This is a genomic window from Polaromonas sp. P4_F6, from assembly GCF_056401275.1.
The window spans coordinates 222,464-277,201 of record NZ_JBFUJQ010000002.1; the positions used below are offsets into that span (position 1 = coordinate 222,464).

General features: G+C 65.3%; 55 protein-coding genes (1 of these 55 running past the window's edge). 22 read left to right on the plus strand and 33 right to left on the minus strand.

Features of this window, described 5'->3' with window-relative positions:
• The 3 genes from AC1DUN_RS06930 to AC1DUN_RS06940 form a co-directional block, all read right to left on the minus strand.
• Positions 1-581, minus strand: the 5' portion of a protein-coding gene (locus AC1DUN_RS06930) for a tetratricopeptide repeat protein (protein WP_477713323.1). It extends 214 nt beyond the left edge of the window; 581 of the gene's 795 nt are visible here — the first part of the coding sequence; the start codon lies at positions 579-581; the stop codon falls past the left edge of the window.
• Between the two features lie 58 nt (positions 582-639).
• The gene (locus AC1DUN_RS06935) at positions 640-1,116 is read right to left on the minus strand and encodes a hypothetical protein (RefSeq protein ID WP_477713324.1); all 477 of its coding nucleotides are present in this window, start codon (positions 1,114-1,116) and stop codon (positions 640-642) included.
• A 91-nt stretch (positions 1,117-1,207) separates the two neighbouring features.
• Positions 1,208-2,398, minus strand: a complete 1,191-nt coding sequence (locus AC1DUN_RS06940; protein WP_477713717.1) for an aminotransferase-like domain-containing protein — start codon at positions 2,396-2,398, stop codon at positions 1,208-1,210.
• Positions 2,399-2,518: 120 nt separating this feature from the next.
• Between AC1DUN_RS06940 and AC1DUN_RS06945 the strand changes: the two genes are divergently transcribed.
• The 7 genes from AC1DUN_RS06945 (at position 2,519) to AC1DUN_RS06975 (ending at position 8,355) form a co-directional block, all read left to right on the plus strand.
• The gene (locus AC1DUN_RS06945) at positions 2,519-3,127 is read left to right on the plus strand and encodes a TetR/AcrR family transcriptional regulator (RefSeq protein WP_477713325.1); all 609 of its coding nucleotides are present in this window, start codon (positions 2,519-2,521) and stop codon (positions 3,125-3,127) included.
• A 38-nt stretch (positions 3,128-3,165) separates the two neighbouring features.
• On the plus strand, positions 3,166-3,696 hold the full coding sequence (locus AC1DUN_RS06950) for an SRPBCC family protein (RefSeq protein WP_477713326.1): 531 nt from the start codon (positions 3,166-3,168) through the stop codon (positions 3,694-3,696).
• Positions 3,686-4,108, plus strand: a complete 423-nt coding sequence (locus tag AC1DUN_RS06955; protein WP_477713327.1) for a PaaI family thioesterase — start codon at positions 3,686-3,688, stop codon at positions 4,106-4,108. Before AC1DUN_RS06950 ends, AC1DUN_RS06955 begins: the two co-directional genes overlap by 11 nt.
• Before the next feature lie 142 nt (positions 4,109-4,250).
• Positions 4,251-4,541, plus strand: a complete 291-nt coding sequence (locus AC1DUN_RS06960; RefSeq protein WP_007873948.1) for a helix-turn-helix domain-containing protein — start codon at positions 4,251-4,253, stop codon at positions 4,539-4,541.
• A gap of 52 nt (positions 4,542-4,593) precedes the next feature.
• Positions 4,594-5,913: a type II toxin-antitoxin system HipA family toxin gene (locus AC1DUN_RS06965; RefSeq protein WP_477713328.1), complete on the plus strand. Its 1,320-nt coding sequence runs from the start codon at positions 4,594-4,596 to the stop codon at positions 5,911-5,913.
• A 5-nt stretch (positions 5,914-5,918) separates the two neighbouring features.
• Positions 5,919-6,899 (plus strand): AraC family transcriptional regulator, encoded by a 981-nt coding sequence (locus AC1DUN_RS06970; RefSeq protein ID WP_477713329.1) that lies wholly within the window; start codon positions 5,919-5,921, stop codon positions 6,897-6,899.
• 55 nt (positions 6,900-6,954) lie between these two features.
• Entirely contained in the window at positions 6,955-8,355 is a 1,401-nt protein-coding gene (locus tag AC1DUN_RS06975; protein ID WP_477713330.1) for a serine hydrolase, read from the plus strand.
• A gap of 4 nt (positions 8,356-8,359) precedes the next feature.
• Here AC1DUN_RS06975 and AC1DUN_RS06980 read toward each other — a convergent pair whose 3' ends face one another.
• The gene (locus AC1DUN_RS06980) at positions 8,360-9,376 is read right to left on the minus strand and encodes a Bug family tripartite tricarboxylate transporter substrate binding protein (protein WP_477713331.1); all 1,017 of its coding nucleotides are present in this window, start codon (positions 9,374-9,376) and stop codon (positions 8,360-8,362) included.
• A 39-nt stretch (positions 9,377-9,415) separates the two neighbouring features.
• Positions 9,416-10,825 (minus strand): M20 family metallopeptidase, encoded by a 1,410-nt coding sequence (locus tag AC1DUN_RS06985; RefSeq protein ID WP_477713332.1) that lies wholly within the window; start codon positions 10,823-10,825, stop codon positions 9,416-9,418.
• Between the two features lie 171 nt (positions 10,826-10,996).
• Here AC1DUN_RS06985 and AC1DUN_RS06990 point away from each other — a divergent pair, with 171 nt between their 5' ends.
• Entirely contained in the window at positions 10,997-11,947 is a 951-nt protein-coding gene (locus AC1DUN_RS06990) for a LysR family transcriptional regulator (protein WP_477713333.1), read from the plus strand.
• 26 nt (positions 11,948-11,973) lie between these two features.
• Here AC1DUN_RS06990 and AC1DUN_RS06995 read toward each other — a convergent pair whose 3' ends face one another.
• Positions 11,974-13,629, minus strand: coding sequence for an alkaline phosphatase family protein (locus AC1DUN_RS06995; protein WP_477713334.1), 1,656 nt, complete (start codon positions 13,627-13,629; stop codon positions 11,974-11,976).
• Positions 13,630-13,863: 234 nt separating this feature from the next.
• Between AC1DUN_RS06995 and AC1DUN_RS07000 the strand changes: the two genes are divergently transcribed.
• The gene (locus AC1DUN_RS07000; RefSeq protein WP_477713335.1) at positions 13,864-14,883 is read left to right on the plus strand and encodes a BLUF domain-containing protein; all 1,020 of its coding nucleotides are present in this window, start codon (positions 13,864-13,866) and stop codon (positions 14,881-14,883) included.
• A gap of 37 nt (positions 14,884-14,920) precedes the next feature.
• On the plus strand, positions 14,921-15,565 hold the full coding sequence (gene nth / locus AC1DUN_RS07005) for an endonuclease III (RefSeq protein WP_074574882.1): 645 nt from the start codon (positions 14,921-14,923) through the stop codon (positions 15,563-15,565).
• Positions 15,566-15,569: 4 nt separating this feature from the next.
• On the opposite strand, the gene AC1DUN_RS07010 is transcribed toward nth, so the two are convergent.
• The 3 genes from AC1DUN_RS07010 to AC1DUN_RS07020 form a co-directional block, all read right to left on the minus strand.
• Positions 15,570-16,691 (minus strand): ABC transporter substrate-binding protein, encoded by a 1,122-nt coding sequence (locus tag AC1DUN_RS07010; protein WP_477713336.1) that lies wholly within the window; start codon positions 16,689-16,691, stop codon positions 15,570-15,572.
• A gap of 91 nt (positions 16,692-16,782) precedes the next feature.
• Positions 16,783-17,760, minus strand: coding sequence for a Bug family tripartite tricarboxylate transporter substrate binding protein (locus tag AC1DUN_RS07015; RefSeq protein WP_477713337.1), 978 nt, complete (start codon positions 17,758-17,760; stop codon positions 16,783-16,785).
• A 69-nt stretch (positions 17,761-17,829) separates the two neighbouring features.
• Positions 17,830-19,050 (minus strand): pyridoxal-phosphate-dependent aminotransferase family protein, encoded by a 1,221-nt coding sequence (locus AC1DUN_RS07020; RefSeq protein ID WP_477713338.1) that lies wholly within the window; start codon positions 19,048-19,050, stop codon positions 17,830-17,832.
• A 115-nt stretch (positions 19,051-19,165) separates the two neighbouring features.
• Here AC1DUN_RS07020 and AC1DUN_RS07025 point away from each other — a divergent pair, with 115 nt between their 5' ends.
• The 4 genes from AC1DUN_RS07025 (at position 19,166) to AC1DUN_RS07040 (ending at position 24,863) form a co-directional block, all read left to right on the plus strand.
• Positions 19,166-19,864, plus strand: coding sequence for a GntR family transcriptional regulator (locus AC1DUN_RS07025; protein ID WP_477713339.1), 699 nt, complete (start codon positions 19,166-19,168; stop codon positions 19,862-19,864).
• 52 nt (positions 19,865-19,916) lie between these two features.
• Positions 19,917-23,033 (plus strand): FAD-binding and (Fe-S)-binding domain-containing protein, encoded by a 3,117-nt coding sequence (locus AC1DUN_RS07030; RefSeq protein WP_477713340.1) that lies wholly within the window; start codon positions 19,917-19,919, stop codon positions 23,031-23,033.
• Between the two features lie 104 nt (positions 23,034-23,137).
• Positions 23,138-24,124, plus strand: a complete 987-nt coding sequence (locus tag AC1DUN_RS07035) for a DUF2167 domain-containing protein (RefSeq protein WP_477713341.1) — start codon at positions 23,138-23,140, stop codon at positions 24,122-24,124.
• Between the two features lie 13 nt (positions 24,125-24,137).
• The gene (locus AC1DUN_RS07040) at positions 24,138-24,863 is read left to right on the plus strand and encodes a site-2 protease family protein (RefSeq protein WP_477713342.1); all 726 of its coding nucleotides are present in this window, start codon (positions 24,138-24,140) and stop codon (positions 24,861-24,863) included.
• A gap of 18 nt (positions 24,864-24,881) precedes the next feature.
• Here the strand turns inward: AC1DUN_RS07040 and AC1DUN_RS07045 are convergent, their stop codons facing one another.
• Positions 24,882-25,136: a hypothetical protein gene (locus AC1DUN_RS07045; RefSeq protein WP_477661999.1), complete on the minus strand. Its 255-nt coding sequence runs from the start codon at positions 25,134-25,136 to the stop codon at positions 24,882-24,884.
• A 104-nt stretch (positions 25,137-25,240) separates the two neighbouring features.
• On the opposite strand from AC1DUN_RS07045, the gene AC1DUN_RS07050 reads away from it, so the two are divergent.
• Both AC1DUN_RS07050 and AC1DUN_RS07055 read left to right on the plus strand, forming a co-directional pair.
• Positions 25,241-25,837, plus strand: coding sequence for a 3'-5' exonuclease (locus AC1DUN_RS07050; RefSeq protein WP_477713343.1), 597 nt, complete (start codon positions 25,241-25,243; stop codon positions 25,835-25,837).
• Positions 25,838-25,904: 67 nt separating this feature from the next.
• Positions 25,905-26,138, plus strand: coding sequence for a hypothetical protein (locus AC1DUN_RS07055; protein ID WP_477713344.1), 234 nt, complete (start codon positions 25,905-25,907; stop codon positions 26,136-26,138).
• Between the two features lie 36 nt (positions 26,139-26,174).
• On the opposite strand, the gene AC1DUN_RS07060 is transcribed toward AC1DUN_RS07055, so the two are convergent.
• The 3 genes from AC1DUN_RS07060 to AC1DUN_RS07070 all read right to left on the minus strand — a co-directional run bounded on the left by AC1DUN_RS07060 (position 26,175) and on the right by AC1DUN_RS07070 (position 28,872).
• On the minus strand, positions 26,175-27,449 hold the full coding sequence (locus AC1DUN_RS07060; protein ID WP_477713345.1) for an aKG-HExxH-type peptide beta-hydroxylase: 1,275 nt from the start codon (positions 27,447-27,449) through the stop codon (positions 26,175-26,177).
• A complete protein-coding gene (locus AC1DUN_RS07065) occupies positions 27,400-28,596 on the minus strand; it encodes a radical SAM protein (protein ID WP_477661996.1) in 1,197 nt (398 codons plus the stop codon). Before AC1DUN_RS07065 ends, AC1DUN_RS07060 begins: the two co-directional genes overlap by 50 nt.
• Positions 28,597-28,677: 81 nt before the next feature.
• On the minus strand, positions 28,678-28,872 hold the full coding sequence (locus AC1DUN_RS07070) for a hypothetical protein (protein ID WP_007871063.1): 195 nt from the start codon (positions 28,870-28,872) through the stop codon (positions 28,678-28,680).
• 416 nt (positions 28,873-29,288) lie between these two features.
• Between AC1DUN_RS07070 and AC1DUN_RS07075 the strand changes: the two genes are divergently transcribed.
• A complete protein-coding gene (locus tag AC1DUN_RS07075; RefSeq protein WP_477713346.1) occupies positions 29,289-29,618 on the plus strand; it encodes a hypothetical protein in 330 nt (109 codons plus the stop codon).
• 16 nt (positions 29,619-29,634) lie between these two features.
• On the opposite strand, the gene dnaB is transcribed toward AC1DUN_RS07075, so the two are convergent.
• From dnaB to ppsA, 10 genes are all read right to left on the minus strand, one after another.
• Complete coding sequence (dnaB, locus tag AC1DUN_RS07080; RefSeq protein ID WP_074574908.1) at positions 29,635-31,047, minus strand: replicative DNA helicase; 1,413 nt, start codon at positions 31,045-31,047, stop codon at positions 29,635-29,637.
• Positions 31,048-31,228: 181 nt separating this feature from the next.
• On the minus strand, positions 31,229-31,681 hold the full coding sequence (gene rplI, locus AC1DUN_RS07085) for a 50S ribosomal protein L9 (protein WP_007871075.1): 453 nt from the start codon (positions 31,679-31,681) through the stop codon (positions 31,229-31,231).
• A gap of 11 nt (positions 31,682-31,692) precedes the next feature.
• Positions 31,693-31,977 (minus strand): 30S ribosomal protein S18, encoded by a 285-nt coding sequence (rpsR, locus tag AC1DUN_RS07090; protein ID WP_007871078.1) that lies wholly within the window; start codon positions 31,975-31,977, stop codon positions 31,693-31,695.
• Between the two features lie 10 nt (positions 31,978-31,987).
• The gene (priB, locus tag AC1DUN_RS07095; protein WP_477713347.1) at positions 31,988-32,296 is read right to left on the minus strand and encodes a primosomal replication protein N; all 309 of its coding nucleotides are present in this window, start codon (positions 32,294-32,296) and stop codon (positions 31,988-31,990) included.
• 60 nt (positions 32,297-32,356) lie between these two features.
• Positions 32,357-32,722: a 30S ribosomal protein S6 gene (gene rpsF, locus AC1DUN_RS07100; protein ID WP_007871089.1), complete on the minus strand. Its 366-nt coding sequence runs from the start codon at positions 32,720-32,722 to the stop codon at positions 32,357-32,359.
• A 263-nt stretch (positions 32,723-32,985) separates the two neighbouring features.
• Positions 32,986-35,094 (minus strand): sodium:solute symporter family protein, encoded by a 2,109-nt coding sequence (locus AC1DUN_RS07105; protein ID WP_477713348.1) that lies wholly within the window; start codon positions 35,092-35,094, stop codon positions 32,986-32,988.
• On the minus strand, positions 35,095-35,352 hold the full coding sequence (locus tag AC1DUN_RS07110) for a DUF4212 domain-containing protein (RefSeq protein WP_477713349.1): 258 nt from the start codon (positions 35,350-35,352) through the stop codon (positions 35,095-35,097). It lies immediately after the preceding gene.
• Positions 35,339-35,962 carry a tetratricopeptide repeat protein gene (locus AC1DUN_RS07115; protein ID WP_477713350.1) on the minus strand — a complete coding sequence of 208 codons (624 nt, stop codon included), beginning with the start codon at positions 35,960-35,962 and terminating at the stop codon, positions 35,339-35,341. Before AC1DUN_RS07115 ends, AC1DUN_RS07110 begins: the two co-directional genes overlap by 14 nt.
• A 2-nt stretch (positions 35,963-35,964) precedes the next feature.
• The gene (locus AC1DUN_RS07120; RefSeq protein WP_477713351.1) at positions 35,965-36,261 is read right to left on the minus strand and encodes a hypothetical protein; all 297 of its coding nucleotides are present in this window, start codon (positions 36,259-36,261) and stop codon (positions 35,965-35,967) included.
• Positions 36,262-36,379: 118 nt separating this feature from the next.
• Complete coding sequence (ppsA, locus tag AC1DUN_RS07125) at positions 36,380-38,779, minus strand: phosphoenolpyruvate synthase (protein ID WP_477713352.1); 2,400 nt, start codon at positions 38,777-38,779, stop codon at positions 36,380-36,382.
• A gap of 187 nt (positions 38,780-38,966) precedes the next feature.
• On the opposite strand from ppsA, the gene ppsR reads away from it, so the two are divergent.
• Positions 38,967-39,788, plus strand: a complete 822-nt coding sequence (ppsR, locus tag AC1DUN_RS07130; RefSeq protein ID WP_477713353.1) for a posphoenolpyruvate synthetase regulatory kinase/phosphorylase PpsR — start codon at positions 38,967-38,969, stop codon at positions 39,786-39,788.
• Positions 39,789-39,906: 118 nt separating this feature from the next.
• Here the strand turns inward: ppsR and AC1DUN_RS07135 are convergent, their stop codons facing one another.
• On the minus strand, positions 39,907-40,890 hold the full coding sequence (locus AC1DUN_RS07135; protein ID WP_477713354.1) for a GlxA family transcriptional regulator: 984 nt from the start codon (positions 40,888-40,890) through the stop codon (positions 39,907-39,909).
• Between the two features lie 93 nt (positions 40,891-40,983).
• Between AC1DUN_RS07135 and AC1DUN_RS07140 the strand changes: the two genes are divergently transcribed.
• Entirely contained in the window at positions 40,984-41,835 is an 852-nt protein-coding gene (locus AC1DUN_RS07140) for a dienelactone hydrolase family protein (protein ID WP_477713355.1), read from the plus strand.
• Here AC1DUN_RS07140 and modC read toward each other — a convergent pair.
• The 3 genes from modC to modA are packed head-to-tail and all read right to left on the minus strand — an operon-like array spanning position 41,810 to position 44,365.
• Positions 41,810-42,907: a molybdenum ABC transporter ATP-binding protein gene (modC, locus tag AC1DUN_RS07145; protein ID WP_477713356.1), complete on the minus strand. Its 1,098-nt coding sequence runs from the start codon at positions 42,905-42,907 to the stop codon at positions 41,810-41,812. The two genes, AC1DUN_RS07140 and modC, sit on opposite strands and share 26 nt — an antisense overlap.
• Entirely contained in the window at positions 42,904-43,596 is a 693-nt protein-coding gene (modB, locus tag AC1DUN_RS07150; RefSeq protein ID WP_477713357.1) for a molybdate ABC transporter permease subunit, read from the minus strand. The genes modC and modB overlap by 4 nt, the downstream gene beginning before the upstream one ends.
• Before the next feature lie 13 nt (positions 43,597-43,609).
• Complete coding sequence (gene modA, locus AC1DUN_RS07155; protein WP_477713358.1) at positions 43,610-44,365, minus strand: molybdate ABC transporter substrate-binding protein; 756 nt, start codon at positions 44,363-44,365, stop codon at positions 43,610-43,612.
• A gap of 115 nt (positions 44,366-44,480) precedes the next feature.
• Here modA and AC1DUN_RS07160 point away from each other — a divergent pair, with 115 nt between their 5' ends.
• Positions 44,481-45,266 carry a TOBE domain-containing protein gene (locus AC1DUN_RS07160; protein WP_477713359.1) on the plus strand — a complete coding sequence of 262 codons (786 nt, stop codon included), beginning with the start codon at positions 44,481-44,483 and terminating at the stop codon, positions 45,264-45,266.
• A gap of 11 nt (positions 45,267-45,277) precedes the next feature.
• Here AC1DUN_RS07160 and AC1DUN_RS07165 read toward each other — a convergent pair whose 3' ends face one another.
• From AC1DUN_RS07165 to AC1DUN_RS07190, 6 genes are read right to left on the minus strand one after another with little or no spacing between them, the layout of a single operon-like run.
• Positions 45,278-46,117 carry a heme ABC transporter ATP-binding protein gene (locus AC1DUN_RS07165; protein WP_477713360.1) on the minus strand — a complete coding sequence of 280 codons (840 nt, stop codon included), beginning with the start codon at positions 46,115-46,117 and terminating at the stop codon, positions 45,278-45,280.
• Positions 46,118-46,120: 3 nt separating this feature from the next.
• The gene (locus AC1DUN_RS07170; RefSeq protein WP_477713361.1) at positions 46,121-47,179 is read right to left on the minus strand and encodes a FecCD family ABC transporter permease; all 1,059 of its coding nucleotides are present in this window, start codon (positions 47,177-47,179) and stop codon (positions 46,121-46,123) included.
• On the minus strand, positions 47,176-48,108 hold the full coding sequence (locus tag AC1DUN_RS07175; RefSeq protein WP_477713362.1) for a heme/hemin ABC transporter substrate-binding protein: 933 nt from the start codon (positions 48,106-48,108) through the stop codon (positions 47,176-47,178). Before AC1DUN_RS07175 ends, AC1DUN_RS07170 begins: the two co-directional genes overlap by 4 nt.
• Before the next feature lie 50 nt (positions 48,109-48,158).
• On the minus strand, positions 48,159-49,298 hold the full coding sequence (locus tag AC1DUN_RS07180) for a hemin-degrading factor (protein WP_477713363.1): 1,140 nt from the start codon (positions 49,296-49,298) through the stop codon (positions 48,159-48,161).
• On the minus strand, positions 49,295-49,654 hold the full coding sequence (locus AC1DUN_RS07185) for a hypothetical protein (protein ID WP_477713364.1): 360 nt from the start codon (positions 49,652-49,654) through the stop codon (positions 49,295-49,297). The genes AC1DUN_RS07180 and AC1DUN_RS07185 overlap by 4 nt, the downstream gene beginning before the upstream one ends.
• A 38-nt stretch (positions 49,655-49,692) precedes the next feature.
• Positions 49,693-51,939, minus strand: a complete 2,247-nt coding sequence (locus AC1DUN_RS07190) for a TonB-dependent hemoglobin/transferrin/lactoferrin family receptor (RefSeq protein WP_477713365.1) — start codon at positions 51,937-51,939, stop codon at positions 49,693-49,695.
• A gap of 350 nt (positions 51,940-52,289) precedes the next feature.
• Here AC1DUN_RS07190 and ahpC point away from each other — a divergent pair, with 350 nt between their 5' ends.
• Together ahpC and ahpF are read left to right on the plus strand one after the other, a co-directional pair.
• Positions 52,290-52,853, plus strand: coding sequence for an alkyl hydroperoxide reductase subunit C (ahpC, locus tag AC1DUN_RS07195; RefSeq protein WP_007874200.1), 564 nt, complete (start codon positions 52,290-52,292; stop codon positions 52,851-52,853).
• 107 nt (positions 52,854-52,960) lie between these two features.
• The gene (ahpF, locus tag AC1DUN_RS07200; RefSeq protein ID WP_477713366.1) at positions 52,961-54,532 is read left to right on the plus strand and encodes an alkyl hydroperoxide reductase subunit F; all 1,572 of its coding nucleotides are present in this window, start codon (positions 52,961-52,963) and stop codon (positions 54,530-54,532) included.
• Positions 54,533-54,738 lie beyond the last annotated feature (206 nt).

Below are 54,738 nucleotides of genomic sequence, written 5' to 3' on the forward strand. Positions count from 1 at the left end.
TCCTTGGCGGCGGCTTCGGCCTGTTCAAAAATCTTCAGGGCCTGGGGCCAGTTGCGTTGGCCCAGGTACCAGGTGCCCAGCTCGCCCAGGTACTGGGAGTTGCGCGGTGCCAGGGCCAGGGCTGCTTCGAGCGCGCTGCGCGCTTCGGCCGCGCGCCTGAGCTCTATCAGCGCGTAGGCCTTGAGGTACCAGGCATCGGACCAGGTCTGCGGCACGATGATGGCGCCCTGTTTGGGCTCTTGTTTGGACGCCGCCGCTTCCAGGAGGTACATCAGGCCCTCCATCTGCGAGCGGCCTGTGTAGGGCCTGGATGCCTGGCCCTGGTAGCGCAGCTCATAGGCAGCGATGATTTTGTCGAGGTGCTCGGTGATCGCGCGCTCGGGCTGGCGGAGTTGCAGCAGCTGGGCGGCGGCCATCAGTTGCTGGCCCAGCGCGGCATCTTCGGGGTTGGGCGCCGCGGCTGCTTGCGGGGGTGCGGCCGGGGCGGCCGTCTGGCTGAAGGCGGGACACACGGCAAAGACCGAGAACGCCAGCGCGGTTGCTGCCAGCCATGCGGTTTGTTGTCGTGAGGTTTTGCGCATTGCCAGACTCCAGGGTTGTTAAGGGTTCTTTAGAAGCTGTAGCCGTCCCCTGACTGCGCTAGATGGCCAACTTCGACGCGACTTTCCACCGCGCAATCCGGGTCATGTGGTACTGCAGGTAAAAGGTGCTGAAGAGGAAAGTCATCGCCGCTGAAAGCCTGAGCTGCATGGGCTCAACGCTGTTGTAGTGGTTCAGCATGGACCTGCGCATGGAATACGCGCCGAAGTAAAAGACCACATAGGACGCCAGCGTCAGCAGCAGGCCCACCGCCTTGAGGTTGTCGGAGCCCTCGACAAATACCTGGCTCACCACGGCAAGCAGGACATACGCGATAAATTGGCTGGTCACATGGGATGTCGGGTTGATTTTTCGCACCCATGTGGATTGGATGAAGATCCAGACAATCATGAAGATGCCCAGCGTGAGCAGCGTAAAAAGCAGCACCAGGGCCCAGTGCATTTGGGGCGGCGCGGGGTAGGCATCCGCATCCATCCCGCCGTGCGGCGGCACGGGCTCCGTCAGGTGTTCACTCATAAGCTCCCTCTTCTCTTTTTTTTGATGAATCCATCGCGCGAGGCCGTCGGTAACGGCCAAGGCAGCATAAACGGCAAGCCGGCCGGGCGGCTTACAGCGCCTTGCCCAGCCTTGCCACGCCCTCTTCAATCTTAGCCACATCGGCCGTGGCAAAGCTCAGGCGCAGCGTGGCCAGGTCGGGGTTGGCCGCGTAGAAAGGCGCGCCGGGCACAAAGGCCACGAGTTGTTCGATGGCCTTTTTGGCGAACTCGCCGGCGTCCTTGCTTTTGCCGCCCCCGCCCGTGAGGCGGGCCCAGAAGAACAAACCGCCTTGCGGCTGGGTGAATTCAATCGCGTCGCCGAGTTCACGTTTCAAGGCATTGCCCATGGCGGTGGCGCGCTCGCCATACACCTTGCGCACGCGCTTGAGGGTGTCGGGCATGCGGCCGGCCTTGAGGTATTGGGCGGCGGTGGCCTGGGCGAAGGTGCTGGTGTGGGCGTCACTGAACTGCTTGCACATGGTGGCCTTGGCCAGCAGCTCGGCGGGAGCGACCATCCAGCCCACGCGCAGGCCAGGGCTCAGCACCTTGCTGAGGGAGCCGCAATGCGCGAGCAGCTCGCGGCTGCCGGGCACGCTGGGGCTGAGCGCCAGCAGCGAGGGCGGCGGCGCTTCGCCGAAGTAGAGGTCGCCGTAGGGGTCGTCCTCGACGACCAGGGTCTGGTGCTTGACGGCCATTTCCAGCACCTGTTTGCGGCGCTCCAGGCTCAGCAGCGCGCCGCTGGGGTTGCCGAAGGTGGGGATCAGGTAGACAAACTTGGGCTTGTGCTGGGCAATGAGTTTTTCGAGCTCGTCGGTCTTGACGCCGTGGGCGTCAATCGGCGCGCTGATGAGTTCGGCGCCGTAGAGGCGAAAGCACTGGATGGTGGCGAGGAAGGTCGGGCCTTCGACGATGACCTTGTCGCCGGGCGAGATCATGGTCTTGCCGAGCAGATCGAGCGCCTGCTGGCTGCCGGTGGTGACGATGAGGTTTTCGGGCGCGACATCCTTGGCGCCCTTGGTAGCCATGAAGGCGCTGAGCTGTTCGCGCAGCGGGCCGTAGCCTTCGGTGGCGCCGTATTGCAGCGCGCCGCCGGGTTCTTCGGTAAGGGCCTTGTTGCTGGCTTCCTGGATGCCGGCCACATCGAACATGGCGGGGTCGGGAAAGCCGCCGGCAAAACTGACGATGCCGGGCTTGCCCAGCAGCTTGAAGAGTTCGCGGATGGCGGAGGTTTCAACGTTGTTGAGGCGGTCGGCAAAGTGCAGGGGCATGTTCGGTTTCTCGCTTTCTGGCCTGCATTGTCGCCAATTTGTGCATGGCCTGCCCGCGGCAAGGCGGGCCAAGGGGTGGTTGACAGAGTATTAGTCTAGAGTGATACTCTAGTCATGGATGCCAGCGCTACCCCCTCCTCCACGCCGTCCACTCCACCCTCTACCCGAGATCGCCTGCTCGAGGCTGYGACCAAGGTGTTCCTGGCCCAGGGCTTCACGGCCGCCTCCATGGACATGGTGCGCCAGGAGGCCGGCGCGAGCAACGGCAGCCTCTACCACCACTTCCCGACCAAAGCGCTGCTGGCCGATGCGCTGTATGCCCACATGCTGCGCGACTTCCACACGGCGCTGATGCAGCCGATTGCCGGCAAGGCCTCGGCCCAGGCCGGCGTCAAGGGCCTGGTGCGCGCCTATATCCAGTGGGTGCTGCAGCACCCGGACCAGGCGCGGCTGCTGCACACGCTGCGGCGCGGCGGCGACATGACGGACGGCGCCGAGACCAGCACGGCCAATGAGCACGCCCTTGCCGCGCTGAAGCTGTGGATGGAGCAGCGCATTGAAGCCGGCGAGATACGGGCCATGCCTTTTCATGTGTGGATGGCGCTGGTGTTTTCGCCGTCCATGTCGCTGACGCAGCGCTGGGTCAGCCAGCCTGAGCCGGCTGTCGCGCCCAAGCTGCGGGCCGCGCTGGAGCACGGCGCCTGGATGGCCGTGGCGGCCTGAGCCGACTACCCAAGAGAAATTCAACAAGGAGTGTCTATATGAAAGTCGTGAACGTTCATCAACGCCTGCTGCATGCGAGCCCCGAACGCGTGGGTACGCTGATTGACTCGCTGGGTTCTCCGGCGGATGCGCTATGGCCGGGGTGGGACTGGCCGCGCATGAAGTTCGACAGGCCGCTGGCCGTAGGCGCCATCGGCGGCCATGGCCCGATACGCTATACGGTGGAGGCCTACACACCGGGCCAGTCGGTGCGTTTCCGGTTCACCAGGCCCAAGGGGTTTGATGGCTGGCACGGCTTTGAGGTATTGGACGCTACGCCCGCGCATTGCGTGCTCGAGCATCGCATCGAGATGCGAACGCGCGGCGCTGCCCTGCTCTACTGGCTGTTGGTCATAAGGCCGCTGCACGACGTGTGCGTGGAGGACGTGCTGTCGCAGACCCAGGTCTCGCTGGGCATTGAGCCCCGGCCTGTAGCGCGGACGGCGGGTGTACGGCTGCTGCGCTGGCTGGCCTCGGGCCGCCGCCGGCGGCCGGCACCGCCTTTTGCGGGGAGCCGGCATGCCCGCTGAGCAACCGGATGAGCTGCTGCGCTTCGGCCGCGAGGTATTGAGCCGGCAGCCTTTCAGCGCACTGCTGGATGCGAGGCTCGACGCCTTTACGCCCGGCAGCGCGGAACTGTCGGTGCCGGTGGTGTCCGGCCTGCTGCAGCAGCATGGCTTTGTGCACGGTGGTGTGCTGTCTTATTTAGCGGACAACGCGCTCACCTTCGCGGGCGGTTCGGTGCTGGGCGATTCGGTAACGGCCGAGTTCAAGATCAACTACCTGCGGCCGGCCAGGGATGCCGAACGCCTGCTGGCCGTGGCCACGGTGGTGGGCAGCGGCAAGACGCAGGCCGTGTGCCGCTGCGACATCTTTGTGCTGCGCGGTGGGGAGCGCACGCTGTGCGCCGCGGCGCAGGGCACGATTCGTAAAGCGGCCTAGGGACTGTTAACAGGCTCCAGGCCTCGCAAAACGCGGTGCCGGCGGGACAGCACAAGCCGGGCCATTTGATCGCCTTTGAACGATATATTGACAATATTGTATAAAAACGATATTGTGCAAATATCACTCAAAGGTGGTATTAATGAGCACACTTCAAACCTTTCCTGTTCAGACATCAGCACAGCTGTCAGTGCATTTGAAATCGCTGCGAAAAGCACGCGGGCTGACGCAGACCGCGTTGGGTCAGCGCATAGGCGTCAAACAAGTCCGCATGGCCGATATTGAAAAAAACCCCGGCGCGGTAAGCCTCGACCAGTTGCTTCAGGTGTTGCACGCGCTGGATGCGCGAGTGCTGCTGGCAGACTTGCGGCGCTATGCCGAGACCGACGCACCACCCGCCCCCACCGCGAACAGCCCCACGGCCGATTGGTAGCCGGGGAAAACGCTTGAGAAAATCATGACGAGGCAGTTTCAAAAGGTGGCCCATGGCATTCGCCGATCTTGATGTGTGGATGAACGGCCAGCACGTGGGCCTGTGGTTCTGGACGCGCACCGGCACCCCGGGCTTTCGCTACGACGAGAGCTGGCTGCGCTCGCCCCAGGCGCGCCCGCTGTCGGTCTCGCTTCCCATGCCGGCCGGCGGCGGCGACGTGATGGGCGCCAAGGTCGAGCATTACTTCGACAACCTGCTGCCCGACAGCGGCCGCATTCGCGAACGGCTGCGGCGGCGCTTTGGGACCTCTTCCATTCGCGCGGCCGACCTGCTGGCCGCCGTGGGCCGGGACTGCGTGGGCGCGCTGCAGCTAATGCCGCAAGGTCTGCAACCACCGCCGCACGACCGCATCGACAGCACGCCGCTGAGCGACAGCCAGGTGGAGGCGCTGCTGGGCGAGGTGACAGGCGATGACGCGGAAGGCGCCTCGCTCGCGGACGATTTCAGGATTTCCATTGCCGGTGCCCAGGAAAAAACCGCGCTGCTGCGCATAGGCCAGCGTTGGCACCTGCCTTCGGGCTCTACGCCGACCACGCACATCTTCAAACTGCCCTTGGGCCTGGTGGGCAATATGCGCGCCGACATGACGGACTCAGTGGAAAACGAATGGCTCTGCGCCACCCTGCTGGGGGAACTGGGGTTTGAGGTCGCGCCCACACAGATGGGCCGCTTCGGCGATCGAAAAGTGCTGATCGTGGAGCGCTTCGACAGGCGTTGGATGGACGGCGGCGCATGGATTGCGAGGTTGCCGCAAGAGGATTTCTGCCAGGCCACCGGGACGCCCGGCGACCTCAAGTATGAAAGCGATGGCGGCCCCGGCATACGCGCGGGCCTGGACTTGCTGGGCGGTGGCAGCAATGCACGCGCGGACGCACTGCATTTCGCGCAGGTCCAGCTGGCTTTCTGGATCATGGGGGCCACCGACGGCCATGCCAAAAACTTCTCCATCTTCCTGGAGCGCGGCGGCGGCTTTCGCATGACACCGCTGTACGACGTGCTGTCGGCCTGGCCCATCATCGGCAGCGGGCCCAACCAGGTCAGCCCGCGCCGCGCCAAACTGGCCATGGCCTTGCGCAACAAGAATACACACTATCACCTGCACGAGATCCGCACCCGCCACTGGGAAGCGCTGGCGCGGCAAAGCGGCGTGCCGGGCGCCTTCGACCAGATGGTGGCGCTGGTGCTGCAGGTGCCCGACGCGCTGGAGCGCGTGGCGGCGCAGTTGCCACCGGATTTCCCCATGCCCGTATTCACGGCCATACGCGAAGGCATGCTGGCGCAGGCCGAAAAATTCGTGGCTGAACTGAACTGACATCCATGACAGAGCTTCTTTCCAACCCCGCGGCCCGTAGCACCTACATCGCCCGCATCAACCGGGTGGTGGACCACATCAGCGCCAACCTGGCGGGCACGCTGGACCTTCAGGCGTTGGCCGGTGTGGCGTATTTTTCGCCCTGGCATTTCCATCGCGTGTTCCAGGCGGTGACGGGCGAAACCCTGGCCGACTGCGTGCGCCGCCTGCGGCTGGAGGCCGCCGCCCAGCGCCTGATTTTTACGCCGCAGACCGCGCTGCAGATAGCGCTCGACACGGGCTTTGCTTCAGCGGAGGTCTTCAGCCGTGCCTTTCGCACCCACTTCGGCACGACGCCCACAGCGTGGCGGCGTGGGGGCTGGCGCGAGTGGGCGACGCACCGGCAGATTGAACTTAGCAAGATTCATCAAGGCAATCACAAGCCGAATCAAGAATCCATCATGGCGTTGTTTAAAGATAGAACCCTCTGGCCCGCCGGGCCGGTCCCTTCATCCGAAAGAACCCTTGCCATGCACATTGAACTCAAAACCCTTCCCCCCATGCGCCTGGCCTATCTGCGCAACACCGGGCCTTACGGCGACGGCGTGGCACAGCTGTGGCAACGCTTTGTGGCCTGGTGCGGCCAGAACGGCTACATGACTCCGCGCCCCAAGATGTACGGCATCAGCCAGGACAATCCCGAGATCACGCCAGCCGAAAAATGCCGCTACGACGCCTGTATCGAGGTCGATGAGACCTTCAAGCCGCAGGGCGAAATAGGCGTGCAAAACTTTGGCGGCGGGCGCTATGCCTGCGGCCGCTTCACCGGCAAGCCGGGCAACGAGGTGCACGAAGCCTGGACGCACATGTTCGCCGAGTGGCTGCCGCAAAGCGGCTACCAGCCGGACAACAACCCGGCGCTGGAACTGTATGACGAAGACTTTGTGATGGACCCGAAAACAGGAAACTTCAGCTGCTGGCTGTGCGTGCCCGTCAGAGCCCTGTAGCGCTATTGCCTGGCGGCGCGTGCCATACTCCCGCAAAACCACGGGGGGCGCCGCCATGCACAAGCTTGTTTTTTCCCTGCATAAATTCTTTTTCGCCGGCCTGCTGCTGGCGGCAGGCCATTCCAGCGCCTGGGCGCAGCGCGGCAATCCCGAGGTAGCCTATGCCGGGCAATCGATAGACCAGATGATCTCCACCTTCATGGCCGAACAGGGGATTTCGGGCATGGCGGTGGCGATTGTGCAGGCGCCTTACATCACGCGGGTGACGGGTTACGGGCTCAGCGATGTCGCGTCGCGCCGGCTCTCGGCGTCGAACACGATGTTCGACATCGGCCAGATGGCGAATGCCTACCTTGCGGTGGCGGTGCTGCAACTGGTGGAGGCCAACAAGCTTGGCCTCGACGACGCGGTCTCGCGCTTTGTGCCGGGCGCGCCCGCGGGCCTCACCGTGGGCCAGGCCATACGCGGTGGCAACACGACATCGCAGTGGCTGGCGCCCCTGGTCGCGCAGGCCAGCGGCCTGCCGGCCGAAGACCATATCCGCGTGAACCAGATCGAGCGCCTGGGCCTGAAGCACACCACCTTCGGCAGCACCCTTGCCTCGCTGGCCTGGGAAAAAGACGTGAGGAACGCCCGGCCGCACAGCGCCTTTCTGAAAACCCCGGCCCTGATCAATCCCAGCGAACCGGCTACGGGTTATGCCGCAGGCGGTGCCGTCGCCGTGCCCACGGGCCTGCGCATCTATGCCTCGGCGCTCGATGTGTCGCTGTGGGACGTGGGCCTGGCCGGCGAAATTTTGATCGCGTCGCCGGCGCTGCGCAAATGGATTTACTCCGCACCCGAAGGCGGGGTGTCTTCGGGGCCCTGGTATTTCCCGGGGCACAAGGGCTTGATGGTGACGACGGGTGACGGCGCCGGTTTCTCTTCGCTGTTGAGCCGTTTCACCGATGCATCCGAGCTGCTGTGCGTGACGCTGCTGGCCAACAAGGAAGGCGTGGACCTCACACAGCTGGCGCGCCGCATTGCCGGGGCCTATGACGCGCGCCTGGGCCCGCCGCTGGCGACCGCCAGGCTGCGGGTGCAGCAAAGCCCTTTCACGGTGAAGGAGACCATGGCCAGGCTTGAAAAAATCCTGCGCGCGCGGGGCAACGCCATCATCGCGCACATCAACCACGCCCGTGCCGCGCAAGACGCCGGCCTGCAGCTCGCGTCGACCGAAGAACTCATCTTCGGCAACCCCGCCGCCGGCACCCCGCTGATGCAGTCCAACCCGGCCGCGGTAATGGCCCTGCCGCTGCGTGCCGCCGCCTGGGAGAAAGACGGCGCCGTCTGGCTGACCGCCGTGGACCCGGTGGCCATCGCCTCGGAGCACGGTATCAAGGACCAGGGCTCCTTGGTCTTCAAGAGGCGGGCCGACATCGACTCGGCGCTTCGCGAGGCCGTGGCCGCGCCCTGAGGAATCAATCGACCCGGATATTGGCGCGCGCCACCAGGGCGCGATAACGCGCGATCTCCGAATCCATCACATCACGCAGCGCCTGCGGGCCAAGGAAGGCCGGCTCCAGGGATTGCTGCTGCAGCTTCTTGCCCACCGCGGGGTCGGCCATCACGGCCGTCAAGGCCAGCAGCAGTTGGTCGCGCACCGCCGGTGAAATACCCGCGGGCGCGGCGAGCGCGTACCAGCCGTCCAGCAGGGCCGGCGACAGCTGCAGTTCGCCATACGCGGGCACGTTGGGCATCTGGGGGGAGCGCTTTTCGCTGATGACGGCCAGGGCGCGCAGCTTGCCCGATTGCACCAGGGGATTGACGGCCGCCAGGGTGTCTATGCCCATGCTGACGTCCGCGCGCACCACGCCGATGTCGGCCTCGGCGCTGCCTTTGTAGGGAATGGCGGAGAACTTCACGCCGGTGGCGCTGGCCAGCAGCTCGCCGGCCAGGTGCGGCGCCGAGCCGGCCCCGAAGGTGGCATAGGTCAGGGTGCCCGGGGCGGCCTTGGCTTTGGCCAGCACGTCCTTGAGGGTTTTGTAGGGACCGGTGCTTGCAGTCACCAGCACCAGCGGCGTGCGCGCGACCATGGCGATGGGTGAGAGCTGCTTGAAGGGGTCGTAGCCCAGCTTGCTGCGCACCGCGGGGTTGACGGTGTAGCTGCTGGAGCCGGAGAACAGCAGCGTGTAGCCGTCGGGCTCGGCCGCGCTGACCATGACCACGCCGATGGCGGTGGAGGCCCCCGGCTTGTTGTCGATGATCACGGGCTGGCCCAGGCGGGCGCTGAGCCGCTCGCCGATGATGCGGGCCGCCACGTCGGTGCCGCCGCCCGGCGGGAAGGGAACAACCAGCTTGATCGGCCTGGCAGGCCAGGCCTGCGCTTGCGCTTGCGCTTGCGACAGGCCGGGAAACGCAAGGGCACAGCAGGCCGCGACCAGCAGGGCCGCCTGAAGCAGGGACCGGCGTGCGGCGGAAGGCATGGGGGAAGGCATGGGCAACTCCAGTGAGGGGGCAATCAGAACAAAAACAACTCAGGCGGCGGCCGGCGCGGCGTGCCAGGGCAGGCCTGCGGGCTCGCCCAGGTCCCAATACAGGCCGGCCATGATGCGCAAGCCTTCACGCGCGACGGGCGCCAGCAGGTGTTCGTCGGGCGCATGCTGGGCGCAGGCCGGGTAGGAGTGCGGCACCCACAAGGTGGGCAAGCCCAGCAGGTCGGCAAAGACGTCGTTGGGCAGCGAGCCGGCCAGGTTGGGCAAGGTGACGACCGGCTTGCCGCTGCTCTGCCCTATGGAGCGCTGCGCCCAGCCCACCCAGGGGTGGTCCAGGTCCAGGCGCGTGGCCGCGCCCGTGAGCGTGATCTCCACCTCGACCCGGTTGAAGCCGTGGCGGTCCAGGTGCTTGCGCAGGATGGCGGCAAGGTCCTGGTAAGGCGTGCCGACCACAAAGCGCAGCTGGCAATGGGCCACGGCCTCGCCGGGAATCGCATTGACCGGGCGCTGCGGCGAGCCGGCACCCAGCGCCAGCACTTCGAGGGTGTTCCAGCCTATCAGGCGTTCGGCCGTGCTGAGGCCGGGTTCGCCCCAGTGGGCATCGGGCAGCGGGTCGTCCTCGCCGCCGCCTATGTCCACATTGGCCAGCGCACGGCGCACCAACAGGGGCAGCGCGCGTGGCTTGAGCGCCGGCACCAGGATGCGGCCCCGCGCATCAACCAGCGAGGCCACGGCGCTGGCCAGCACGGTGGCCGGGTTCAGCAGGGCCCCGCCCCAGTTGCCCGAGTGATAGGCCTTGTCGCGCGCGCGCAGGCRCAGGCTGAAATTGATTGCGCCGCGCGAGCCCAGGAACAAGGTGGGCTTGTCGGCATGCACGCGCGGGCCGTCGCAGGCAATCAGCAGGTCGGCCTTGAGCTGGGCGCGATGGCTTTCACAAAAGGCATGCAGGCCGGGCGAGGCGGCTTCTTCGCCCATTTCGAGCAGCAGCGTGACGTTGTAGCCCAGGCGCCCGCCGCGCGCCTTGATCACGCTGGCCAGCGCGGCCAGGTTGACGGTGTGCTGGCCCTTGTTGTCGGCGGTGCCGCGGCCGTACCAGCGCTCGCCTTCGCGCACCAGTTCCCAGGGCTGCAGCCCTTCGCGCCAGCGCCCTTCCTGGCCGCTGACCACGTCGCCATGGCCGTAGGTCAGCACGGTGGGCAGCGCCGTGTCTTCCACACGCCGCGCGACCAGGAAAGGGCCGGCGCCCTCGACGGGATTGGGCTGGACGCTGCAGGAAAAGCCGAGCGCGCGCAGCGAGTCCGTCATTTCGCCGCGCAGGTAGTCGCCCAGCGCGGGGTTGGGCTTGCCGCTGTCGCTTTCGGTCCGCAGGGCAACGCGCCTTTGCAGCACGTCAAAAAAATGGCCCTCGTCAAACCAGGCCGTGGCGGCATCAAGGCAGTCGGATCTCAGCATGTTTCATCGTTCTCAAAAAGGGGCGCGCGGTGACGGGGGGTGTCATGAGCGCGTCATGAAACCAAATGTAGGAAGAATCGGCCTTTACTACAATGAGAGATATCGCAACAGGGCTTTGCCTTTTTGGCAAAACATCCATTCGAGCGCCCCGCCACTCCCACCCGCCTTCGCATGAAAACCACTTTTTTCAGCACGCAGATCCGCTACTTCCTTGAAGTGGCGCGCACCGGCTCGGTCAGCCAGGCCGCGGCGCAGTTGCACGTAGCGGCCTCGGCCGTGAGCCGCCAGGTCGGCAAGCTGGAAGACCAACTGGGCTGCGCGCTGTTCGAGCGCAGGGCGCGCGGCATGGTGCCCACGGACGCGGGCGAGCGCCTGATGGCCTATGCGCGCGCGGGCAGCGACGACGCCGAACGCGTGATGGAGCAGGTGCGCGGCCTGGCCGGCTACAGCGCGCGCCGTGTGCGCGTGGCCTGCACCGAGGGTTTCGCCACGGGTTTCATGCCGGAGGTGATGACGGGTTTCAGGCGCAGCCGCCCGGAAGCGCTGATCGAGCTCAGCGTGGGCTCGCCCGAAAGCGTCAGCCGCCTGCTGCTGCAGGGCGAAACCGACGTGGCGCTCAAGTACACCATGGCGCCGGAAAAAGGCATGACGGTGCGGCATGCGGCCACCGCGCCCATGTACGCGCTGATGCTGCCCACGCACCCGCTGGCGCGGGCCCGCGCGGTGACGGTGGCGGATGTCGTGAAATACCCGCTGGGCATCAGCGCCAAGGGCATGACGGGCCGCCAGCTCTTTGACATGGTGGCCAGCGTCCAGGGCCTGCAGTACCAGGCCTCGGTGGTCAGCAATTTTTCGTCGGCGCTGTTGCCCAGCACGCGCGGCGACGACATCATGCTGTCGGGCTACCTGACGGCCGCGCACCTGATACGCCAGGGCCAGCTGGTGGCCGTGCCTTTTGCCGAGCCGGAACTGCGCCAGCGTGTGCTGCAGGTGCTGTCGCTGAAGGGGCAGACGCTGGCGCCGCTGGTAGTGGACTTCACCGCGCAGTTGATCGCCGCCGTGCGCGAGTCAGGCGACGGCATGGCGCCGGCGCGCAGGCGCGGCGCAAAAAAGAGCGGCTGAGCGCCCTGCCCTTTCAGTCCGGCTTCTTACAGGCCGGGCAAGGGCAAGAGCTTGCCTTCGGCCGACGAAGGCGGTGCGATGCGCAGCATGCGCGACAGCGTAGGCGCGATGTCCACCACCTCCACCCGCGTATCGATGCGGCCGGCTTTGACCCAGGCCGGGCCGTACATCAGGATGGGGACCTGCGTGTCATAGGGGTGCGGCGAGCCGTGCGTGGCGACCGTGTTGCCGAACATCCAGCCGGGCTTGAGCGAGTACTGCACGTCGCCCGAAACCTCGGCATGCCAGGATTTGCGGATCTGCTCAAAGAAAGGCGCGCCGGCGCGGCTGCCGCTTTGCATTTCACGGCGTGTGTAGGCCGCGACAAAACCAGGCTCGGCCATCAGGAGCGCGCGGGTTTCCTCGGCCAGGGCGTCGGCGCTGGCCTGCTTTTGCGCGATCAGCTGTTTGTCGAGCAGCACGCTGGAGCCTGAAAAACCCGCGGCCCATTTACCGGGACCGAAACGTTTTTCGAGCCCTGCGTTGACGCGGCCCAGCACCTGGCTGCTGTTGACGCGGCCGGACTCGCGGCCCTGGCTGGCGTTGTATTCGGGCGCGGGCATGAAGCCGTGGTCGGCGGTGAGCACGGCGATGTAGTTGTCCTTGCCGATGCGTGCATCCAGGTCCTGGAAAAAGGCCTGCAACAGGCGGTCCAGCTGCAACAGGTGGTCGTGCGAGAGGCGCGACTCGGCGCTGAAGGCATGGTTCACATAGTCGTGGCCCGAGAGGCTTACCGACAGGATGTCGGGAATGTCGTCCTGGCCCAGTTGCTCGCCGGCGATGGCGGCGCGCGCGAAGTCCAGCGACATCGCATCGACAAACGGCCCGCGCAGCAGCGAGCCGTAAAAGCGCGGGCCGGGCGCGCTGTCGTCCTTGGCCCCGAACATCGCCGGCAGGCCGCCGCCCGCGGGGCCGTACCAGGGCTGCTGGTCGGGCAGCGAACGCGCGTACGCGGCCTCGGGCAGCAAGGCCTTCCACTCGGCCTTGAAGTAGCGGTCGGCCGGCTTGCCGGCGTTGTAGCGGTCGACCCAGGCCGGGTGCGCGGCCATGTAGTGGGTGCTGGAAGCGAACTGCCCGGTAGCACCCATATACATATAGGCGATGCCGGTCTTGCCGGCCGGCAGGATGGCACCGCGGTCCTTGCCCGAGATGCCTATGACCTTGGAGCGGCTGTCGACGCGCCGCAGCACGTCGCCCACGGTTTCGGCCTTGAGGTTTTTCGGGCTGGTGCCGTCCAGGGCGTTGGTGGCGTGGCCGATATAAGTGGCCGAGCTATCGCCGGTGCAGTAGACGGGCTCGGCGGTGACGGGGTCACGCCAGTCGTTGCCGATGATGCCGGTGCGCTGCGGATAGGCGCCGGTCAGCATGGTGGCGTGGCCGGCCGCCGTGACGGTGAAGGCATGGCCGTAGTGCGCGTTGGCGAACCAGGCGCCTCGCTCCAGGAAGCGCGCGAAGCCGTCGGGTGCGAGCTGGTCGCGGTAGTCCAGCACCTGGCGCTGCGGCAGGCCGTCGACGACCAGGAAGACCACCAGCTTGGGGCGCGGCGCGGCATCGGCCACCGTGCCGGGCGCGGCGGTGCAGCTGGCAAGCAATGCAGCAGCCAAAGAGGCCGCCAACAGTCGTAAAAGAGTGTGAGCTTTCATGGCTGCGATGCTAAAGCAGTTCGGGCCGGCACCGCCCCCGTAATGACCCGTGCCGCGCGACCCGCCATTGGCCCGGCGCGCCACCACAGCGGCGCGCATCATGCCCCGCATCCGCAGCGCCGAGTTGCAAGAAAGTGTTGCGATCCTTTTCAAGACGCATTTTTGCCACTATTCACCCGCGGCTTTTAGGGGCAGGCATTGACGGGGTTTTTGCTTATGGGGCAGGATGGTCCCATGGTGAACAGCATCGCGCCCTATGCCGCGCCCCCAGGACATCCGGAAGTCGAGCGTGTGGTGACGGCCAGCATCTGCCACATCAAGGAAGGCATCTACGCGCAGATGGAGGACATACGCGCGCACTCCCTGCCCCACAACGCCGCGGACGGCATACGCGCCATCCTGCACTACCAGAGCGGCTGGTTCGTCCACTGGGCCGAGGGCCCGTCGCCCGAGCTGCGCGCCCTGCTGCTGCGACTGGCCGGCGACCCGCGCCACCACTCGCTGCATACCCTGCACAGCAGCCGGGGCCGGCGCATTTTGCCCACGCCCTGGTCCATGGTGATGTCGCAGGCCAGCGAGTCGGCCGTGCAGTTCGGCCGCCGCGTGATGGCGCTGCGCGAGCAGTTCGAAAAAGGCGTGCAGTACGCGCCCTCCTCCGTGCTGCGGCGCCTCTCGGCGCCCATGCAGCTGCCGCAGGCCCAGGGCCTGGCCGACCCCGAGGCCTTCCACCGTGTCGGCATCTGCGCGGCCGGCGGCAACGAGGCCTTCGCCATGGTCGGCTGGCTGGCGCAACGCACCGGCGGGACGGTGGCCAAGCGGCGCTTCGCGGGCGAGCAGGACATGGACGGCAGCAGCGAGTACGTGGAGTTCATGGAAGGCGGCCATCCCTGCCGCATGATCGCCGTGGCGCGCAACGGCCTGACCCACGGCCTGCGCCGCGCCTTCCTGCCCGACTGGCCGTATTTTGTGATGCTGTTTTCCGGCGCGCCCAAATTCGACGATGCGCTGATGGGCCGCATGATGGCCGCCTGCGAGAACCTGCCGGCCACGCCGGCCTTGCTGGGCGTCGCGCCCAATGCCGAGACACACCAGCGCATGCAGGCCATGGCCGCTGAAGCCCACTTGGCCTATGTCGCGGCCAGCATGGCCAGGCCGGACGATTGCAATGCGATCTGGCAGGCCGTGCAGCAGCAGCTCCAGCGCGCCGGCGAGCCGCCCAGCTCGGTGTGGGACGTGCCGCGCATGGTGGCCTGAACAGCAGCAGTCGGGACACCTCGATACACTGCGGGGCATGAAAAAAGAAGCCATCGCCCCTTTCTTCGCCACGCTCAAGGCCGCCAATCCCATGCCGGTGACCGAGCTCGAATACACCAGCGTGTTCGAGCTGCTGGCCGCCGTGCTGCTGAGCGCGCAGGCCACCGATGTCAGCGTGAACAAGGCCACGCGCAAGCTTTACCCGGTGGCCAACACACCGCAGGCCATCCTCGATTTGGGGCTGGAGGGCCTGGAGTCGTATATACGCACCATAGGCCTGTACCGCACCAAGGCCAAAAACCTGCTGGCGACCTGCGAGATTCTGGTGAAGCAGCACGGCGGCCAGGTGCCGCGCACGCGCGAGGCGCTGGAAGCCCTGCCCGGCGTGGGCCGCAAGACCGCCAATGTGGTGCTGAATTCGGCCTTCGGCGAGGCGGTGATGGCGGTGGACACGCACATCTTCCGCGTGAGCAACCGTACCGGTCTGGCGCCCGGCAAGAACCCGCTGGAAGTCGAAATGAACCTGCTCAAGCGTGTGCCGACCGATTACCTGGTGGACGCGCACCACTGGCTGATCCTGCACGGGCGCTATGTGTGCCTGGCACGCAAGCCGCTGTGCTGGCAGTGCGCGGTGGCGCCCTGGTGCGACTTCGAACCGAAGACGCCGCCGCCGGCGGCGTAAGTCTTTAACGCGCGAAGGTTCCGTCTGCCCGAATCATGGTCAGGTTGACGAAACGCGAACCCAGGTTGCTCTGCTTGCTGTAGGTCAGCGCGAAGCCGCCCAGGTCTTCATTGGTGAAGGTCTCCAGCGTGCTGATGAGCTTGGCGCGCGTGATGGGCGCCGGGGTTTTCTGCAGCGCGCGCACCACCAGCTTGGCGTTGAGGAAACCTTCCATGCTGTTGTAGCTGAACTTCTTGTCGGCGGTTCCCAGGATCACGGTCTGGTATTCCTTCACGACGGCATTGCCGAGTTCGGTGAAGGGGTAAGGCACAACCTGCGAGACGATGGTGCCGGCGGCCGGCTCTTTCAGCTCGGCATGCAGGCCCGAGGAGACGCTGAGCACCATGAACTGCGCGCTCACGCCCTTGGCCTTGTAGGCCCTGATGAAGGCGGCATTGGGCTTGGCCTGGGCGATCAGCATCACGGCCTGCGGCTGGGCGGCGGCGATCATGTCCACCGCCTTGGCCACATCCACCGTGCCGCGCGGCACCGGGGCCACGGCGGCGGGCGCCGCGCCGCGCTTTTGCATGGCGGCAATGAGCGCGTCCAGGCCTTCCTTGCCGAAGGCGTCGTCCTGGTAGGCGACGGCGATCTTGTTGATGCCTATGGTCCAGGCGTGGTTGACGGCCGCCTCGATCTCGTCGGTGGTGCTGGCGCGCACATGGAATACATTGGGCACATAAGGATCGCGCAGCGACTTGGCGCCGCTGGTGTTGCCGATCTGGGCGATGCCTGCCGCCTGCACGATGGGCACGATCTTGAGCATATTGGCCGTGCCGCGAAAGCCGACCAGGGCCACCGCGTTCTGCTCGATCAGCGCCTTGGTGTTCTCGGCGGTCTTGTCGGGGTTGAAGCCGTCGTCCAGGCTCACGAGCTTGATCTTCTCGCCGCGTATGCCGCCTTTTTTGTTGATGTCGTCAAAGTAGGCATTCATGCCGCGCACATAGTCGGTGGTGAGCGCCGCGCTGGTGCCCGAAAGGTCGCCCGAATGGCCCAGGATGATATCGGCCGAAGCGCCCACGCTGGCGGCGCACAGAAAAAAACCGGCCAGCACACGGCCGGCCCTTGAAAAATTCACAACTGTCATGAAACGATCCCTAGCCTCTGCTGATAAAAAACTTGTTAGTTGTTAATAAAAAAACCGGCCCGGGGGCCGGTTTCTACCCAGGCGTCCAGTATCAGGCGTCAACCTTAACCTTGGCTTGCTCGGCCACCTGCGCCCATTTCTTCTGCTCGGCCTTGATAAAGGTGGCGAACTTCTCGATGCTGCCGCCGCCGTCCTCGGCGCCGTACTGGTCCATCTTTTCCTGCACGTCGGACATGGCCAGCACCTTGTTGACGTCCTCATTCATGCGCTGGACCATGGCGTGCGGCATTTTGGAAGGGCCCATGAGGCCGTACCACACGGTGGCCTCGAAGCCGGGAAAGCCGGACTCGGCCATGGTGGGCACATTGGGATGGCCCTTGGCGCGTTTGAGGCGTGTCTGCGCCAGCGCAATCGCCTTGCCGCTTTTGACGTGCGGCGTGGCCGAGGTCATGGTTTCAAAGCAGTAGTTGACCTGCCCGCCGATCAGGTCGACCAGCGCCGGGCCGGAGCCGCGATACGGGATGTGCAGCGCAAAAATTTTCGCCTGCAGCTTGAACATCTCCAGCGCGAAGTGCTGTGCCGAGCCACCGCCCGCCGAAGCAAAGCTGATCTGGCCCGGCTTGGCCTTGCACAGCGCGACCAGGTCCTTGACGGTCTTGGCGGGCTGGTCGGCGTTGCAGATCAGCATATTGGGCGTGACGCCGACCATGCTGATGGGCACGTAGTCGCGCTCGGGGTTGTAGCCCAGCTTGAGGCCCAGCGCCGGCGCCAGCGCGTGGCTGTTGATGTGGGCCATGAGCAGGGTGTTGCCGTCGCCCGGCTGTTTGGCCACATAGTCGGCCGCGATGACGCCCGCGGCGCCGCCCTTGTTTTCAATCACCACCGAGGTGTTCCACATGGTGGAGAGCTTTTGCCCGACCACGCGCGCCAGCGCGTCCGTGCCGCCGCCGGGCGGAAAGCCCACGATGATGCGCACCGGGCCGGACGGCAAGGTCTGCGCCTTGAGCATGGGCGACGCCACCAGGGCGGCCGTGGCCGCCGTCGCGCTGATAAAAGTTCTGCGTTGCATGGTTTCCCTCTGATTCAGTAGTAGAACGAAGCGAAGTGACAGTTTGAAGGCGGATGGCGGTGGCGGCTCTCAGGCCGCCTTGCGCTGCGGCACCACGGCCGCATGGCTGGAGAAATGGTCCATGGCGGCCTGCACGCCCGAACCCGCGAGCTTGACACCGGCAAGTTTCAATCCCATTTCACAGCCCGACAGGGCCGCCATCAGCGTGAGGTCGTTGCAGTCCCCCAGGTGGCCAATGCGGAACATGCGGCCCTTGACCTTGCCCAGGCCGGTGCCCAGCGAGCAGTCGAAGCGCTCATAAATGATTTTGCGCACCGCATCGGCATCCACGCCTTCAGGCGTCATCACCCCGGTCAGCACCGGCGAGTACACGGCCGGGTCGGCGCACTGGATCTGCAGGCCCCAGGCCTTGACCGCCGCGCGCACGCCCACAGCCCAGCGCTGATGGCGCGCGAACACGGCCTCCAGGCCGTGCTCGAGCAGCATGTCGCAAGCTTCGCTGAGCGCGTACAGCAAGTTGGTGTTGGGGGTGGACGGCCAGTAGCCGGTCTTGTTCATCTCGATGATTTCGTCCCAGGCCCAGAAGGCCTTGGGCAGCGTGGCCTTTTTGCTGGCTTCGAGGGCCTTGGCGGAGACGGCGTTAAAGCTGATGCCGGGCGGCAGCATCAGGCCTTTTTGCGAGCCGCTGATGCTGACGTCCACGCCCCACTCGTCGTGGCGGTAGTCGGCCGAGGCCAGGCCCGAGATCGTGTCGACCAGCAGCAGCGCCGGRTGCTTGGCCGCATCCATGGCCTTGCGCACGGCGGCGATGTTGCTGGTGACGCCGGTGGAGGTTTCGTTGTGCACCACGCAGACGGCCTTGATGCTGTGCTGGGTGTCGGCCTTCAGGCGCTCTTCAATCAGGGCAGCCTGCACGCCGTGGCGCCAGACCTCGGCGCCGGGGTAGCTGATGACCTCGGTCTTCAGGCCCAGGCGCGCGGCCAGCTTTTGCCACAGCGCGGCGAAATGGCCGGTTTCGTACATGAGCACGTGGTCGCCGGGGTTCAGGGTGTTGGAGAGAGCCGCTTCCCAGGCGCCTGTGCCGGAGGCCGGGTAGATGATGACGGGTTGTTTGGTCTGGAAGATCTTGCGGATGTCGGCCAGGACCTTCAGGCCCAGCGCGGCGAATTCAGGGCCCCGGTGGTCTATGGTGGGCAGGCTCATGGCCCGCAGGATGCGGTCCGGCACCGGCGAAGGGCCGGGAATCTGCAAAAAATGACGTCCCGTGGGATGAAAGTCAAGCGTCAACATGGCGGTCTGCTCCTGAAGTAAGCCCCTATTTTTTGCATACAAAATTCATTTGTCAAGCCATCAAAGGACTACATATTGATTTGACAGGGGTAAATTTTGCATACAAAATTTGTCCATGGCTGCTGAAATCATCCCCATCCCGCGCGCCGCCCTGCATGAACAGGTGGCGCACCGGCTGCGCCAGATGCTGGTGGAAAACCGCATCCAGCCCGGCGCCAAGCTCAATGAGCGCGAACTCAGCGAGGTGCTCAACGTCTCGCGCACGCCGCTGCGCGAAGCCATCAAGATGCTGGCCGCCGAGGGCCTGGTGGAGCTGCTGCCGAACCGCGGCGCGATCGCGGTGGAACTGACCGAAACCGACGTGCTCAACACCTTCGAGGTGATGGCCGGACTGGAAGCGCAGTCGGGCGAACTGGCCGCCGAACGCATCACCGAGGCCGAGCTGGCGGAAATCAAGGCCATGCACTTCGAGATGCTGGCCGCCTACACGCGCCGCGACCTGCCCAATTACTACCGGCTCAATGCCGCCATCCACAGCGCCATCAACGCGGCAGCCAAGAACCCGGTGCTGGCCAGCACCTATGCGCAGGTCAATGCGCGGCTGCAGGCGCTACGCTTTCGCTCCAACCAGGACGAGGAGAAATGGAAAGCGGCCGTGAAGGAACACGAACTGATGATCGAAGCCCTGCAAGCGCGCGACGGCGCGGCCATGCGCAACGTATTGCTGCGCCACCTGACCAGCAAGCGCGACGTGGTGGTGCAGCAACTGCACGCCATCAACGCCACGCACAGCAAGAGCGGCGCCAAGGCCTGAGCCCAACCCGGCTCCTCCCTAACAGTCCCCCACCCAAAGGCGAAAAGCCGCGATGAACGCTCCCCTCCCCCTCAAAATCAGCCGCGATGCCGCGGCCCAGGCTTATGACGACGTGGCCCGCGTCAGCAATGAAGTCGCCGGCCGGCTGGCCGCGCGCCTGGCCGCCGAAACCCAGGGCGAGGTGCTGTTCTCGCCGGCGGACCGCGGACGCTATGCCACCGATGCATCCATCTACCAGGTCACGCCCGTGGGCGTGTTTGTGCCGCGCACCGATGCCGACGTGAAGACCGCGCTGGACATCTGCCGCGACCTGCAGGTGCCCATCGTCCCGCGCGGTGGCGGCACCAGCCAGTGCGGGCAGACGGTGGGCGCGGGCCTGGTCATCGATCACGCCAAATACCTTCGAAACATCCTGGCCGTGGACCCGGGCGAGCGCACGGCCGAAGTCCAGCCCGGCATCGTGCTGGACCACCTGAACGCCTCACTCAAGCAACACGGCCTGTGGTACCCGGTGGACGTGTCCACCAGCGCGCAGGCCACATTGGGTGGCATGGCCGGCAACAACTCCTGCGGCAGCCGCAGCATCGCCTACGGCAACATGGTGCACAACGTGCTGGGCGCCAGCGCCTGGCGCTCCGACGGCAGCCTGCTGGAACTCGGCCGCTATGACAAGGCCGGTGGCGCCGCGCGCGAACTGGGCGACTATGTGAAGGCGCTGTCCGACCAGCTGCGGCCCGAGCTTGAGGCGCACTGGCCCAAGGTGCTGCGCCGCGTGGCCGGCTACAACCTGGACATCTTCAACGACCAGAACGAGAAGCCCTATACCCAGGACGGCTCGGTGAACCTGGCCCACCTGCTGGTGGGCAGCGAAGGCACGCTGGCACTGACCAAATCGCTCACGCTGCGCCTGGCTGAGCTGCCGCGCACCAAGGTGCTGGGCGTGGTGAACTTCCCGACCTTCTACAAAGCCATGGACACGGCCCAGCACATCGTGAAGCTGGGCGGCGACGGCACGCTGAGCGCGGTCGAGCTGGTGGACCGCACCATGATAGAGCTCTCGCTGCAGAACCCGGCCTTCGCGCCCACGGTGCGCACCGCCCTCATCGGCCAGCCCGACGCGATTTTGCTGGTGGAGTTCTCGGGCAATTCCAAGGCCGAACTCGCGCCCAAAATGCGCCAGCTGGTCGAACTCATGGGCGACCTGGGCCTGCCCGGCTCGGTGGTCGAGATGATGGACGACGCGCCGCAGAAAAACCTCTGGGAGGTGCGCAAGGCCGGCCTGAACATCATGATGAGCCTCAAGGGCGACGGCAAGCCGGTCAGCTTTATCGAGGACTGCGCCGTGCCGCTGGAGCACCTGGCCGAGTACACCGACGCGCTGACGCAGGTATTTCGCAAATACGGCAGCAAGGGCACCTGGTATGCCCACGCCTCTGTCGGAACGCTGCATGTGCGGCCCATATTGGACATGCGGCGCGAGGGCGGCGCCAAGATGCGCGCCATCGCCGAGGAGGCCTCGGCCCTGGTGCGCCACTACAAGGGCGCCTACAGCGGCGAGCACGGCGACGGCCTGTGCCGCGGCGAGTGGATTGAGTGGCAGTTCGGCCCCAAAATCAACGAGGCTTTTGCGCAGATCAAGAACTACCTGGATCCGATCAACCTGCTGAGCCCGAATCGCATCATCAATCCGCCCAAGATGGACGACACGCGGTTGATGCGCTTTCCGCCCAGCTACAAGGTGATACCGATCAAGACGGCGCTGGACTGGAGCGCCTGGAACGTGCAGAACGACCCGGTGACCGAGCAGACCAGTGAGCCGGGCACGGGCGGCGACCCGGCCCAGGGTTTTGCCAAGGCCGTGGAGATGTGCAACAACAACGGCCACTGCAGAAAGTTTGATGCCGGCACCATGTGCCCCAGCTACCGCGCGACACGCGACGAAAAACATTTGACGCGCGGGCGCGCCAACACCTTGCGCCTGGCGCTGTCGGGCCAGCTGGACGGTTTAAAAGCAGAAGATGCCTTTACGAGCGAGGCCGTGCAGGAAGCCATGGACTTGTGCGTGGGCTGCAAGGGCTGCAAGCGCGATTGCCCCACCGGCGTGGACATGGCCAAGATGAAGGTGGAGTTTTTGCACCACTACAAGGCCAAACACGGCTATACGCTGAAAGACCGGCTGGTCGCCCACCTGCCCGATTACGCGCACTGGGCCAGCCGCTTCGCGCCGCTGCTCAACCTGCGCGACAAGGTGCCGGGCCTGGCGGGCTGGAGTGAAAAGCTGCTGGGCCTGTCGGCGCGCCGCACGCTGCCGCAGTGGCACAGCAACACCTTCTGGAAGCGGCTGGGCGCACAGGCTGAAGCCGGCGCAGCGCCACAGGGCCGTCTCCACACCGCGAGCCGCGAAGAGGTGCTGGCCGCCGCCAGGCCCGTGGTGCTGTTCGTGGACACCTTCAATGGCTATTTCGAATCGGAAAACGCGCTGGCCGCGCTCACGGTGCTGCAGGCGGCCGGCTACACGGTGCATGTGGCGGCCAAAACCACGGCCGACGGCAAAAGCCTGTGCTGTGGTCGCACCTACCTGGCCGGCGGCATGGTCGACAAGGCCAAGGCCAAGGCGCGCGAGGTGGTGGGCGCCCTGCTGCCCTTTGCCGAGCGCGGCATCGCCATCGTCGGCCTGGAGCCCTCCTGCCTGCTGACGCTGCGCGACGAGATGCTGGTGATGGGCCTGGGCGAGGCGGCTCAAACCATCAGCCGCCATGCGCTGCTGCTGGAAGAATTCCTGGCGCGCGAGGCGGCGGACGGCTTGCTCGAGACGCTCAAGGGCCGGCTCAAGCCCATGGCCCGGCCCATTCTTCTGCACGGCCATTGCCACCAGAAGGCCTTTGGTGCGGTCAGCCCCATCCTGGACGTGCTGAGGCTGATCCCGGGCGCCAAACCCGAACTGATCGAATCCAGCTGCTGCGGCATGGCCGGCAGCTTCGGCTACGAAACCGGCCACTATGAGGTGTCGATGCAGATGGCCGAATTGAGCCTGCTGCCAGCGGTGCGCAAGCAGCCCGATGCCATCGTGGTGGCCGACGGCACCAGTTGCCGCCACCAGATCAAGGACGGAGCGCAGCGCGAGGCCATCCACGTGGCGGTGCTGCTGGCGCGGCAGTTGCAGGCTTAGGTCTCGTCCCCGAGCGCGGCCCGGGCACTTTCGGGCCGCTTCCCGGCCGCCGCGTGGGAGCATGTCAGAATAGCCCGCAAATTATTCCAACAAGGAGGGCTTTCATGAACCGTTTGTGGATGCGCATCTGCGCGCTGGCTGTCTGTCTGTCCTGCGCCACAGCCATGGCGCAGACCCTGTCGAAAGAAGAAAGCGAAAAGATCTGGGCCGAGGGCCGTGCCGCCGCCAAGGAAGGGCCGCAGGACATCGCATTGGCGAGCCAGGCCGTGCTCAAGCTGCCCGCCGGCCGCATCTTTGTGCCGCAGCCCCAGGCGGGCAAGCTGCTCAACGCCATGGGCAACCCGGGCACCGACTCGCGGCTGCAGGGCCTGGTGTTCCCGGCCACGGGCGACAGCTGGTTCATGACGGTGCGCTTCGAGGCGGCCGGCTATGTGAAGGACGACGATGCCAAGGACTGGAACGCGGACGAGCTGCTCAAAAGCTACCGCGAAGGCACCGAGGCCTCGAATGCCGATCGCAAAAAAATGGGTTTCCCTGAAATCGAGATCGTGGGCTGGGCTGAAAAGCCGGCCTACAGCGCCGCCACCCACCGCCTGGTCTGGGCCATGTCCAGCAAGGACCGCGGCGCGCCCGCCGGCGCGGCGCAGGGCGTGAACTACAACACCTACGCACTGGGCCGCGAAGGTTACTTCAGCATGAACCTGGTCACGGCGCTGGCCGACCTGCCCAAGGACAAGCCCGCGGCGGCGGAGCTGCTGGCGGCCCTGCAGTACGACGAGGGCAAGCGCTACGCCGACTTCAATTCCAAGACCGACAAGGTGGCCGAATACGGGCTGGCCGCGCTGGTGCTGGGCGTGGCCGCGAAAAAACTGGGCTTCTTCGCGGTGATTGCGCTGTTTTTCGCCAAGTTCGCGAAGGTGATCGTCCTGGCCCTGGCGGGTTTGGGCACGGTGTTCGTGAAGTACTTCAAGCGCAAGCCGGCCCCTGTGCCTGCGCCTATGCCGGTGGTCAGCCGGGCCGAGCAGGACACCGTGCCCGCCGCGTTCGGCGGCGGCGCACCGGACGTGCCGCCCGCGCCACCCAAAGCCTGAGCGGCGAAGCGGCATGGCCAAGCTCCTGTTGCTGCTTTTCACGGGCGCCAAGTTCGGCAAGCTGCTGCTGACCGGCGGCAGCATGCTGGTGTCGGTGTTCGCCTATGCGCTGCTGTTCGGCTGGCGTTATGCGGTGGGCTTTGTGCTGCTGCTGTTCGTGCATGAGATGGGCCACTACATCGCCGCCCGGCAGCGCGGCCTCAATGTGGGCGCGCCCACCTTCATCCCCTTTGTGGGCGCCTGGGTCGAGCTCAAGGACATGCCGCACGACGCGGAAACCGAGGCCTATGTGGGCCTGGGCGGCCCGCTGCTGGGCACGGTGGGCGCGCTGGCCTGCTACTTCCTGGCGCGCGACCAGGACAGCAATCTGCTGCTCGCCATCGCCTATTCCGGCTTCTTCCTGAACCTCTTCAACCTGATCCCGCTGTCGCCGTTTGACGGCGGGCGCATTACCGCCGTGCTGTCGCCGCGCATCTGGCTGCTGGGGGTGCCGGTGCTGGTGGCACTGTTCTTCTGGCGGCCCAGCCCCATGCTGATCCTGATGGCGCTGCTGGCCGCGCCGCAGCTGCTCAAAGCGATACGCTACAAATCGGACAGCGAAGAGGCCCAGACTTACTACGCGGTCAGCGCGGCCACGCGTTTCGAGTATGGTTTTTATTACCTGGCGCTGGCAGGTTTCCTGGCCGTGATGACGCACGACGTGCATGAAATGCTGCGCGGCGTGGGCGCCGTTCGTTAGGCGCGTGTGGCGGGCGCTTCAGTCCGGCACGAACCTGGCGTTGAAGCTGGCTTCGTCTTCGGCCAGCTCCAGCGTGACCAGCTGGCCCATGCGCATGTCGGCCAGCCGGCAAGCGCCGAACAGGCTGTATTTGCCTTTGAGCTGGTAGCTTTCCATGTCGATCAGCATGTAGGAGTGCGGCACAAACACCTGGTGCAGGAAAATCGTGCGGTGCCGGTTGCGCGGCGATGGAAAGAGCTTGTAATGCTCGGTGGTGATGCTTTGTGCGGCCATGGTGGAGTCAGGAAGCGGGTTGCCCGGAATGGCGCCCTACCCCGACTGTAAGCTCTAGCCCTGCCGATTCCTGTTTTTTCAACGCCCTTTTCGCATGGATACCTATGACCGAGCGCCATCCCACTCCCGGTAAAGAAGAAATCGCGCTGCTCGAGCCCTTCGAGCGGCTGGGCCTGGACCAGATCGAAGTCGTGTCCACAGCCGAGCGGGCAGCCCAGGCCCTCAAGGACCTGACCGGCGCCACCGTGCTGGGCTTTGACACCGAGTCCAAACCCACCTTCGCCAAAAATGAGGCCTCGGATGGGCCGCACATCGTGCAGCTCGCGACACTTCACAAGGCCTGGATCTTCCAGCTTGAAGACGCCGAATGCCGGCGCGCCGTAGGCCTGGCGCTGAGCTCACCCGCCGTGATCAAGGCCGGCTTCGGCCTGGGCGACGACCAGCGCCGCATCATCCGCAAGCTGGGCACGGACCTGCAGGGCGTGCTGGACCTCAACGTGGTGTTTCGCGAGCGCGGCTACCGCAAGGACATGGGCGTGCGCGGCGCCGTGGCCGTGATGTTCAACAAGCGCTTCCTCAAGTCCAAGAAAGCGGCGACTTCCAACTGGGCCAACGAAAGGCTCACGGAGGCGCAAATCATTTATGCGGCCAATGACGCCTATGGGGCGCTACGGGTGTACCTGGCGCTGGGGTTGGGTTGACGCAAGCAGGCCGACACCATCGATGCGGGCCCCCACCCCTTACATTAATCTCATCAAGGAAATTCTCATGAAAAAACCGTTCTTGTTGTCTTCGCTGCTGCTGGCCGGCGCCCTGCTCTCCGGCTGTGCCGCGGAACTGCTCAGCAATAGCGAAAAGCTGATCATCGTCAAAGGCCGCCCTTCACAGCTGCCCGACGCCACCGAGATCGCCGAAACCGAATGCCAGAAGCGCGGCGGCCGGCATGCCCGCCTGATCACCAAGCCGGCTGAAGGTCAGTACGGCTTTGAGTGCGTGCGCTGAGGCGGCTCGTCTCCCACCCTGCCCAGAGCTGGCGGCTCAGCTGTTCTGCAAGGCCGACCCGGCCCAGCGCAGAAAGCCCTGTCCCGCCGCGGTAAAACGCGCGTGCGCGCGCAGCAGTTCGAGCCCTTCGCGCGCCTGCGCCCGCAACTCGCTCAGGCGGATTGCGGCGTCGCACCGCGCCGCGGCATCCAGCTGGGGTTCCCGCAGGTAGCGAACCAGCGCGATGACGCAATGCAGGTGTACATACACCCCCTCGAAGATGCCGACCACCGGGCGCGGGTCGGTGCGCCAGCCGACCGGAAAACGCGCGCCGGTCTGCACAGGCTGCAGCAGCGGAACGGCTTCCTCGACATAACGCAGCTTCACGTGGCTGTGCTCGTGGACCAGGCTTTCGAGGGTGCGCAGGGTGCTGGACGGGTGTATCCATGCCGCCCCCTGCATGGAAGAGATCGTGAACCCTTCCATCTGCCAGCCCGGCGGCGGCAGGCGCGGTACCACCACGCGCATCATGCAACGCCAGTCCTCGTACTCCTCGGGCCAGGCCGACAAAAGGGCCTGCGCCGCCTCCACGATGGGGCGATGGCGGCCCTGCGGATAGGAGCGTTCGCGCGCGTCGGTTTCCTGTTCGCGCACGGTGCTGCCGCGCTCGGGTGTGCGGGTCTCGTCAAGCGACACCCGCAGGCCCGGCAGATCATTGCGGACCACGATGTGGGACCGCGGCAGCAGGGCCTGCGGCGCGGCAAGATAGGAACTCAGGGTCTGGCCGCCCGAGGACGGCCGGCTCAGGTGGACCCACGCGCCTTTACGCCGGCATAACCAGGCGCCGTCGGCATGGCCGGCCGGCAGTTCGACGCTGCCGGCGCAATCCCAGGTCTCGATGCGGCCGCCGCGTGACATCAGCACCCTGCTGCGCGGTGACATCTCGGTGAACCCCGGCACATAGTTGGCAACCGACGCGAGCAAGGGCTCGACCGCCGGTAGCGGCGCGCCCGCGATCAGCGCGCGCCCGGTCGCATGCAACCAGCGGCGGTACAAAGGCGAGGAGCCGATGGCGATGCGCTCATGCGGCAGCAGGGCCTGCAGGTCGAGCACCGCCTGTTCCCAGCGCTCGCGATGCGCGGCCAGCGCCGGTGAAGCCCGAACGATCTCGGCCAGGGCCAGAAAGTCGTCCAGGCGGCCTGCGGCGGATTCATGGACCAGGTCGGCCGTGATAACGGCGTCCGGCATCAAGGCCAGCTCGACAAAGTCGGCGCACTGCAATTCAGGCTTGGCTGCCTGCAGCGGCGGCATTTTCCGGGTCATTGTGGGCATGGCTACCTCGCGGTTGAAAGGAAGATTCGATAAGGCCGAGCGCGGCGTCAAAAAAATACATCTGGTCCGCGCACAGCACGGACTCGCGCGGCGTGATGCCGCCCTTCACATCGCTGCGGCCGGGAAGGAAGCCGCCGCCGCAGATCAGGCGGTGGCGGCAGCCGGAGCATTTCAGCGGAAGTTCGGCGCGCAGGTCGAGGAGCCGCGCGAACAGCGGGTCGCCGGCCAGCGCGGCGATGCCGTCCGTGGCTATGTGGAAAGATGTGCCGGCCGAGCCGTCTGCGGCCACACGCAGGTAGTCGGGGTATTCGTAGCTGCCGTCGGTATTGACGACGAACATGTTGTAGCTGTCGTTCACCAAGGCGTCGATATGGCCCTGCCCTCCCAGCGCGACGTGAAGCAGGTTGTTGAAGAGCCGGATGGTGATGCCCGGATCGTCCAGCGCCCACCAGGCGCGAAACAATTCGGCATACCAGGCGCCGTAACGCGGCGCGGCGGCATAGGCCTTTGACGCCCCCAGCGGCCACGGAGGATGGCGCCAGTTGAATTCGATGGGCCACAACACGTCGACCTTGGAAACCGGCAGGCTGCGCACCCAGGCGAGGAACTCCGCCGGAGGCAGCGAAGGGTTGGCAACGGCCAGAAAGCCGCCTATCAAACCGCCGTCGCCGCCCGCCAGCATGCGCTCGACGTTGGCCATGACACGCGCATAGGTGCCGCGGCCGAGCTTGTCCACGCGCGCGGCATCGTTCACCTCGCGCGGGCCGTCCAGGCTGACGCCCAGCGACACGCGGTGTTCGCGAAAAAGGGCAAGCAGTTGCGGGGCGATCGGCTGCACCAGGTTGGTCTGTACCGCAACGTCGAGATTCCAGCCCTGTTCGCGGCGCCGCGCAATCTGCGAAAGCAGTTCGGCAAAACTGGCGTCGGGCCAGAGCATGGGTTCGCCGCCATGCAGGACGATGGAGAAGGGCTCGGGTTCACCCCGAGGGTGGTAGTCGCAGATGCGGTCCAGCAGGCGCAAGGCCGTAGGCAATGCCATGCGTGCCGGCATGCGCTCGAACGTGCGGTCCGCCTGGTTGAACATGTAGCAGTAGCTGCAATCGATGTCGCACACCGCGGTCAGTTTGATGATGGCCGAACGAAACATGGGAACAGGCGAGTAAAGGACCGGAGCCGGAACGGGGCGCGCGAAAAAATATCCGCGCGCCCCGCGGTGGCTAGCCGGCTGTTACCACTTCAGGCCGAACACGATGCTGATCGCCGCCGGATTGAAACCGGGCCGGCCCGCAAGCTGGGCGATGGCGGTTTCCAGGATGCGGCCTTCGACGACCTTCTGGTTGAGCGAATTCACGTCGCCTTTGAAATTGGACGTCAGGTTACGCGACAAGGTGTGGGCTTCCGCGTTATTCGAGGTGGTAGGCATAGGATTTTCCTTGTAGGTTGGTTAGTTGAAAACTTCCACTTCAAGTGACGGTTCGGGTGCCCGCGAGACAACCGGACGGAACAAGCCCTGCTTCCAGACGAACGCGGATCAACCTTGCCGTCCCGGCGGATGCTAGCCAGTCCGGGCGGCAAAGAACAGGCCAAAGCGGGCCGGATTCGGGAAATCCGACAAACATCTACCGCGCACAGACAATTCGCGCGGCCTCCCCAGGCGAACTCGAATACCTTTCAACGTCTTCACAAGAGTTCGGCAAGCCGCCAGCGAAGTTTTCGAGGAGGGGGAACGATGCCAGAAAGCGCCATCAACAAACACCATCGCATCCCGGCGCCGCACTCCGGCTTCGGCCGGCGGGTTCGATGCCGTCCGAGACCAGAACAAACAAGGGAGAAAGCCGTATGGATGAACGCCTGACGGTCCGCCTGCACAAAATCCTGAGGGCCCCCTGGGCCATTCCACCGGTGGACTGTTACCGCGTGATCGGAACCGTGCACCGCGGTATGGAGTTCGGTTTTCTGGCCATTGCGCGCGACGGCGCCTACTTGCAGGTCAATGGGTCCATCGTTCAGCGGCTGAACCGCGGCGACGTCGATGCCGCCATCAGCAGCGCCGAGCACCTGTTCGCCGCCAGGCCGGTGCAAGCCCCGGCAGCGGCGAATGTCGCCGGAGCGGTGACGGTCATACGTAAAAAAAGGCGCATGCCTGCCGACGCGGGTGTTGCGCCCTGAGCCCGCGCTCCGATGACTAGAAGTCCCCGGACGCGCCGTGGGCCAGGCTCTCGAACTTGGTGATGCGGTTGATAAAGGCCAGCTTCACCGTGCCGGTGGGGCCGTTACGCTGCTTGCTGATGATGACCTCCGCGACACCGGGCTCCTTGCAGGCCTCTTTGGTGTAGTACTCGTCGCGGTAGATGAACATGATGATGTCGGCGTCCTGCTCGATGGCGCCGGACTCGCGCAGGTCGCTCATCATGGGGCGCTTGTCGGTGCGCGACTCGACGCCGCGGCTGAGCTGCGACAGCGCAATGACCGGGCACTGCAGTTCCTTGGCCAGCATCTTCAGGCCACGCGAGATTTCGCCGACGGCGGTGGCGCGGTTCTCTTCGGCCATGCCGCCGGAGACGCTCATCAGCTGCAGGTAGTCGACCACGATCAGGCCCAGCTTGCCGCACTGGCGGGCCAAGCGGCGGGCATTGGCGCGTAGCTCGCTCACGGTCAGGCCCGGCGTTTCATCGATGTGCAGCGAGACGGTGCGCAGCTTTTCAATCGCTTCGGTCAGGCGCGGCCACTCTTCATCGGTCAGTGCTCCGGTGCGCAAATGGGTCTGGTCGATGCGGCCTATGGAGCCGACGATACGCACGGCGAGCTGGGATGCACCCATTTCCATGGAAAACACCGCCACCGGCAGGCCTTCGTTGAGCGCGACGTGTTCGGCGATGTTGATGGCCAGCGCGGTCTTGCCCATGGAGGGGCGCGCCGCCAGGACGATCAGGTCGCCGGCCTGCAGGCCTGACGTCATATGGTCAAAATCCCTGAAGCCCGTGGGTACGCCGGTGACGTCCTGCGGGTTCTCGGCCATCTCGGTCACGCGGTCCAGCAGGCTCACGACCAGCGTGTCCATGCTCTGGAATCCTTCCTTCATGCGCGAGCCCTGCTCGCCGATCTTGAAGATCTTCTGCTCGGCCTCGTCGAGGATGGTGGCGACGTCCTTGCCCTGCGGGTTGAAGGCGTTGGTGGCGATTTCGTCGGAGGCCGACACCAGCTTGCGCAGGATGGAACGCTCGCGCACGATCTCGGCATAGCGGCGGATATTGGCGGCGCTGGGCACGTATTGCGCGAGTGAATTGAGGTAGCTCAGGCCCCCTACTTCGTCGGCCTTGCCCTGGTTCTGCAGGTATTCGTAGACCGTGATGATGTCGGCCGGCTTGTTCGCGTTGATGAGTGCGCCCACGGCGGCGAAGATCAGCTTGTGCTCGGAGCGGTAGAAATCCTCGTCGACCAGCAGGTCGCCCACCCGGTCCCAGGCGCCGTTGTCGAGCAGCAGGCCGCCCAGGACGCTGGATTCACCCTCGATGGAATGCGGCGGAATGCGCAGCTGGGCGATCTGGCGGTCGGGGCTGTAGCCGGGATCGTCATAGGTGGAAAGTACGGCGGACATGGGTTTCCTTGGGAGAGGGTGAATGGTACGCCGTGGGCGCAAAACACCGCGGGATAAGGCTGTGGATAACCGGGGGAAATCGGGTGGAAATGGACCGGGAAGGTGTGCACAGCCGGGGGATGCGGCCGGGCATGAAAAAAGCCGCTCGGCGAGCGGCTTTTTTCGTGAAGGGAAAAAGCGCTTAAGCGGTTTCGCCGTACACGGTCACGGTGATGTCCACAGCCACATCGGTGTGCAGGGCCACGGTCACGGCGTGGTCGCCGACGATCTTCAGCGGGCCGTTGGGCATGCGGATTTGCGACTTCAGCACGGGGAAACCCTGTTTGGTCAGCTCGGCCGAGATGTCGTGGTTGGTGACGGAGCCGAACAGGCGGCCATCAACACCGGCTTTTTGCGTGAGCTTGACGGTGGTGCCGCTCAGCTTTTCGCCCTGGGCTTGCATTTCGGCCAGCTTGGCGGCGGCAGCCTTTTCGAGTTCGACGCGCTTGGCTTCGAATTCGGCCTTGTTGGCTTCCGTGGCGCGGCGTGCGCGGCCCGAAGGGATCAGGAAGTTGCGTGCGTAGCCGTCTTTGACCTTGACGATTTCGCCGAGGTTACCGAGGTTCACGACTTTGTCGAGCAGAATGATTTGCATGGTCGCGCTCCTTACAGGGTACGGTGCTGGTCGCTGTAAGGCAGCATCGCGAGGAAGCGAGCGCGCTTGACGGCGGTGTTGATCTGGCGCTGGAAAATCGCGCGCGTGCCGGTCAGGCGTGCGGGAATGATTTTTCCGTTTTCGGCAACGAAATCGCGCAGAGTGTCGATATCTTTGTAGTCGATTTCTTCAACGCCAGCGGCTGTGAAGCGGCAAAAACGCTTGCGCTTGAACAGCAGGGATTGGGTATTGCGCTTGGGGCGCTTGTCTTTGTTGAAACGTTTTGGTCCGGCCATGATGGACTCCTTAAATGGGGTTCGGTACTTGCTCTACCTTGTGCAGAGCTTGAATATGGAAAACAACACCTTTGCTGGTGCGCGCATTGATGAGGAAACCGGTGAACCTGAAGAGCTGGCCTAAGGGTGACTTGGCTGATTGCTCAGCCAGCGCTCCGAAGGCAACCGCCCTGACCGTCAACTTGACCTGTCTGGTGATTCCGGCTTCGACGACTTCGGACTCGTGTTCGAGGACGAAATTGGCGGCGGGGATTCCAGCGGGCGTGTAGCGAAGAGGACTTGCCTCGGCGATACAGGCGGTCAGTTCAACGTGGTTCACTGCGGGCTTTTGCTCAATGGCAGCTGCGCGGCAGCGAGGCGTTCAACAGCATGGTGGCAATTAAGCCGCATACTCCTGCTGTTGGGCTTTACGGGCTTCTTCCCTCTCGACGTTGCGCATCATGAGGGACGGGCCGGTTTCGGCCTTTTTCTTGACCACGGTCAGGTGGCGCAGCACGGCATCGTTGAACTTGAACGCGTGTTCGATTTCTTCCATCACGGCCTGGCTGGCTTCGATGTTGATGCAGAGGTAGTGGGCTTTCGCGAGCTTCTGGATCAGGTACACCAGCTGGCGGCGGCCCCAGTCTTCAACACGGTGCACTTTTCCGCCGCCGGCGGTGATCATGCCCTTGTAACGTTCCAGCATGGCTGGGACTTGCTCGCTTTGATCCGGGTGGATCAGCAAGACGATCTCATAGTGACGCATAAACTCTCCTTGTGGTTGATAAAAGCTGCCCCAGCGTCGTTAAGGGTGCAGCAAGGCGAAGCCCAAGAGTATAGCATGCCCCCACGCTCCCCCCGCTTCGTGTGGGTCGCTGCCCCCGAGGGGGCCGCCCGCCTGTGGCCCGGCAAAGCCGGTTCCACGGCTCATGCTGGTAAAGACGGGGGATCAGGCAGGCTCTGCCCATTTTTTGGGGAAAGGCCCTAAAAACCGCCAAAAAACCCTCGAATAACCGCTCCGGCCGGGTTTTAGAGGCGTTTTAGGTCCGGATACCGGATGTATTCGACCAGCTCCTGGATTTTTTGGCTGGGCGCCGGGGTGAGCAGGCTCACCAGCACCATCACGGCAAAACCCACAGGCACGCCGAACAGGCCGGCCGAAATCGGGTCTATGCCCCACCACAGCTGCACCGGCGAACTGATGCCGAAGGTGGCGCGCAGCCAGGGCTGGTTGGTGAACATGTAGTAAGACGTCACGCCCAGGCCCGACACCATGCCCAGGACGGCGCCCATGCCGTTGGCGCGCTTCCAGAAGATGCCCAGGCTCAGCGCCGGGAAAAAGGAGGCGGCGGCGAAGGAAAACGCCGCCGACACCAGGAACAGGATGTCCGCCGGCTTTTGCGCCGCCACATAGGCCGCCAGCAGGGCCACGATGAGCAGCAGGATCTTGGACACCGTGACCCGGCTCACGGTGGAGGCGTTGGGATCGATCATCTTGTAATAGAGGTCGTGACCCAGCGCGTTGGCGATCGTCAGCAGCAGGCCGTCGGCGGTCGACAGCGCCGCGGCCAGCCCACCGGCCGCCACCAGGCCCGAAATGACATAGGGCAGGCCCGCCAGCTCGGGCGTGAGCAGCACGATGATGTCGCCGCCTATGGTCATTTCGTTGAGCTGCAGGATGTTGTCGCGGTTGATGTCGGCCACCGACAGCAGGCTGGCGTCCACCCGGCTCCAGGCGCCGACCCAGGACGGCAGCTGGTCAAAACGCGTGCCGACCAGCACGGTGAAGACTTCGTACTTCACCAGAACGGCCAGGGCCGGCGCCRTGAAATACAGCAAAAAGATGAAAAACRGCGACCAGGTGACCGACTGCCGCGCCTCACGCACGCTGGGCACCGTGTAGTAGCGCATCAGGATATGCGGCAAGGCGGCCGTGCCCACCATGAGGCAGAACACCAGGGCCAGGAAATTGCGGCGCGAGGTATCGTAGGCCTCCTGCTCCCGGGGTGTGCCCTCGGGGTCGCCCGAGAACTGCGCAGCATGGGCGGGCATGCCGTTGAGCGGCTGGGTCTTGACCTCGGCTGCGGCTTTGGCCGCCGTCCAGGCCTTGACGGCCGCCGCCTCGTCCCTGGGCATGGCAGCCAGGGTCTTGGCCGCCGAGGTGATTTCGGCCACCGAGGCATTGCCGCCCTTGAGCTGCTCCATGCGTTTGGCGGCGGCCAGCTTGTCGGCGGCCAGCGCCTCGGCCGGGTGGACCAGCTTGCCGGACAGCGCCTCGGAGCGCTGCCGGAACAGCTCACGCACCTGCAATTCCTTGGGATCCGCAGCCAGCTCTTTTTCCTTGGCGCTGACTTTCTCCAGCTGCAAGCCATACACCAGTTGCGGCACCGGAACCCCGGTCTGCTTGACCGACAGCCACACCACCGGGATCAGGTAGGCCACCACCAGGATGATGTACTGGGCCACCTGCGTCCAGGTCACAGCGCGCATGCCGCCCAGGAAGGAGCACACCAGGATGCCGCCCAGGCCCAGGAAAATGCCCAGTTCGAAGGCGATGCCGGTCAGGTAGGAGGTGATCAGGCCCACGCCGTAAATCTGCGCGACCAGGTAGGTGAAGGAACACAGGATGGCCGCCCCCACACCAAGCAGGCGCGGCAGCTTGCCATAGCGCTCCCCCAGGAAGTCGGGAATGGTGAACTGGCCGAACTTGCGCAGGTAAGGCGCCAGCACCAGCGCGACCAGGCAGTAGCCGCCGGTCCAGCCCATGATGAAGGCCAGGCCGCTGTAGCCCGTGAGGTAGAGCGTTCCGGCCAGCCCGATGAAGGAGGCGGCCGACATCCAGTCGGCGCCGGTGGCCATGCCGTTGTAGACCGCCGGCACACGCCGGCCCGCCACATAGTATTCGCCGGCGTCGGTGGTGCGGCTCATGATGCCTATGCCCGCGTACAGGCCTATGGTGGCCAGCAAAAAGGCCGTGCCTATCCACAGGCGCGGCAGGCCCATGCGCTCCAGGCCCGCGAGGATGAGCACGAACACCACCAGGCCCACGGTGTACCAGCGGTAGACGCGGTTGAGCTGCGCCTTGAACTGCTGGCTGGACAGCATGACCCCGTCGCGTGAACCGAAGAAGCCGGCCATCTAGTCCCCGTCCGCCACGTCGTGTTCGATGTCGAGCCGGTTCATATACCAGGCATAAAAGCCGATGATCAGGCAGTACACCAGCAAAGCGCCCTGCGCGCCCACCCAGAAGCTGAAAGGCCAGCCGAAAAACCGGAAATTCAGCGCGCGCGCGAAGTAGCTGACACCGAAGGTCACGCTGAACCAGAGCAGCAGCAGCAAGGCCGTCACCACGAGAGTCTTGCGCCAGTAGCGGCGGTGGCTGTCAGCGGGCTGCATGGCCTGCCTCACCGGTGGCTCCCCTGCCCGCCTGCAGTGCCGCGGTGTTTTCGCGTTCCAGCTGCGCGGCCACGCGCGGTTCGAAACGGCGCAGGTGGGCGATGACCTTGCGTGCCTTGTCCGGCTCGCCCAGCGCCAGCCAGACCTGCGCGAGCCGGTACCAGCCATAAGGCCCCAGCGGCTGCAGCGCGGTGTTGCGCTCCAACGCCTGGGCGGCCTCCTGCCAGCGCTGCTGGTGGATACGCACCAGCGCGAGGCCGTACCAGGCCCGGTCCAGGCGCGGGTCCAGCGCCAGCGCGCGCTCGAAGGCGGGGCCAGCCTCCTCATGGCGCCCGGCCTGCTGCAATACATAGCCCAGGTTGAACCATCCCGCGGCCTGCTGCGGCCAGGCGTCGGTCAGTTGCCGCAGGCTGTCAATCGCCTCCTGCGTAAGCTGCAGCTGCGCCTGCACATGACCACGGCTGGCCAGGGCATAAGGGTCGGCCGGCCGCAGGCGCAACATCCTCGCGAACTTCGGCAAGGCGGCCGCGCGCTTGCCCGCCGCGAGCAGCAGCAAGGCCTGCGCTTTCAGCAAGTGGTACTGCAGGGCGGGTGCAAGCGGCAGGCTCATCTTCATTTGCACAGCGCCACCCCGATTTCCAGGCAGATGCGGACTTTTGTGATGGCCGCCGCAAGCCAGACCAGCGCCAGCACCAGGAAGGCCACCAAAGGCAGGTGGCGGTCGAGCACCACGGGTGGGGCGATCCAGCGCACCGCCCTCACCCAGGGCCGGCCCAGCAGTTCCAGCAGGCGGTAGAACGGGTTGCCGCCGCGCCCCGCACCAGCCAGCATGCCCAGCACCCATTGGCCGGCCAGCGCGAGCAGCGCAATTTCAGCTAGCAGTTTGGCGGTGATGGCGACGGCAAGCATGGCTGATGGCAGACAGGAAGGGCAGTGCCTCCGATTGTCATCGGAGGACTTGCCAATTGCTTACCGCGGGGGCGTCGGCCACCGGGGGTTTTCCCTCGGTGGGCGCGGCAGGCCTGGCTCAGCCGGCCAGCTGTTTCCAGGTGTCCATCACCGTGTCGGGGTTCAGCGAGATGGAGCCTATGCCCTGCTCCTTGAGCCACAGGGCGAAGTCGGGATGGTCGCTGGGGCCCTGGCCGCAGATGCCGACGTATTTGCCGGCGCGCTTGCAAGCGTTGATGGCCTGGCTCAGCAGGGCCTTCACCGCCGGGTCGCGTTCGTCAAAGTCCTTGGCCAGGATGTCCAGGCCCGAGTCGCGGTCCAGACCCAGCGTGAGCTGGGTCAGGTCGTTGGAGCCTATGGAGAAGCCGTCGAAGTACTCGAGGAACTGGTCGGCCAGCACCGCGTTGCTGGGCACCTCGCACATCATGATGATCTTCAGGCCCTGCTCGCCGCGCTTGAGGCCGTGTTTGGCCAGCAGCTCGGTCACGGCCTTGGCCTGGCCCAAGGTGCGCACAAAGGGCACCATGACCTCGACGTTGCTCAGGCCCATGTCGTTGCGCACGCGCTTGAGCGCCTCGCACTCCATCGCGAAGGCCTCAGCGAAATCGGGGCTCAGGTAGCGTGCCGCGCCGCGGAAACCCAGCATGGGGTTTTCTTCCTCGGGCTCGTAGCGCGAACCGCCTATCAGCTTGCGGTACTCATTGGACTTGAAGTCCGACAGGCGCACGATCACCGGCTTGGGCCAGAAGGCCGCGCCTATGGTGGCGATGCCTTCGGCCACTTTGTCGACGTAGAAGGCGCGCGGCGAGGCATGGCCGCGGGCCACGCTTTCCACGGCTTTTTTCAGGTCGGCGTCGATGTTGGGGTACTCCAGGATGGCCTTGGGGTGCACGCCGATGTTGTTGTTGATGATGAACTCCAGACGCGCCAGGCCCACGCCGTGGTTGGGCATCTGGCAGAAGTCGAAGGCCAGCTGCGGGTTGCCCACGTTCATCATGATCTTGAGGTTGATGGGCGGCATGGTGCCGCGCTGCACCTCGGTCACCTCGGTTTCGAGCAGGCCGTCATAGATGTTGCCGGTGTCGCCTTCGGCGCAGCTCACCGTCACCAGCATGCCGTCTTTCAACGTCTCGGTAGCGTCGCCGCAGCCGACCACGGCCGGAATGCCCAGCTCGCGCGCGATGATGGCCGCGTGGCAGGTGCGCCCGCCGCGGTTGGTGACGATGGCGCTGGCGCGCTTCATCACCGGCTCCCAGTTCGGGTCGGTCATGTCGGTGACGAGGATGTCGCCGGCCTGCACCTGGTCCATGTCCTTGATGTCGTGCACGATGCGCACCGGGCCGGTGCCGATTTTCTGGCCGATGGCCCTGCCCTCGGCCAATACCGTGCCGGTGCCCTTGAGCTTGTAGCGCTGCTCGGCCTTGCCCTTGGCCTGGCTCTTCACTGTCTCGGGGCGGGCCTGCAGGATGTAGAGCAGGCCGTCGGTGCCGTCCTTGCCCCATTCGATGTCCATGGGACGGCCGTAATGCGCCTCGATGATGAGCGCGTAGCGGGCCAGTTGCTCGACGTCGTCGTCGGTCAGCGAATAGCGGTTGCGCAGCTCCGTCGGCACGTCGGTGGTCTTGACCAGCTTGCCGCCGGCTTTTTTCTCTTCCGGCGTGGCGAACTCCATCTGCAGCAGCTTGGAGCCCAGGTTGCGGCGGATCACGGCGCGCTTGCCGGCTTTGAGCATGGGCTTGTGCACATAGAACTCGTCGGGATTGACGGCACCTTGCACCACGGTTTCACCCAGGCCGTAGCTGGAGGTGATGAAGACCACGTCCTCAAAGCCGCTTTCGGTGTCTATGGTGAACATCACGCCGGCCGCACCCTTGTCGCTGCGCACCATGCGCTGGATGCCGGCGGACAGCGCCACGTCGGAATGGGCAAAACCCTGGTGCACGCGGTAGCTGATGGCGCGGTCGTTGTAGAGCGAGGCGAACACCTCTTTCATCTTGTGCAGCACGTCCTCGATGCCGACCACGTTCAAAAAAGTTTCCTGCTGGCCGGCAAACGACGCATCGGGCAGGTCCTCGGCCGTGGCCGAGGAGCGCACCGCAAAGCTGGCCTGGGCGTTGCCGGCGCTCAAGACGGCAAAGCTGTCGCGCACGGCTTTTTCCAGGTCGGCCGGGAAAGGCTGGGCCTCGACCAGCGCGCGGATCTTGGCGCCGGCGTCGGCCAGGGCGCGCACGTCGTCGGTGTTGAGCGCGTCCAGCACCCCGTTGATTTTTTTGTCCAGCCCGTCATGGGCCAGGAACACGCGAAAAGCGTGGGCCGTGGTGGCGAATCCGGTGGGCACCCGCACGCCCTCGGGGCCGGTGGGCAGTTGCGAGATCATCTCGCCGAGGCTGGCGTTCTTGCCGCCAACGGCCTCGACGTCTGTCATCCTCAGGTTTTCAAACGGTACGACCAGGGCGGTCGCCTCAAACAGCTTGGACATGAAAATACTCCGGGAGGTTTAAAAACCGGGGAATTCGCCATGCGCGGCAGGCAACCTTGTTGTTGTTCTAGGGGGTTGTGGCGGGGCATGGCGTGGCAAACTGGATAATTGGCCCAATTGTAGGGGCCCGCCGCCGGATGCGCCGCGTCAGGCTTTCACCCAGCTTTCAATCAGCCAAATACCCACCATGTCCCAACGCACCGTGTTTTTCATCTCCGACGGCACCGGCATCACCGCGGAAACCTTTGGTAACGCCATCCTGGCCCAGTTTGAATTCAAGCCGCGCCACGTCCGCCTGCCCTTTATCGACAGCGTGGACAAGGCCCACCAGGCAATACGGCAGATCAACCACACGGCCGAAGTCGAGGGCAAACGGCCCATCGTCTTCACCACGCTGGTCAACATGGAAATCCTGGCCGTCATCAAAACCCATTGCAATGGCATGCTGCTGGACATGTTCGGCATGTTCGTGGCGCCGCTGGAGGGCGAGCTGGGCATCAAGTCCAACCACCGGGTGGGCCGGTTTTCGGATGCCTCCAAGAGCAAGGAATACGACGACCGCATTGAGGCCATCAATTTCTCGCTGGCGCACGACGACGGCCAGAGCAACCGCGACCTGGAAAATTCGGACGTGATCCTGGTGGGCGTGAGCCGCAGCGGCAAGACGCCGACCTCGCTCTACCTGGCCATGCAGTACGGCCTGAAAGCCTCCAACTACCCGCTGATTCCCGAGGACTTCGAGCGACGGCAGCTGCCGCCGGCGCTGGTGCCGCACCGCAAGAAGATCTTCGGCCTGACCATCGCGCCGGAACGCCTGAGCCAGATCCGCAACGAACGCCGGCCCAACTCGAAATACGCGAGCCTGGAGAACTGCCGCGAGGAAATCCACGAGGCCGAGGCCATGATGCGGCGCGAAGGCATACGCTGGCTCTCGACGACCACCAAGTCGATCGAAGAGATTTCGACCACCATCCTGCAGGAAATCCGGCCGGAACGGCTCGAGTACTGAGCCGGGCGGGTAGTCGGCCGGCCCCTGACCGGGGTTCATGCGTCCAAGCAGCGGGCAGCGTCGATACGCAGTTCCCGCAGCGCACAGGCCGAAATGAAACCCGCTGTTACGCTGTTACTTAGGGCGAACCGGCCTGCGTCCTGCGATAGCGGCTGGGATTGGCGCCCGCCGACTTGCGCATCAGGCGCCGTAAGGCCGTCGCGTCCTCATAACCCACCTGCCCGGCCACCTGTTCTATGCTCATGCGGCTGGATTCAATCAGCATGCGGGCGCGGTTGAGCCGCACGCTTTGCACCAGCGCCAGCGTGCTCTGGCCCGTGGCCTCGCGCACACGGCGCGACAGGGTTCGCTGCGACATCGCGAATTCGCCGGCGAGTGCCTCGACGCTGGGTGGCTGTGGCAGGGCCGATTCGATGCGCGCCATCAGCCGGGCCACGAGTTCGTTGCCGTTGGAGAGCATGGCCGGCAGCACAAAAGGCGCCTGCGCCTGCCGCCCATCTATCAGCAGGATGCGCCCCACCGCATCGGCCAGCCCCGCGCCGAACTGCGTGCGCAGCAGGTGAAGCATCAAGTCTGTCTGCGCGAAAGCGGCGCCCGCCGTGCTCACGGGGCCGTCGGCGCACACCATGCGGTCGGCGTCCACGATGCAGCGTGGCTCCAGCCGCCGCAGCTCGGCCGCCATCCACCAGGACGTCGTGGCGCGGCGCCCGGCCAGCAGGCCTGCCGCTTGCAGCAAAAACACCGCCGAGCAGGAAGCCGCGACACGGCCGCCCCGCGCCGCGTGTGCGGTGACGGCCTGGATGGCGCGCTGCGCATCCGCGCCCGCCAGCCCGGCCGCGACCGCCTGGGCGTTGTCCAGGCCCAGCCCCGGGATGATCCAGGTCGACGTGTCGGCGCGCCGGCGTCTGGGCAGGGCCACGGTGTCCAGGCGCATGCCGCTGCTCAGGGGCACGGCGCCGCCGGAGGGCGACAGCACGCGCCAGCCGGGGCGCGCCAGCTTCAGCCGCGGCGCCAGTGTGGCCGCCGCCTGCAGCACGTCGAGCGTGGCGGCCACGCTGGCCGCGAAAGACCCGGGCAGCACCAGGACGGTGAAATCGGTCATTGACTGAAAAAGCTTTAAAGATGTCTAAACAGACACTCGCAGTTTAGCCGCCGGCCGCGTCCAATGCAGGCTTTCCACCCCGAAAACACGACCATGGCCCACTCCCACTCCCCCGCACAGCGCAGCATGAATGAGGACGATGCGCTTGAAGATTTCACCGCCCGCGCCATCACGCTGGACGGCGTGGCCAAAAAAGTCTACGTGGCCAGCTCCGGCCCGGCCGTGATCGTCATGACCGAGATGCCAGGCATCAGCCCGCAGGTCGCGCGTTTCAGCCGCTGGGTGCGCGATGCAGGTTTTACCGTTTACATGCCTTCGCTGTTCGGCCGCGACGGCGCGGTGCCCGGCGCCGACGAGGGCGCTGCCGTTTTCCAGCGTGCCTGCGTCAGCGCCGAGTTCCGCGCGCTGCGCGCCAATGAGACCAGCCCGGTGACGCAATGGCTGATGGCGCTGGCCAGGCTGGCGCACCAGGAATGCGGCGGGCCCGGCGTGGGCGCCATCGGCATGTGCTGGACCGGCAACTTCGCGCTCTCCATGATGCTGGAGCCCGCGGTGCTGGCGCCTGTGCTGTCGCAGCCCTCGCTGCCGCTCAACGACCCGGCGGGCCTGGAGATCTCGCCCACCGACCTCCAGGCGGTGCGCCGGCGGCTTGACCAGGAAAAGCTCACCGTGCTGGCCTACCGATTCGAAGGCGACAAATTTTGCCGGGCCCAGCGCTTTGCGGCCTATGCCGAGGCCCTGGGCGAGCGTTTTGTGGGCAGGGTGCTGCCGGACAGCGCCGCCAATACCGAGGTGCCGCCTTTCTTCGCCCGGCATGTGCCCACACCGCACAGCGTGGTGACGGCCCACCTGGTCGATGAGGCGGGCCAACCCACGCTGGCGGCGCGCGATGAAATCCTGGCCTTCTTCGCCGAGCGCCTCAGCCCAGCACCGCCACGCCCTTGACCTGGGCGAACACGCGGCTGCCCGGCTGCAATCGCAGTGCCTGGGCCGACTTCTGCGTGATGCGGGCCAGCAGCGCGCTGCCGCCGGCGTCCAGGCCCACCATGAGCTGGCCCGGACTGTCGGCCGCCAGGCCGGTGACGATGACAGGGAAGATGTTCTGCACGCTGGTGCCCTCCTGGCGCGCCAGCGTGAGGCTCACGTCGCGCGCCTGGATGCGCACGCGCACGCGCTGGCCGACCTGCAGCGAGGGGTTGAGCAGGCTGATGCGGCCGCCGGGGAACTCAGCATGGCTCATGTGCCAGTCGGGCTCGACGGCGCTGACCACGGCGTCCAGCACCGCGGCCGCGGCATCGCCGTGCGCCAGCGGCAGGTCCAGCCGCGTCATCAGTTCGCGCGTGGGGCCCGAAGCCGTGACCCGGCCGGCGTCCAGCAGCACCAGGTGGTCGGCCAGCCGGGCGACCTCGTCGGGCGCATGGCTCACGTAAAGCACGGGCATGTCGAGTTCGTCATGCAGGCGCTCCAGGTAAGGCAGGATTTCAGCCTTGCGGGCGAGGTCCAGCGAGGCCAGGGGCTCGTCCATCAATAGCAGGCGCGGGCTGGTGGCCAGTGCCCGGGCGATCGCCACGCGCTGGCGCTCACCGCCCGAGAGGGTGGCAGGCATGCGCTGCATCAGCGCCTGCAGGCCCAGCAGTGCTATGGCTTGCTCGAGCGAGACACGGCGCTGCGCCGGCGGCACACGGCGCAGGCCGAAGTCCAGGTTGCGGGCCACGTCGAGGTGCTCAAACAGGCTGGCCTCCTGGAACACATAACCCAGCGGGCGCCGGTGCACCGGCAAAAAGATGCCGGCGGCATCGTCCTGCCAGAGCTCGCCGTTAACGGCGAGGTAGCCGCTGCCCGCGCGCTCCAGCCCGGCGATGCTGCGCAGCAGGCTGGTCTTGCCGGAGCCCGACGGGCCGAAGATGGCCGTCACGCCGCGCCCCGGCACGGCCAGTGACACATCGAGCGAAAAGCCGGTGAAGGCGCGGCGGAAAGATGCGGTGATGCCGTCTTCCGCAGGGACAGCGGGCTTCATGCGCCCTGCCCTTTGCGCCGTCCCGGCTGCAGGGTATTCAAGGTGTAGAGCGCCAGCAGCACCAGGAAGGAAAACACCAGCAAGCCGCCGGCCAGCCAGTGCGCCTGGCTGTATTCAAGCGCCTCCACATGGTCATAGATCTGCACCGACATCACACGCGTTTTGCCGGGAATGTTGCCGCCCATCATGAGCACAATGCCGAACTCGCCGACCGTGTGCGCGAAGCCCATGACGGCGGCCGTCAGGTAGGCGGGCCGAGCCATCGGAAGCACCACGCTGAAGAAGGTGTCCAACGGCGAGGCCCGCAAGGTGGCGGCGGCCTCCAGCGGCCGCTCGCCCAGGGCTTCAAAAGCGTTTTGCAGCGGCTGAACCACAAAAGGCATGGAGTACAGGACCGAGCCGACCACCAGGCCGGCAAAACTGAAAGGCAGCAGGCCCCAGCCCAGCGACTGCGTGAGCTGGCCGACCGGCCCGTTCGGGCCCATGAGCACCAGCAGGTAAAAGCCCAGCACCACAGGCGGCAGGACCAGCGGCAAGGCCACCAGCGCGCCCACCGGTCCCTTGAGCCAGGAGCGCGTGCGCGCCAGCCACCAGGCCAGCGGCGTTCCGGCCAGCAGCAACACCAAGGTGGTGGTCGCCGCCAGCCGCAAGGTCAGCGCGAGTGCCTGCAGTCCTGCGGTATCCAGCATGGCCGGCCGTGCTTCAGGGCTCGTAGCCGAAGGAACGGATGACCGCCTTGGCCTTGTCTGTCTTGAGATAGGCCATCAGCTGCGCCGCGGCCTTGCTGTCCTTGGCCCTGGCCAGCAGCACCGCGTCCTGGCGGATGGGGCTGTGCAGGTTGTCGGGAACGATCCAGGCCGAGCCCGACTTGATCTTGCCGCCCTCATAGACTTGCGACAACGCGATAAAACCGAGTTCGGCATTGCCGGTGGAGACAAAGCTGAAGGCCTGGCCTATGCTTTCGCCCTGCACCAGCTTGGGCTCCAGCTGGGCCTGCAGGCCCAGTTTGTTCATGGTTTCGACGGCGGCTGCGCCATAGGGCGCGAGCCTGGGCGCGGCGATGGCGATCTTTTTAAAGTCGCCCTTTTTCAGGACATCGCCCTGCGCGTCGACCAGGCCGGGCTGCGCCGACCAGAGCACCAGCTTGCCGGTGGCATAGCTGAAGCGGCTGCCGTTCACGGCGGCGCCCTCTTTCTCCAGTCTGGCGGGGGTTTCATCGTCGGCCGCGAGGAACACCTCGAAGGGCGCGCCGTTGCTGATCTGCGCGTAGAACTTGCCGGTGGCACCAAAGGTCAGCACCGCCTTGTGACCCGTGTCTTTTTCAAAATCCGCGGCGATCAGCTTCATGGGCGCGGTGAAGTTGGCCGCGACGGCAACCTGGACGTCATCGGCCAGCGCGGCTGTCGAGGCCAGTGCAAGACACAACGCAGGCAGCCAGCGCAATAAGGTTTTGGACATCAGAAGGCTCCGGAACTGAAAGAGGGCAAGTGATGGGCGAAGCGGCCCTGGCAGCCGGCCCTCTACCCAAGCGCTATTCTATTTTAGAATAGCGCTGCCTGCCCCCGGGCCTTCCATGAAAAAAACCGCAGCCCCTTCCACCGCCCCCTCCTTCGCCAGTGCCTTGGGCCATGAACCGGCCGACAAGCGCATCGAGATCTTGCGCCTGGTCGGCGAAAGCGGTTCGATCTCGCAGGCGGCGCGCCAGGCCGACGTCAGCTACAAGGCCGCCTGGCAGGCCATAGACACGCTGAGCAACCTGGCCGGCGTGGCGCTGGTGGAGCGCGCCGTGGGCGGCTCGGGCGGCGGCGGCGCGACACTGACGCCGGCAGGCCAGAAATTGCTCGCGGTCGCCGTCCTCCTGAATGAAACCCGCAGCCGGGTGCTGGCCGCTTTCAAGTCCAATGAACTGCTGCTGCCGCGCGCGCTGCCCACGCTCTCCAACATGGGCGTTCGCACCAGCATGCGCAACCAGCTGCCTTGCGAAGTTGACAAGCTGGCGCTGCGCGGCCAGGTGGCGCATGTGCATTTGAAGCTGGCCGGCGACGCCGCGCTGGTCTCGCGCATCACCAAGGCCAGCGCCGAGCTGCTCGGCTTGAAAAAAGGGCAAACCGTGCTGGCGCTGTGCAAGGCCACGGCGGTGGTGGTCGGCGCGCAAAGCCCCACACCGCCAGGCGTGCAAAGCCTGAAGGGCCGGGCCGTGCGGATCAGCCGTGGCGCCGGCGGCGATGAGGTGTCGCTGCAGCTTGAGGGCGGCTTGCAGCTGGTGGGTTTTGCGGCGCCGGGCAGCGGGCTGAAAACCAAAAGCCCTGTGCAGGCACGGATCGACGAGTCGGCTGTCGTGATTGCCTTGTCAACCTGACTTCCGAGCTTCTAGACAGGTGCTTCAAAAAGGTATTGGCGCGGCCCCCGCGCCCCGCCCTGCGGAGCCACCGGGTGTGCCACCACGCCCCAGACTTTTTCAATGCAGAGCGGCGTGAGCACCTCGGCGGTGGCACCGCTGCCCACCACCTGCCCGCCCTGCAGCACCACACAACGGTCGCTGTAGCGCAGTGCCAGGTTCAGGTCGTGCAGCACGGCCACCACACCCACACCCTGTGCGGTGGCCCAGGCGCGCACGAGCTGCAGCATGCGGTGCTGGTGCTGCAAGTCGAGTGCGGCGGTGGGTTCGTCCAGCAACAGCCAGCGTGTGGACTGGCCCGCCAGCGGCTCCCACACCTGCGCCAGCGCGCGCGCCAGGTGGACACGCGCTTTTTCACCGCCCGAGAGCGTGTTGAGCACGCGGTGCTGCAAATGCTCGACCGCGGTGGCCTGCATGGCTTGCAGCACCACGTCAGCTTCGTTACGGCCCGGATGGCGGCGGTGTGGATAGCGACCCAGCTCCACCACTTCGCGCACGGTGAACTCGAACGCGACCTGGGTTTCCTGCGCCACGCAGGCACGCATGCGGGCCAGTTCGGCCGGGGCATGAGCGGACAGAGCCTTGCCGGCCAGGTAGACATGGCCGCCCGAAGGCTGGCGCTGGCCGGTCAGCAGCGACATCAAGGTGGACTTGCCCGCGCCGTTGGGGCCCAGCACGGCCGTAACATGCCCCGCGATGAACTGCGCCGAAACCGCCTGCAGCAGCGAACGGCCCGGCACCTCGACGCGCACGCCGGCCACTTCGAGCATGCCGGCCAGCGGCAGAAAATCAGTCTGGTTGCGCGCGTTCATAGCTCATACCCGGCTGCGGAAGTGCCGCAGCAGCAGTAAAAAGAAAGGCACACCGACAAAAGCCGTCAGCACACCCAGCGGCAACTCGGCCGGCTTGACCATGGTGCGCGCCACGCTGTCCGCCGCCAACACCAGGGCCGCGCCCAGCAGGGCCGAGCCCGGCAGCACGATGCGGTGGTCAGGCCCGGCCACCAGGCGCACGCAGTGCGGCGCCACCAGGCCGATGAAACCGATGATGCCGGTGGTGGCCGTGACGGCGCCTACCGCCAGCGCCGTCAGCAGCACCGCAAGGCGCTTGACGCGCTCCACCGGCACACCCAGCAGCGCCGCCTGCACCTCCCCCAATGCGATGGCATTCAGCGGCCTGGCCAGCGCGATACCCGAGCCCACGGCCGCCGTCACCACCGACAACACGAGGGCCACCGCGCTCCAGCGCGCGCCGCCCAGACTGCCCAGCAGCCAGAACTGGATGTTGCGCAACTGCTCGTCGGTGGCCAGGAAAGTCAGGTAGCCCAGGCCGGCACCGGCCAGGGCGTTGATGGCGACGCCCGCGAGCAGCATCAGGCCGACCCGCGTCGCGCCGTCCTGTTGGGACAGGGCGTACACCAGCATGGTGACCAACAGGCTGCCGGTGAAAGCCGCAGCCACCAGCGTCCAGCTGCCCAGCGTGCGCGGCATTTCAGGGAACCACAGGCTGCCCAGCACGATGGTCATGCCGGCGGCCAATGCCGCGCCGCTGCTGACGCCAATGAGGCCGGGGTCGGCCAGCGGATTGCGAAACAGGCCCTGCATGAGCGCGCCGGACATGCCCAGCGCCGCGCCTGCCGCCACGCCCAGCAGCAAGCGCGGCAGGCGTATGTTCATGAAGACCAGGTGCTCAGGCGTGGGCTGGGTGCTACCAGCCAGCATGTCGAGCAGCACGTTCCAAAGTTGCAGCGGGCTGATGGCATACGCGCCGCGCGCGCTGCCAATCACAAAGCTCAGGGCCAGCAGCAGCACGCCCGCGCCAAGCACCAGCGACGCGGGCAAGCGCCTGTGGTCGCCGTGCTGGAGGGCCTTCATGCGACGGCCTTCAACCCAGCCTGGTGCAGCTCGGCCACGGCCTGCGGCAGGCGTGGCCCGAAGCCAATCAGGTAGAGCGCGTCAAGCGCGACCAGCGCACGGCGTTTGTAGGCGGGCGTCAGCTCCAAGCCGGGACGCTGCCAGAATTTTTCGAGCCCGCCAACGGCCTCGATGCCTTGCGTGGTGGTAATGATCACGTCGGGCGCGGCGGCGACCACCGCTTCGGGCGTCATGGCGCGGTAGCCGGCGAAATTGCTGGCGCTGCCGGCAGTGATCAGGGCGTTGTCCAGGCCCGCGTAGTTCAGCATCGCATGCGCGGCGGTTTTCTCGCCGGCCACCTGCGGCGAACCCGAATGCGAAAGAATAAAGATGGCGCGGGGTTTGCGGCCGCTTTTGCGGGCCACGGCCGCCAGCACCTCGGCCCACTGAGCGTCAAGTTTTGCCTGCAGCGCGGTGGCCTGGGCCACGCGAACCGTAGCCCGCCCCACCGCGGCGACCTTGCGCTGCACTTCAGCCCAGCTGTGGTCGGCCTCGACCAGTTCCACCTTGACGCCGGCATTGCGGATCTGGTCCATCACCACATGGGGGCCGGCTTCGGTCGTGCCTATCACCGCGTCGGGTTTGAGCGAGAGCAGGCCTTCGGCCGACAGCTGGCGCATGTAGCCGACCTTGGGCGTCTGCAGGGCCGCGGCCGGGTAAAGACTGGTGGTGTCGGTGCCGACGAGTTGCTTTTCAGCGCCCAGCGCGTAGACGATTTCCGTGGTCGCGCCGCTCACCGAGACAATGCGCGGCATCTTCGCCGGCACCGGCGCCTGGGCCCGCGCAGCAGTCGCAGACAGGCCGCAAACGCTGGAGACGGCGGAAACCACCGGCAGTGAAAAATACCGCAGGGCGTCGCGCCGGTGGAGTGGGGATGGAGGTGTTTTCATGGGAGCCCTTGCGTGGGGAAATGCTGCGAAAAAGCGCTGTCATGAGCCGCTCAGGCAGTTTCCTTGAGCCTGGGCAGGCGCGCCACGATGTCGCGCCAGGCCTGCAGCTCGGGAACGCCGGGCTTGCGCGCGCCGAAGAACATCGCCATCAGCTCGCCCGCGCCGTCGAAGACTTCCACCGAGGTGACCAGGCCTTCGGTCGTGGGCTTTTCGACAATCCAGGCGCTTTTGACCCTGTCTTCGCGCAGGTGCAGGTTAAAGCCCGCGTCCAGCACGTTGATCCATTGCGCGGCCGGGGTGGCCATGGGTTCAATGCGCTTGACCGGCCCTGTGTGGATCTGGATGCAGCCCGGGCTGCCGACGAACACCATGATGGGCGTGCCGTCCATGGAGGCTTCATCAAGCAGCTTGCGCACAATGCCCAGGTCGGCCTTCTGTGTGAAGCGGCCTTCGACCAGGCGGAAGGCCTGCTGACGCTCGGCGCCGGCCTTGCCGATCAGGCCGAAAAACTCGTGCGTGTCCTTCATCTGGCTCCAGCCCTGGGCCAGTGCGGCGGCGTCAATTTCCGCGTCGGGCTTGGGCGCGGCCTTGGGCTCAACGGGCGTGAAGGCATAAGCCTTGCCGGCGTCGCTGAACTGGTTGGCGACATCCCTGAAGGCTTCGCGATCGGTCTCAGGACGGGCGAACACCTTGTGCACGGCCACACCGTGCGCGTCAAAAAACTGCAGGCTTTCCGAGGCCGGGTTCTTGGGATCATTGGCCGGCTCAAAGACGTAAAAGCCGGCATGCCAGCGGCTGAAGAAAATGCGCAGATCGATGTCCTCGCCCAGGGCCAGTCCCATATGGCCTTGCGCGCTGATGTTGCGGTAGACACCGGTTTTTTCATGCACGGTGGCTTCATTGCGCGTGAGCGCCATGACCGGGCCGCACAACTCCAGCGACTGCAGGATCTCGACCCAGGGGCCTTTGAGCGGCATGGCCTTCAGCGCAAGGTCGTGCGTGCCCGCGTGGGCGGCCACAGCCTGGCCTTCGCTGATGCCAAGGCTCTCGGCGGCATCCTTGGCACGCTTGCCGCTGCTGCGCGCGACGGCAAAGCGCTCGCGCAGCGCGGCGGGGTTCAGGGGAGCAGTGCCGGCATCGGCCTGGCTTGCGGCGTCGGGCCGCGTCTGGGGTTGAAGGACTGCGCTCATTGAAGGGTCTCCGGGGTTGTGTGCCAAAGCACGCGATGGGTATCAGAAGGGTCCGCAGGTGAAAGCCCCTGCTGTGGCTGGTCGGAGCCCTGCTGCAACAGGCGCACCCACAGGGGATGCAGGTTGGCGGCAATGGCCCTGAAATTCGGCGGCGCGCCGACGTGGCGCGACAGCATGAGGAGGTTGTCGGTGATCTTTTGGGCCAGCAAGGCGCGCTGCCCTTCGCAGCAGGCCTGGGCATGGCCGGTCATCAGCGCCAGCGTCCCGGCCAGCAGGGCTTGCGCCGGGGGCAAGCCCTGCACGTCGGAGGCAGCGGTGTCGCCGTCGTTGGCACCATGGTCGGGAGACTGGCTCATGCGCTTTCCTTCTGGCTTGAAAAAGGTGCAGGTCGGTATCAGAAATCGGCGACCAGCGAGACGTTGAAGTACCGGCCAGGCTGGCTGTAGGCGTCGCGGAAGGAGGAGTTGGCCGCCACACCGCGGACGTCCGACCAGTTCCAGTACTTCTTGTTCGTCAGGTTGATCAGGCCGGCGTTCAGGCGCAGGGTTTTGCTGAAACGCCACTGGCCGGTCAGGTCCAGCGTGGTGGCGGACGGCACGGCGAACTGGGTGGTCGCCACCGGCACCGCGGGCGGCGAGGCGGCAATGGTCTGCGCGCTGATGTCGTCGAACTTCTTGGCCGAATGGTGGTTCGCATCCAGGCGCACATCCCAGGACGGGGTCTCATACTTCAGGCCGACACTGAGCTTGGCCGGGTCTATGGTGTCCAGCGGCTTGCCGGTGTTCTTCACGGTGCCGCGGGTGTAGCCGTAGGAGAACGGCGTGCTGAGCTTGCCCTCACCGAACTTGCCCCAGCTCATGTCGCCCTTGATCTCAAAACCGCTGATGGTCGCGTTGTCGATGTTGATCGACTGGATCACAGCGGGGTTGGCGGGGTTGCCGAAGGCGCCGCTCACGATGGCGCCGTCCTGGATCAGGTCTTTGAAGCGGCCGTAAAACACGGCGGTGTCGAAGCTAAGTTGCTCCAGCCGCGCGCGAACGCCGAATTCGATGTTGCGGCTCTTCTCAGGCTTGAGGTTGGGATTGGGCACGGTGCGGTAGCCACCGGCCAGGTTCTGGAAGAAGCCGTTGACCTGCCCCGCATTGGGCGCACGGAAACCGCTGGCGTAATTGCCGAAGAAGCTCCACTGCGGCGTAGCGCGATAAATGACGCCGACCTTGGGTGATACGGCCGAGCCCGACATCGACACCGCGGGCACCGGGAAACCAGCCTGCGCCGCGTCTATCTTGAAACTGTCGGCGCGCACGCCTGGCGTCACGCTCCAGTCGCCGAGGATGAATTCATCCTGCACATAGACGGCGGTGGCGGTTTCCGTGGTGTCGGGGAAGCGCTTGAGCGGGAAGGTTTCGCCGGCGGGCGGCACCAGGCCGGTCTGCAGGTTTTCGATTTTTGCGCTGGTGTGGTCCAGGCCGTAGGTGATCTTCTGCGCCGAGTTGGCGCCCATGCGCAGGGTCTTGTCGGCCTGGATGCTGGCCTGCAGTGTGCGTTCGCTGTAGCTCGTGTCGCGCACGCGCTCCTGCGGCAGCGCCGTGCGCCGCTCGTAGGTGTAGTCTCTGGACTTCGCATCCTGGTAGCTGAGCACGGTCTGGATGTTGTCGGCCAGCGTGCTGCCCACCTTGTATTTGGCGTCCCAGGTCAGCCGGTCGCGGTCCATCTTGCCGGTCGAATAGGAGTCCAGCACCGTGGCCGAGCGCGCGGTCAGCAGGTTGTAGTCGCTCTTCTTGTCGACGTGCTCGAAGGTGATGACGTGTTTTTGCGAAGCGGTCGGCGTCAGCACGACCTTGCCCAGCAGGGAGTTGGTCTTGTCGCTTTGTGGGTTGGGCGCCGTGCGGGTGAAACCGGTGCCGCTGTTGTCGCCGCGGTTTTCCAGCTCCTTGCCGCTGCTTGTGGCCACATTCAGCTGCCAGGCCAGCATCTCATTGACACGGCCGGCAATCGTGCCGCTGACGGCACTCTCGTTGTTGTCGCCGCTGTAGCTGATGGACGCGCGGCCGCCCAGCGACTTGCCGTCCTTCAGGTAATCGTCCGGCTCGTAGGTGATGAAGTTGACCAGGCCGGCAATGCCGTCGGAGCCATACAGCGCTGAAGCCGGGCCCTTGACGATTTCGATGCGCTTGATGAGGTCTATGGAGACGCTGTCGCGCCCGAAGGAGTTGGGGCTGAAGGCATAGCTGCGCGGAATGCGTATGCCGTCCACCATCATCAGCACGCGGTTACCGTCGAGGCCGCGGATATTGAAGCCGGCATTGCCCTCGCGGCCGGTATCGCCTTGCGCCAGGCCGAAACGCGCCGGCGCGCGGCGCACGGAGACGTTGGGAATATTTTTGGCCGCATCGCGGATGTCCCTGATCTGCCCCTGCTCGATGTCGGCGGCATTGATCACGTCTATGGTTTGCGGGATGTCGTCGATCGACTGCTCGCCGCGCGAGCCGCTGACCACGACTTCTTTCAGGGCGGCGACTTGCACCGCGGCGGGAGCCATCGTTTGCGCCTGCGCGGCAAAGCCGGCGCTACAGGCCAAGGCGGTCAACAGGGAGATTTCGCGCAGCGCGAAGCGGGAGTAAGGATGAATGGAAGTCATGCAAGCCCAAAGTAAGAGGTTTGGAGGGCTTGCTGCGGCAACGCGAATGAGCCTGTCGGCTCCGGTCACTTGTGGCTGGCTCTGGAGAGACCGAAGTATATGCGAATTGTTCTCATTCGCAACATTTGGATGCAAAAAAAACAGTGGAACATCCGTCCTGCTGCGTCTCCCACTCTGTCACGGGTCACCATGAGGTCACAGGGAGCGACGAGGATAGCGATCGGACAGGCCGCATCTCGCCTATCCAATCAATAGTCAATATCAATCGTTTATAAGTAGTTAAAAGCTATATACTATCGGTTCGCCGGCAAGTTTTAGCCTTTTTTCATCACCTATAGGAATCCATCTAGATGTCCCTGATCAATACCCAAGTCCAGCCCTTCAAAACCCAAGCCTTCCTCAATGGCAAGTTCATCGACGTTTCCGACGAATCGCTGAAGGGCAAATGGTCGGTCCTGATCTTCATGCCGGCTGCATTCACTTTCAACTGCCCCACGGAAGTCGAAGATGCCGCCGACAACTACGCCGAATTCCAGAAGGCCGGTGCAGAGGTCTACATCGTGACCACCGACACCCATTTCTCGCACAAGGTCTGGCACGAAACCTCCCCCGCCGTCGGCAAGGCCAAATTCCCGCTGGTGGGCGACCCGACCCACACGCTGACCAAGGCCTTTGACGTGTTCATTCCCGAAGAAGGCCTGGCACTGCGCGGCACCTTCGTGATCAACCCCGAAGGCGTCATCAAGACCGCCGAAGTGCACTCCAACGAAATCGCGCGCGACGTCAAGGAAACCCTGCGCAAGCTGAAAGCGGCCCAATACACGGCAGCCCACCCCGGCCAGGTTTGCCCCGCAAAGTGGAACGAAGGCGCCAAGACCATCGCCCCGTCCATCGACCTGGTTGGCAAGATCTAAGCGCCCTGCTGCCCTCCTGACAAGGCCCGGGGGCCCGGCACATGTGTGCCGTCCCGGGCTTTTTTGTTCCCTTTTGATCCTGTTTTGCCATTGAAAGTGAGTCCCCCATGCTCGACGACGCCACCAAAGCCCAACTGAAAAGTTACCTCGAACGCGCCACGCAACCGATTGAAATCGTTGCCTCGCTCGACGACAGCGAGGCCTCCGGCGAAGTGCTGTCGCTGCTCAAGGACGTTGCCGAAGCCTCCCCGCTGGTCAAGCTGACGGAAAGCCGCGACGACAATCACCGCAAGCCCTCGTTTTCGATCAACCGCCCCAGCGAAAACCACGGCCCGCGTTTTGCCGGCCTGCCCATGGGCCATGAATTCACCTCGCTGATCCTGGCCTTGCTGCAGGTCGGCGGCTACCCGCCCAAGGTCGAGCAAGCCGTGCTGGAACAGATCCGCGCGCTCGACGGCGATTTCGAGTTCGAGATTTACGTCTCGCTGACCTGCCACAACTGCCCCGACGTGGTCCAGGCGCTGAACCTGATGGCGGTGCAGAACCCGCGCATCCGAGCCACCATGATTGAAGGCGGCATGTTCCAGGAGGAAGTCAAGGAACGCCAGATCATGGCCGTTCCCACCGTGTTCCTCAACGGCACCGAATTCGGCCAGGGCCGCATGAGCCTGGAGGAAATCCTCGCCAAGATAGACACCAGCGGCGTTGAACGCGAAGCCAAAAAGATAGACGGCAAGGAGGCCTTCGACGTGCTCATCGTCGGCGGCGGCCCGGCCGGCGCCGCTGCGGCGGTGTACGCCGCGCGCAAAGGCATACGCACCGGCGTGGCCTCTGAGCGCTTCGGCGGCCAGGTGCTGGACACCATGGGCATCGAGAACTTCATTTCCATCAAGGAAACCGAAGGGCCCAAATTCGCCCATGCGCTGGAAGAGCACGTGCGCAATTACGACGTGGACATCATGAACCTGCAGCGCGCCAAGGCCTTGATCCCGAACAGCGGTCCGGACAAAAACCTGATCGAAGTTCAGCTTGAAAACGGCGCTTCGCTCAAGAGCAAGTCCATTGTGATTTCAACCGGCGCGCGTTGGCGCAACATCAACGTTCCCGGCGAGCACGAGTTCAAGAACAAGGGCGTGGCCTACTGCCCGCATTGCGACGGCCCGCTGTTCAAGGGCAAGCGCGTGGCGGTCATAGGCGGCGGCAACTCGGGTGTCGAGGCGGCCATTGACCTGGCCGGCATCGTCGGCCATGTGACGCTGATCGAGTTCGACACCGCTTTGCGTGCCGATGCCGTGCTGCAGCGCAAACTGAACAGCCTGGCGAACGTCACGGTGATCACCAACGCGCAAACTACCGAGATCACCGGCGACCAGAAGGTCAATGGCCTGGTCTACAAGGACCGCGCCAGCGGCGAGCTGAAAACCGTGGCGCTCGAAGGCGTGTTCATCCAGATCGGCCTGGTGCCCAACACCGACTGGCTCAAGGGAACGGTCGAGTTGTCGAAACACGGCGAGATCATCGTCGACGCCAAGGGCCAGACCTCGGTGCCCGGTGTATTCGCGGCTGGCGACGTGACGACCGTGCCCTTCAAGCAGATCATCATCGCGGCCGGTGAAGGCGCGAAGGCCGCCCTCAGCGCCTTCGACTACCTGATCCGCAGCCCCATCGCCGCGCAATAAGCCCTTGGCGCGGTAACGCGCTGAATGCCAAAAAGCCGCCCCGGCCGGGTGGCTTTTTTTGCGTCACAAGACGGGAAATCCGCCAAAAACCGGACGAGCTCTGGCGTCTTTCAGATGAGAATTAATCTCATTGATGCTATAGTCCGCAGCGCCCTTTTCCTTTTCCCTTTTTTCTCTTCCGCTAGCCAGACATCCCAGCAGCCTCT

Bases quoted from the DNA above. Each gene is read 5' to 3' on its own strand.
- AC1DUN_RS06935 (WP_477713324.1), bottom strand. From the start codon at position 1,116: ATGAGTGAACACCTGACGGAGCCCGTGCCGCCGCACGGCGGGATGGAT.
- AC1DUN_RS06950 (WP_477713326.1), top strand. From the start codon at position 3,166: ATGAAAGTCGTGAACGTTCATCAACGCCTGCTGCATGCGAGCCCCGAA.
- AC1DUN_RS06955 (WP_477713327.1), top strand. From the start codon at position 3,686: ATGCCCGCTGAGCAACCGGATGAGCTGCTGCGCTTCGGCCGCGAGGTA.
- AC1DUN_RS06960 (WP_007873948.1), top strand. From the start codon at position 4,251: ATGAGCACACTTCAAACCTTTCCTGTTCAGACATCAGCACAGCTGTCA.
- AC1DUN_RS06965 (WP_477713328.1), top strand. From the start codon at position 4,594: ATGGCATTCGCCGATCTTGATGTGTGGATGAACGGCCAGCACGTGGGC.
- AC1DUN_RS06970 (WP_477713329.1), top strand. From the start codon at position 5,919: ATGACAGAGCTTCTTTCCAACCCCGCGGCCCGTAGCACCTACATCGCC.
- AC1DUN_RS06975 (WP_477713330.1), top strand. From the start codon at position 6,955: ATGCACAAGCTTGTTTTTTCCCTGCATAAATTCTTTTTCGCCGGCCTG.
- AC1DUN_RS06980 (WP_477713331.1), bottom strand. From the start codon at position 9,376: ATGCCTTCCCCCATGCCTTCCGCCGCACGCCGGTCCCTGCTTCAGGCG.
- AC1DUN_RS06990 (WP_477713333.1), top strand. From the start codon at position 10,997: ATGAAAACCACTTTTTTCAGCACGCAGATCCGCTACTTCCTTGAAGTG.
- AC1DUN_RS06995 (WP_477713334.1), bottom strand. From the start codon at position 13,629: ATGAAAGCTCACACTCTTTTACGACTGTTGGCGGCCTCTTTGGCTGCT.
- AC1DUN_RS07000 (WP_477713335.1), top strand. From the start codon at position 13,864: ATGGTGAACAGCATCGCGCCCTATGCCGCGCCCCCAGGACATCCGGAA.
- nth (WP_074574882.1), top strand. From the start codon at position 14,921: ATGAAAAAAGAAGCCATCGCCCCTTTCTTCGCCACGCTCAAGGCCGCC.
- AC1DUN_RS07010 (WP_477713336.1), bottom strand. From the start codon at position 16,691: ATGACAGTTGTGAATTTTTCAAGGGCCGGCCGTGTGCTGGCCGGTTTT.
- AC1DUN_RS07015 (WP_477713337.1), bottom strand. From the start codon at position 17,760: ATGCAACGCAGAACTTTTATCAGCGCGACGGCGGCCACGGCCGCCCTG.
- AC1DUN_RS07025 (WP_477713339.1), top strand. From the start codon at position 19,166: ATGGCTGCTGAAATCATCCCCATCCCGCGCGCCGCCCTGCATGAACAG.
- AC1DUN_RS07030 (WP_477713340.1), top strand. From the start codon at position 19,917: ATGAACGCTCCCCTCCCCCTCAAAATCAGCCGCGATGCCGCGGCCCAG.
- AC1DUN_RS07035 (WP_477713341.1), top strand. From the start codon at position 23,138: ATGAACCGTTTGTGGATGCGCATCTGCGCGCTGGCTGTCTGTCTGTCC.
- AC1DUN_RS07040 (WP_477713342.1), top strand. From the start codon at position 24,138: ATGGCCAAGCTCCTGTTGCTGCTTTTCACGGGCGCCAAGTTCGGCAAG.
- AC1DUN_RS07045 (WP_477661999.1), bottom strand. From the start codon at position 25,136: ATGGCCGCACAAAGCATCACCACCGAGCATTACAAGCTCTTTCCATCG.
- AC1DUN_RS07050 (WP_477713343.1), top strand. From the start codon at position 25,241: ATGACCGAGCGCCATCCCACTCCCGGTAAAGAAGAAATCGCGCTGCTC.
- AC1DUN_RS07055 (WP_477713344.1), top strand. From the start codon at position 25,905: ATGAAAAAACCGTTCTTGTTGTCTTCGCTGCTGCTGGCCGGCGCCCTG.
- AC1DUN_RS07060 (WP_477713345.1), bottom strand. From the start codon at position 27,449: ATGCCCACAATGACCCGGAAAATGCCGCCGCTGCAGGCAGCCAAGCCT.
- AC1DUN_RS07065 (WP_477661996.1), bottom strand. From the start codon at position 28,596: ATGTTTCGTTCGGCCATCATCAAACTGACCGCGGTGTGCGACATCGAT.
- AC1DUN_RS07070 (WP_007871063.1), bottom strand. From the start codon at position 28,872: ATGCCTACCACCTCGAATAACGCGGAAGCCCACACCTTGTCGCGTAAC.
- AC1DUN_RS07075 (WP_477713346.1), top strand. From the start codon at position 29,289: ATGGATGAACGCCTGACGGTCCGCCTGCACAAAATCCTGAGGGCCCCC.
- dnaB (WP_074574908.1), bottom strand. From the start codon at position 31,047: ATGTCCGCCGTACTTTCCACCTATGACGATCCCGGCTACAGCCCCGAC.
- rplI (WP_007871075.1), bottom strand. From the start codon at position 31,681: ATGCAAATCATTCTGCTCGACAAAGTCGTGAACCTCGGTAACCTCGGC.
- rpsR (WP_007871078.1), bottom strand. From the start codon at position 31,977: ATGGCCGGACCAAAACGTTTCAACAAAGACAAGCGCCCCAAGCGCAAT.
- rpsF (WP_007871089.1), bottom strand. From the start codon at position 32,722: ATGCGTCACTATGAGATCGTCTTGCTGATCCACCCGGATCAAAGCGAG.
- AC1DUN_RS07110 (WP_477713349.1), bottom strand. From the start codon at position 35,352: ATGCAGCCCGCTGACAGCCACCGCCGCTACTGGCGCAAGACTCTCGTG.
- AC1DUN_RS07115 (WP_477713350.1), bottom strand. From the start codon at position 35,962: ATGAGCCTGCCGCTTGCACCCGCCCTGCAGTACCACTTGCTGAAAGCG.
- AC1DUN_RS07120 (WP_477713351.1), bottom strand. From the start codon at position 36,261: ATGCTTGCCGTCGCCATCACCGCCAAACTGCTAGCTGAAATTGCGCTG.
- ppsA (WP_477713352.1), bottom strand. From the start codon at position 38,779: ATGTCCAAGCTGTTTGAGGCGACCGCCCTGGTCGTACCGTTTGAAAAC.
- ppsR (WP_477713353.1), top strand. From the start codon at position 38,967: ATGTCCCAACGCACCGTGTTTTTCATCTCCGACGGCACCGGCATCACC.
- AC1DUN_RS07135 (WP_477713354.1), bottom strand. From the start codon at position 40,890: ATGACCGATTTCACCGTCCTGGTGCTGCCCGGGTCTTTCGCGGCCAGC.
- AC1DUN_RS07140 (WP_477713355.1), top strand. From the start codon at position 40,984: ATGGCCCACTCCCACTCCCCCGCACAGCGCAGCATGAATGAGGACGAT.
- modC (WP_477713356.1), bottom strand. From the start codon at position 42,907: ATGAAGCCCGCTGTCCCTGCGGAAGACGGCATCACCGCATCTTTCCGC.
- modB (WP_477713357.1), bottom strand. From the start codon at position 43,596: ATGCTGGATACCGCAGGACTGCAGGCACTCGCGCTGACCTTGCGGCTG.
- modA (WP_477713358.1), bottom strand. From the start codon at position 44,365: ATGTCCAAAACCTTATTGCGCTGGCTGCCTGCGTTGTGTCTTGCACTG.
- AC1DUN_RS07160 (WP_477713359.1), top strand. From the start codon at position 44,481: ATGAAAAAAACCGCAGCCCCTTCCACCGCCCCCTCCTTCGCCAGTGCC.
- AC1DUN_RS07165 (WP_477713360.1), bottom strand. From the start codon at position 46,117: ATGAACGCGCGCAACCAGACTGATTTTCTGCCGCTGGCCGGCATGCTC.
- AC1DUN_RS07170 (WP_477713361.1), bottom strand. From the start codon at position 47,179: ATGAAGGCCCTCCAGCACGGCGACCACAGGCGCTTGCCCGCGTCGCTG.
- AC1DUN_RS07175 (WP_477713362.1), bottom strand. From the start codon at position 48,108: ATGAAAACACCTCCATCCCCACTCCACCGGCGCGACGCCCTGCGGTAT.
- AC1DUN_RS07180 (WP_477713363.1), bottom strand. From the start codon at position 49,298: ATGAGCGCAGTCCTTCAACCCCAGACGCGGCCCGACGCCGCAAGCCAG.
- AC1DUN_RS07185 (WP_477713364.1), bottom strand. From the start codon at position 49,654: ATGAGCCAGTCTCCCGACCATGGTGCCAACGACGGCGACACCGCTGCC.
- AC1DUN_RS07190 (WP_477713365.1), bottom strand. From the start codon at position 51,939: ATGACTTCCATTCATCCTTACTCCCGCTTCGCGCTGCGCGAAATCTCC.
- ahpC (WP_007874200.1), top strand. From the start codon at position 52,290: ATGTCCCTGATCAATACCCAAGTCCAGCCCTTCAAAACCCAAGCCTTC.
- ahpF (WP_477713366.1), top strand. From the start codon at position 52,961: ATGCTCGACGACGCCACCAAAGCCCAACTGAAAAGTTACCTCGAACGC.